Origin of the sequence: Micromonospora sp. NBC_00860, assembly GCF_045207375.1 — a bacterium.
Lineage (GTDB): Bacteria > Actinomycetota > Actinomycetes > Mycobacteriales > Micromonosporaceae > Micromonospora > Micromonospora vinacea.
On record NZ_CP108825.1, the window covers coordinates 3,544,124 to 3,601,794 of the forward strand.

Here is a 57,671-nt window from a genome sequence, read left to right on the forward strand (position 1 = left end):
TCGGGGTGTCCCGGTCGATGGCCAGGCCCGCCTTCGCGCCGGCCGAGCGCAGGTCCTTGGCCAACGCCACCGGGTCGTCGGACGCCTCCGCGTGGAAGGTGACGTTGTACGCCCCGGCGTCGGCGTAGCCGGGGGCCCACCGGCGCGGGTCCTCGATCATCAGGTGCACGTCGAAGGGCATCGCCGTGACAGCCCGCAGGCTCTGCACCACGGGCAGCCCAATGGTCAGGTTCGGCACGAAGTGGTTGTCCATCACGTCGACGTGCAACCAGTCCGCGGCGTCCTCGACGGCACGGACCTCTTCGGCGAGGCGGGCGAAATCGGCGGCCAGGATGCTCGGCGCGACGATTGGCGGCGGTACGGTCACGGGGCCAGTGTACGAACGTGGCCACCCGCCACCCGCATCGCGCCACCTTCGGGGACGCGCTGTGATCCAGCAGTGACCAGTGGTGCAGAATTGGACGCTCCGGACCCCCGAATCCGGACGAACAGACATCAGCGACTGGCCGATTGACGGAAACGCGACGACACTCCAACCGGGACGGTGCCGTAGGCTGCACGCCCGCCGGGGTCTCGCCGCGGGGCGCGGTGACCGGCCGCCAGCTCACGGGAGGGCGGACGATGCGACGGTGGCTTCCAGCGCTGGTGCTGGCCGGCGTCACCACGATGCTGCTGGCCGGCTGCGCGCCAGCGCGGGGCGCGGACGGCGATCTCACCGACGACTGGCCGACGCTGCGGGTGCCGAAGCCGTTCACCCCCGCCACCGACACCTGTCTGCCGCGGATCGCCACTGTGGTGCAGGCCAGCACGTACGAGACGGTGGACTGCGCGCGTAACCACCTGGCCGAGACCATCCACGTCGGCACCTTCGTCGGGCCCGACGCGCTGACCGAGGCCCGACCGGAGCCCGGGTCGTCGGCGCTGCGCACGGCTCGCGCCGAGTGCGACCAGCGGGCCCGGCAGGTGCTCGGCGGCGACTGGCACACCGCCCGACTCGCGCTCTCCCTCGCGCTGCCGTCCGCGCCCGCCTGGGCCGGCGGCGCCCGCTGGTTCCGCTGCGACCTCAGCGAGACCGGCAGCATCGACAACACCCGCCCGGTGAACCGCACCGGCAGCCTGCGCGGCGCGCTGATCGGCGACTCGCCGCTGACCCACCGCTGCTTCGACCCCAAGCTGATCGGCGACAACCTCAACTACATGGCGCCGGTGCTCTGCACCGAGCCGCACCGCGCCGAGTTCGTGGGCGTCTACGAGGAGCGGGACATGAGCTGGGCGGAGTTCGCCAAGTCCGCCGAGCAGGCGCACCAGCGCTGCATGGCGCTGATCGCCGAGTACGCGGCGGTGCCCAACAACAGCGAGCTGCCGTACCGGGCCGGGTCCATCTACTACCCGCCGTCCCAACGGGAGTGGGAGGAGGGCGACCGTGGAGTGCGCTGTTTCCTGTGGAGCGACGACCGCAAACTCACCCGCTCGATGCGCGGCGCCGGCCCCGAGGGACTGCCCGCGATCTGAGCCTCGGTGCCGTATGCTGCTGCGCCGTGGCGCTACCGACCGGCGGGGTCCGGTCGGGGGCCACCAGCGGCGGGAGGTCGGGATGCGACGGTGGTTGGCGGCGTTGGCCGGGGGTGGGGCGCTGGTCCTGGCGCTGGCCGGGTGCGGCGCACCCGCCGGAGTCGACCGTGACCTCATCGACGACTGGCCGGCGCCCGTCGCGGCGCAGCAGTTCGTCCCCGCCGCCGACGTCTGCCACCACAGCTCCCAGCAGGTCGGCTTCCTGACCGGCTACAACCCGACGGCGTGCACCGAGGCGCACCGAGTGGAGACCATGCACGTCGGCACCCTCACCGGCCGGGGCGCCGAGGGCGGCACTCCCCCGCAGCCCGGCTCGGCCGGCATGCGGGCCGCGCAGGCCGGATGCGACACGGCGGTGAACAAGGCGGTGGGCGCCGACTGGCGGTCCGGGCGGCTCGGCCTGACCGTCGTGCTGCCGTCGCCGCCGGCCTGGTCGGGCGGGGCCCGCTGGTACCGCTGCGACGTCACCGAGATCGCCAGCATCGACGACACCGCTGTCGACCTGCGCACCGGCAGCCTCCGGGGCGCGTTGTCCGGCGCCGCCCCGCTGGCGTACCGCTGCTTCAACCCGAAGATGGTCAAGGACAACATCGACGAGATGGTGCCGGTCTCCTGCACCGCCAAGCACCACGCCGAGTTCGTCGGCGTCTGGCAGGCACCGGACACCAGCTACGCCGAGTTCACCCGCGGCACCAAGCGGACCCACCAGGCCTGCCAGACGATGATCGCCAGGTACGCCAAGGTCCCGGACAACTCGCAGCTCGACTTCCGCGCCGGCACGATCTACTACCAGCCGTACGAGGAGGAGTGGCGCAACGGCAACCGGGGCGTGCAGTGCTTCCTCTGGATCTCCGACCGGAACCTGACCCGCTCGATGAAGAACGCCGGCACCAAGGGCCTCCCCGTCACCTGATCGCACGTCCGGCCGGTGGGTTGACCGGCCGGACGCGCGGGTCGGATCAGCCTCGGCGCAGGACGGCGAGGAACATCGCGTCGGTGCCGTGGCGGTGTGGCCAGAGCTGCACGGTCGGCCCGTCACCGAGACCGGGCATGCCGGCCGGCAGCAGCGGCCGGGCGTCCACGAAGTCCACCGGAACCCCGCTGCGGCGGGCCGCCTCGGTCACCGTCACGTGCGTCTCGACGGTGTGCGGCGAGCAGGTGACGTAGGCGACCAGGCCGCCCGGGCGGACCGCCCGCAGCGCCGCGCCGAGCAACTCCCGTTGCAGCCGGGTCAGCGGCGGCAGGTCGGACGGCTGGCGACGCCAGCGCGACTCCGGCCGACGACGCAGCGAGCCCAGCCCCGTGCACGGCGCGTCCACCAGCACCCGGTCGAAGTGCTGCTCGGGCAGCTTCGGGTCGCCGCCGACCTCACGGCCGTCCATGGTCAGCACGGCCACCGGCAGGTCCCGGGTCGCCAGGGAGACCAGCCGAGCCCGGTGCTCGGCCACCTCGACCGCTGTCACCCGGGCACCCCGCTGCGCGGCCAGCGCGCCGAGCAGCCCGGCCTTGCCACCCGGGCCGGCGCACAGGTCCAGCCAACGCCCGTCCGGGCCGTCCAACGGCGCGTCAGCGAGCGCGGCAGCCACCAGCTGGGAGCCCTCGTCCTGCACGTGGGCACGGCCGTCGACCACCGCCGGGATGTCGCCCGGCGCGCCACCGGGCAGATAGACGGCGTACGGCGAGAAGGCACCGGGCGCACCGCCGACCTGGTCGGCCAGCTCGACCGGGTCGATCAGCCCGGGCCGGGCGCAGAGGTGCACCGGCGGACGCTCATTGTCCTCGATCAGGAGGCGCTCCGTCTCACCCAGATCGCCGCCGAGCGCCTCGGAGAAGGCCCGCACGATCCACTGCGGATGGCTGTACGCCAACGCGAGGTGACCGACCGGGTCGGTCTCCATCGGTGGGGCGAGCTTCGCCACCCAGGCGTCCGCGTCACGGCTGGACACCTCGCGCAGCACCGCGTTGGCGAAGCCGGTGGCGCCCGGTGCGACCGAACGGACCAGGTCGACAGTCGACGAGACCGCGGCGTGCGCCGGCACCCGGGTGTGCAGCAGCTGGTACGCCCCGAGCCGCAGCGCGTCGCGTACCGGCGGGTCGATCCGGGCCACGTCCCGGCCGGCCGCGTCGGTCAGGATCGCGTCCAACGTGCCCACGTGGCGCAGGGTGCCGTAGGTCAGCTCGGTGGCGAACGCAGCGTCCCGACCGAACAGCCCCTCCTCGCGCAGGATGATGGGCAGCACCAGGTTGGCGAACGCGTCGTCGCGGTGCACCGCCGCCACCGCCTCGTACGCGGCGCGGCGCGGTCGGTCCATCGGTGGCCGGACCGGGCGGCGGTCCCCGCCACGGCCGGTCGACGGGCCGGAGCGCGTCGGTCGGGTTCCCTCCGGTGCCGTCACGCGAATTCCTCTCCAGTGCCGACCCGGACGCCGCGCGCCCAGTCGGTGGCGCTCATGGCCCGCTTGCCCGCGGCGCGGACCTCGCCGAGACGCACCGGCACAGTCGCCGTGCCGGCCAGCACCCGGGACTTCTCCACCAGCAACTCCCCCGGCTTCAGCTCGGGGCCGTCGGGCACCGGAACGACAGGGCCGAGCTTCACCCGCTCGTCGCGGAAGGTCGTCCAGCCGCCCGGTGCGGGCGTGCAGGCCCGGATCCGCCGGTCCACGGCGAAGGCCGGGTCACTCCAGCGCACCCGCGCGTCGTCCACTGTCAGCTTCGGCGCCAGCGACACCCCGTCGGCCGGCTGCGGCTCGGCCCGGGCGGTGCCGTCGTCGATCGCGTCGAGCACCGCCACCAGCAGCCCGGCGCCGGAATCGGCGAGCCGCCCCAGCAGGTCACCGGAGGTGTCGGCGGCGCGGATCTCGTCGGTCAGCGTGCCGTAGACCGGGCCGGTGTCCAGGCCCTCCTCCAACTGGAAGACGCTGGCACCGGTCAGCTCGTCCCCGTGCAGCACGGCGTGCTGAACGGGTGCGGCGCCCCGCCACGCGGGCAGCAGGGAGAAGTGCAGGTTGATCCAGCCGTGCCGGGGGATCTCCAGGGCCGCCGGCGGCACCAGCGCGCCGTAGGCGACCACCGGCACGCAGTCCGGCTCCAGCTCGCGCAGCCGGTCGAGGAACTCCGGGTCGCGGGGACGGGCGGGCGTGAGCACCTCGACGCCGTGCTCGTCGGCCCACTCGCCGACCGGGGAGCGGGACAGACCCCGCCCACGCCCGGCGGGCGCGTCGGGCCGGGTGACCACGGCCACCAGCTCGTGTCGGGACGCGGCGACGGCGGCCAGAGCGGGCACGGCGACAGCCGGCGTACCGGCGAAGATCACGCGCATCCGGGTCAGCGCCCCAGACCGAAGGGGTCGCTGATGTGCGGGCTGAGCTTGACAGTGGGCGGGGCCGCCGCGTCGTACCACTCGGCCTGGCGGATCGCCTTCATGGCCTCCTTGCGGCCCTCCGGGTCCAGTCGGTCCAGGAAGAGCACCCCGTCGAGGTGGTCGGTCTCGTGCTGCACGCAGCGCGCCATCAGGCCGGTGCCGACGATCTGCACGGGGTCCCCGAACGAGCTGAAGCCCTTGGCGACGACGTTCTGCCGACGCTTGGTGTCGAAGTAGAGCCCGGGGATCGACAGGCAGCCCTCCGGGCCGTCCTGCTCCTCCTCGTCGGGGAACTCCAACACCGGGTTGATCAGATGCCCGAGGACGTCGTCGACGTCGAAGGTGAACACCCGCAGGCTCACACCGAGTTGCGGCGCGGCCAGGCCGGCGCCGTTCTGCTCACGCATCGTGTCGGTGAGGTCGGCGACGAGCCGACGTAGCTCGGCGTCGAAGTCGACGACCGGATCGGCCGGCGTGCGCAGCACCGGATCCCCAAACAGACGGATGGGCTGGACGGTCACGCGGGACGGCTCCTTCTTCGGGCGGACGAGCGGTGCCGTACCAGTCTACGGAGTGCCCGGCAGAACACCGTCCGGCGCACCTCGATCAACCACCGCCGGTGTGCCCAGCGTCACCGGCGCACTCCCCGGCCAACAGGTCCCGCACCCGCTCGGCGTCCGGGTGACCGAGATCGTCGAGGATGCCCACAGCACGACGCCAGGTACGCGCGGCGCCGGCCGCATCCCCCACGGCCCGCCGGCTCTCGCCGAGCCGGGACAGGGTGTCCGCCTCGTCGTAGCGGTCGCTGACCCGCCGGTACAGCCCGAGCGCCCGCTGGAAACAGCGGATCGCCGCACGGTGGTCACCCAACTGGGCGTGGATGAAGCCGAGGCTGTCCCAGGTGTTCGCCTCACCGTGCCGGTCGCCTGTCGTCCGCAGCAGCGCCAACGCCGCCCGGCAGTGCCCGAGCGCCGGCGCGTACTGGCCGAGTTGGGCGTGCGCCCACCCCACCGCGTTGCGGGCGCTGGCCTCCCCGGCGATGTGCCCGGCGGCCCGGTACAGCGCCAGGGCGCGCTCGCTCTGCTCCAGCGACTCGGCGTGCCGGCCGAGCCCGTCGAACATCGCCCCGAACGCCCGGTGGGTACGCGCCTGCCCGGTGTGGTCACCCAGCTCCGCGAAGATCACCAGGGCCTGGCGGTAGCTCCTCGCCGCCTCGTTCACCCGACCCAGCCGGGACAGCACCCGGGCGAGGTCGCGGTGGGCGTTCGCCTGCCCGGGTCGGTCGCCGGCCCGCTGCGCCCCGGCCAGGGCGTTCCGCTGGGCCACGGCCAGGTCCGGCCACCGCCCCCGGCGTTGCAGGAAGTCCACGAGTGTCCAGGCCAGCTGCCACGCATGGCTGTCGAACCCGGACCGCCTCGCGTGGGCGACCGCAGCCAGCAGCACCGGATACTCGACGCTGAACCAGGCCAGCGCCTGACCGAGGTCGGCGATCTCCTCGGGCACCACACCCGGTGCGACGGCGGCGAGGGTGACCGGGTCCCGGCCCGGTTGCAGCAGCAGCGCCGCCGCGTGCGCGGTGTGCAGGTAGTGGTCCAACCCGCGCCGGATCGCGGCCCGTCGGGCCTGCGCCGGTTCGAGACGTTCGACCTGCTCGGCCGCGTACGCCCGGAGCAGGTCGTGCGCGCCGAACCGGCCGGGGGTGTGCTCGGTGACGAGGTGCGCGTGAGCCAGTTCCGCCAGCAGTCGGGGCACCTGGGCCCGGGGCAGCCCGGCCAGACTGGCCGCTGCCGCGAAGCCCATGTCCGGTCCGGGATGGCAGCCGAAGAGCCGGAACACGCGTGCCGCCTGCGGCGTCAGGCTCCGGTACGACCAGGAGAAGACGGCCTGCACGTCGGTCCCGGCATCCCCACCGTCGAACGAGTCGAGCGGTCGCGGTGCCGCCCGCAGTTCTGCCGCGAGGGCGGCCAGTGGGAACGCCGGCTTCTCCGCGCCTCTGGCGGCGAGCACGGCCAGCGCCAGCGGCAGCCGCGCACACCGCTCGATGATCTCGTCGACCGCCTGCGGCTCGGCGGCCAACCGGTCCGCGCCGAGCCGCCGGGCCAACAGTTGCCAGGCCTCGGCGGTGCTGAGCAGGTCGACGCCGATCGGCCGGGCACCCTCGGTGGCGACCAGGCCGGCGAGCCGGTTGCGGCTGGTGACCAGGACCAGGCAGCTCGAGCTGCCGACCAGCAGGGGCCGGACCTGGTCGGCGTCGCGGGCGTTGTCCAGCAGCACCAGCATCCGGCGTCCGGCGAGCAGGCTGCGGTAGAGGCCCACCTGCGCGGGCAGGTGGGTGGGGATGCGTTCGGGTGGCACCTCAAGTGCCTCCAGGAAGCCTCGAACCGCCTCGACCGCCGTCACCACCGTTCCGGTGGAGTCGAACCCGCGCAGGTCGACGTAGAGCTGGCCGTCCGGGAAGCGATCAGCGACCCGGTGTGCCCAGGTGACGGCGAGGGTCGTCTTGCCGACTCCCGCCGTACCGGACAGCGTCATGAGGGTGACCGACGCCACGCCGTCGCCCTCGGGCGTCACGGCGCCGGCGCACTCCGCATCGAGCTGCGCGAGTTGGGTCGCGCGTCCGACGAACCCGGGCAGCGCCGGGGGCAGTTGGCGGGGCACCGGGAAACGGGGGTACGGCGTACCGGTGCGCGGGCCGCCGGCCCTGGCCCGAACGACCGCCCGCCCGGTGCTCGCGTGGTCCCGGTTAGGGCGTCGACGTCGTTCCTCGACCCGGTCCCGCGCGGTGGCCAGCACCCCCTGCTCGGCGGGGGTCGCCCCGAGCAGTCGGATGAGGGCGTCGAACCGCTCCGGTGGCGGCAGGATGTTGCCGGCGAAGTACTCCCCGATGATCCCGCGCGACCAGCCGGTCTTCGCGGCCAGCTGCCGGTACGTCAGCAGGGTCTCGCCCTGCTGACGGGCTTCGCGGCGGCGCAGCTGGCGCAGCAACCCGGCCAACTCGGGCAGTGTCTGCGCCTCGGTGGCGGCGCGGGCCAGCTCGAACGCTGCGGGCAGCCCGTGTGACGTCTGATGAGTGCCGGAAGGTACCCACTGCTCAGACATGCGACCCCCACCCCCGGTCATCCGGCCCCCCGGATCACGCAGGGGCAGGGTAATTCCGGGCCAGCGTCGCTCGATAGACGGTTGCCAATGTAAGACAGTTCCACTGCGGACCGTTCCCCGTCCGGCGGAGTCCAGCGGTGTCCAGCGGTGTCCAGCCCCGTCCAGGATCCGCCCCGCGTAGCCGATGCCCCTGCCACCGTCCTGGTGCGGGCCCGGCCCGCTCCATGATCCCTGGGGGAAGAGGTACCCGATGATCCGTCCACACCCGACCACCCGCCGCACCGTGACGATGCTGCGTCGCGTCGCCGTCACCGCGATCGGTCTCACGCTGCTCGCTGCGGGCATGACCGCCACCCCGGCCACCGCCGCACCGGCCGGCAAGGCTGCCACCACCGGATCCTTCGTCGACAGCACACCGGTCCCCGGCGGCTTCGCCTCCTGGTCGGAACTGCTCCGGTTGCAGCAGCGCATGAACACCGCCGCCGCCCGGATCACGAACGCGGCACAGCGCAGCGCGAACTCCGGCTTCGCCGGAATCGTCGCCGACCCCACCACCCGCCAGCTCCAGGTCTACTGGAAGGGTGAGCCGCCGGCCAGTCTGGTGGCCACCGCCCAGGCCACCGTCACCACCCAGGTGCTGCCCGCCGCGTACTCACAGCGGGAACTCATGGTCGCGGCCGACCGGCTGCGGGCCGCAGCCGGCAACAAGATCACCACGGTCGGGCCGCGCGCCGACGGCGCCGGCCTGCTCGTCGGCACCCAGGACGGGCTGCTCGGCGCGACGGCTCTCGCCGGCGTACCGGTGACAGTGCAGACCGGGGTCGCCGCCGCGCCCGCCACCCGGTGGGACGACACGGCGCCGTGGTGGGGTGGCGCCGCGTGGCGTAACACCGCCACCGGCGGTGGCTGCTCGACCGGCTTCGGGGTCTTCCAGGGCGGGGTGGCGCGGATGCTCTCCGCCGCGCACTGCGCCAACCTCAACGTCCTCGCGACCGACCCGACCGGGCAGACGATCGGGATCGTCGGCACCCGCAACACCGGCACCGACACCCTGCTCCTCGCGGGCAGCTCGGGCGGCCGGGTCTTCAACAACAGCACCAATGCCGCCGGCGCGGTGGTCAGCGAGTTCAGCAACCAGGTGATCGGCGCTTCGGCCAGCCAGGTCGGCAACTTCGTGTGCACCTCCGGCGCGTACTCCGGCACCCGCTGCTCGATTCAGGTGAAGGCCCGCAACCTCTGCATCAACGTCCGCAACTTCGGGACGGTCTGCGGTCAGGTGCAGGCGGAGAACACCACCCGCACCAACGCCGTCGGTCAGGGTGACAGCGGCGGCCCGGTGGAGATCGTGAACGCGGCGAACACACTCCAGGTCTGGGCGACCGGCACCAACACCGCCATCGACGACACCAACACAGCGGTCGCCTGTACCGGCTACGTGACCACCGGTCGGGTCTGCGCCTGGCGGATGTACTACGAGGACATCTTCTCCGGCATGGCCGGAGTAGGCGCTTCAGGCGTCATCCTCGGCTGAGCCGCCTCGGCGATCGCCGTACGACTCGGTGGTCGGGCCGGCGCGCGTACCCCGCGCGTCGGCCCGGCCCTTCGCTGGGTCAGACGCTGGCGCCCGGGTCCCCCGCGAGCACCGCGTCGCCACGGAGCAGCGCGGGCTCGGGCAGCGGCAGCTGGATCTTGTGAGCCGCCTCCCAGTCGTAGATCAGGCCGGGACGCACCTGGGCGGCGAAGTAGTCGATCGCCGTCATCCCGCCCACGACCGGCTCGTCGACCTCGGCGACCAACTGGGCGGGGACCAGGGAGAACCCGTTCTGCAGCGCGGCGCTGAGGCGGCGGTGACCGTCGACGACGAAGAAGTACTCGCCGGTGAACCCGATCTTCAGCGGTTCGAGGGCCTCGTCGCCGGCCTTGGCCACCCCACCGACGAAGTCGGTGTCCCACAGACCCCGCAGGGTGGCGATGTCCTCGGTCGGGTAGACCCGGGCTGGGTCCAGCAGCAGCAGCGGCGGCGCGTCGCGCAGCACCTCGGCGCCGAGCGTGCCCTCGTACGCGGCCACGATGTGCTCGATCACCTCGGCGGCGGACGCCCGGGTGGTGTCGCAGATCAGGTCGTAGTTGCGCAGCCGGGCCTTGTCCACCCCGTAACGGATGATGAACCGGCTGCGCTCGCTCGCGCTGCGCTCCCGGAGCTTGGCCTTCGCCTCCTCCAGGGAGGCGTAGCTCTCCGCCGGACCGGACGGTCGGGCGAGCACCCGCCGGGCCGCCTCGCCCGGCTCGGTGATCATGTGGACCTTGAGCGCGTCGGTAAAGAAGTGCCAGGCCAGCCGGGAGTCCATGACGAGGCGCTCACCGGAGGCGGCGATGTCCCGCTGAAGCTGGTCGACGTAGCCGTCGACTGCCTGGTCGAGCTCGGCGTGCAGGTTGAGCTGAAGCGCGGTCATCTGCCGCTGCTGCGCCATCTCCCGGTAGAGGTCCCCCACACTGACCCGGCGCATGCCGAGCCGCTTGGCGATCTCGACCGACACGGTGCTCTTGCCGCTGCCGAGGTCGCCGTTGAAGACGATCGATTGTCCAACGGTCACGACTGGTCCACCCCTGATCACCGGCTCATTGACATCATCGACCTCGCGCCCGACGGACGCGCTCCCGCCATCGTCGCGCCATCCCGCGGCGACCCCAGCTCGGCGCGGCTGACGCTCCGTCGCGACCTGGAGCCCGTCGTACGCCTTGGCATGACGGGCGATGCTACCACTCGGGCGCCACCGCTTTGCCGGACGCGGTGTGCGAGCGGCACCGCAGCGGGGCGAGGTTCGTCACCGTCGGCAGCGGCCCAAACGCCTCAGAACAGGCTGAGTGGATCGACCTGGAGACGAACCGGATCGGCGGCCTTACGGGCGGCCCGAGCGCCAGCGGCCGAGTGCAACGCCTCGGCGAGAGCGGCAGCCCGCGCCCGGGGCACCCGGACCAACATCCGCTCCCGGCCCTCCTCGGCCGGCACCGGCCCGAGCACCTCGGCGTCGTCCGGCAGCCGGGCTGCCGCCAGCAGGTCCGCCACCGCCTCGGCCGCGCCGGTGACGCTCGCCATCCGCACGGCCGGTGGGAAGCCCAGCTCGCGGCGCTCGGCCAGCTCCCGACCGGCGAACCAGCCGGCGTCCCAGCGCAGCAGCGCCTGCACGGGGGCGAGCGCGCCGTCGGCGACCACCACCACCCGACCCTCCGGCGCCGGGCGGGCCAGCGCCGCCGCCGCCAGCCAGCGGCGCAGCGCCTCCTCCCCGGCACGCAGGTCGGCCCGGGTCAGCAGGGCCCACGAGTCGAGCAGCAGCACCGCGCCGTAGCCGCCCTCGGCGACCGGCTCGGCGCCCGGGGTGGCCACCACCAGGGCCGCGCCGCCGGGCACGTCGGTCAGCACCTCCTCGCGCCCCGAGGTGCGCACCGTCACGCCGGGGAACGCCCGGCCCAGCTCCTCGGCGGTCCGCCGCGCGCCGGTCACCGCGGCCCGCAGCCGCCGCCCACCGCACTCCGGGCAGGCGTACGCGGCCGCCACCCGGGCGCACCACCGGCAGGCCGGTATGCCGCCGGCCGAGGGCAGCGCGAGCGGACCGGCACAGTGCGCGCACCGGGCCGGGGTGCGGCACTCGGCGCAGGAGATCGACGGCAGGTAGCCACGCCGGGGCACCTGCACCAGCACCGGAAGGTCCTGCCGGAGCGCGTCGCGGGCAGCCGTCCAGGCCAGGCTGGGCAGCCGGGCGGTGGCGGCCCCGGGGTCACGGGCCAGTTGCGGGTCGTCTCCGGTCGGCGCGATGGCCGGGATCCGCGCCCGCACGGTGCTCCGGTCGGCGACCACCTCCGGGGCCCAGCCGGTCTCCACCAGCAGCTGCGCCTCGGCCGTCCGGGCGTACCCGCCGACCAGCGCGCCGGCCTCGGCGAGGTGGGCGCGGGTGAGCAGCACGTCGCGGGCGTGCGGGTAGGGCGCCCGGGGCTCGGAGTGCAGGTCGTCACCGTCGTCCCAGATGGCCACGAGGCCGAGCCGGGCCACCGGGGCGAACATCGCCGCCCGGGTGCCGATCACCACCGGCACCTGTCCCCGGCGAGCGGCGAGGAAGGCCCGGTAACGCCGGGCCGGGCCGAGCGCGGCGGAGAGGCTGACGTGTCGCCCCGGGCCGAGCACACCGGTGAGCGCGGCGTCGAGGCGGTCGAGGTCACGCGCGTCGGGCACCACGACCACAGCGCCGCGCCCACCGGCGACGGTGGCCGCCACCGCGTCGGCGTAGCGGGCCGCCCAGTCCTCACCGGGCAGGGCCGACCAGACCGCGTGGGGCGCCCGGCCGTCGACGAGGGCCCGCAGCAGGGCCGGGCCGGTCGGGTAGTCGCGCCACCCGCGCGGGTCGACCACCCCGGAGGGGGCAACCGGGGTGGGCTCGTCGTCGCGGGGCTCCTTCTCCACCCGCGCGTGCCGGGGCGGCACGGCGAGCCGGAGCACGTCGGCGAGGCTGCCCGCGTACCGGTCGGCGACCGCCCGGGCCAGCCGGGCGATCTCGGGGGCCAGCACCGGCTCCGGCGAGACCACCTTCTCCAGGTACACGAGGCGGCCGGTGTGCCCGGAGTCGTCGGCACGCGACAGCAGCCACCCGTCGACCAGTTGCCCGGCGAAGCGCACCTTCACCCGGGTGCCGGGCACCGCGACCTCGTCCAGCTCCGCCGGCACCAGGTAGTCGAACGGCCGGTCCAGGTGCGCCAGCCCGACGTCCACACAGACGCGTGCGACCGGCGACCCATCCGCGGGTCGCCGGTCGCTGCGCTTGGTGGCGGTCAGGCTCCCGCGGCCGACTTGAGGTCGGCGGCCCGGTCGGTGCTCTCCCAGGTCAGGTCCGGCAGTTCCCGGCCGAAGTGGCCGTACGCGGCGGTCTGCTGGTAGATCGGGCGGAGCAGGTTGAGGTCCCGGATGATCGCGGCCGGGCGCAGGTCGAACACCTCGGAGACGGCCTTCTCGATCGAGGAGACGGGCACGGTCTCGGTGCCGAACGTCTCGATGAAGAGGCTCACCGGGTGGGCCTTGCCGATGGCGTAGGCGACCTGCGCCTCGCACCGCTCGGCCAGGCCTGCGGCGACCACGTTCTTGGCCACCCAGCGCATCGCGTACGCGGCCGACCGGTCCACCTTGGACGGGTCCTTGCCGGAGAACGCGCCGCCACCGTGGCGGGCGTACCCGCCGTAGGTGTCGACGATGATCTTGCGACCGGTCAGCCCGGCGTCACCCATCGGGCCGCCGATCTCGAACCGGCCGGTCGGGTTGACCAGCAGCCGGTAGCCCTCGGTGTCGAGGCCGAGGCTCTCCAGCTCCGGGGCGATCACGTGGTCGCGCACGTCCGGGGTGAGCAGCGAGTCCAGCGAGATGTCGGCGGCGTGCTGGCTGGACACCACAACGGTGTTCAACCGGACCGGGCGCAGCCCCTCGTACTCGATGGTGACCTGGGTCTTGCCGTCCGGCCGCAGGTACGGGATCGTGCCGTCCTTGCGCACCGCGGAGAGGCGGCGGGCCAGCCGGTGGGCGAGGGCGATCGGCAACGGCATCAGCTCGGGAGTCTCCGAGCAGGCGAAGCCGAACATCATGCCCTGGTCGCCGGCGCCCTGCGCGTCCAGCGCGCTCTCCGACGCACCGGTCCGCAACTCGAAGGCGTTGTCAACGCCCTGCGCGATGTCCTCGGACTGGGCGCCGATGGAGACGCTGACGCCGCAGGAGGCGCCGTCGAAGCCCTTCTTCGACGAGTCGTAGCCGATGTCGAGGATGGTCCGGCGGACGATCGTCGGGATGTCGGCGTACGCCTTGGTGGTCACCTCGCCGGCGATGTGCACCTGACCGGTGGTGATCAAGGTTTCCACCGCCACGCGGCTGTGGGGGTCCTCGGTCAGCAGCGCATCGAGGATGCCATCGCTGATCTGGTCAGCGATCTTGTCCGGGTGGCCTTCCGTGACCGATTCGGACGTGAAGAGACGGCGTGTCACGGCACTCCTAAGCGTGTGAGGTCGTTCCGCGGCAGTGTAATCACCACTGCGGCCGGTGTCGGGATCGGTCACGCCCTGTCCACCCGTCAGGAACGGCCGGGGAGCCGCGCCACGACGAGATCCCAGACGGCGTCGGCCACATCTTCCTTGGCCTGCTCGGGCAATCGGCTGACCGAACCGTCCGCGCCGATGACCGTCACCGTGTTGGTGTCGGCGCCGAAGACCAGGTCCGGGCCGACCTCGTTGACCACGATCAGGTCGGCCCGCTTCCGGGCGAGCTTCGCCCGGCCGTTGGCCTCTGCATCGCCGGTCTCGGCGGCGAACACCACCAGCACCTGCTCTGCTCGTTTGCGCCGGCCGAGCTCCGCCGCGATGTCCGGGTTCGTGACGAGCTCGATGGTGGGCGCGACGCCGTCGTCCGACTTCTTGATTTTGCCAGGCGCGTACGTCGCGGGCCGGAAATCGGCCGGAGCCGCCGCCATCACCACCGCATCGGCCTCGACGGCGGCCTTGACGGTCGCCTCCCGCAGCTCGGCGGTGGTGCCCACCCGGATCAGGTCGACACCGGCCGGGTCGGCGAGGCCGACGTTGGCCGCGATCACTGTCACCCGGGCGCCCCGGGCGACCGCCGCGCGGGCGAACGCGTACCCCTGCTTGCCCGACGAGCGGTTACCCAGGAAACGGACCGGGTCCAGGGGCTCGCGGGTGCCACCGGCGGTGATGACCACCCGGCGGCCGGCCAGGTCGGCCGGGGCGGAGTCGCCGCGGGCCAGGAGCCGGCCGGCGACGGCGAAGATCTCCGCGGGGTCGGGTAGCCGGCCCTTGCCGGTGTCGGCGCCGGTGAGTCGACCGACGGCCGGCTCGATGACCCGCACACCGCGGGAGCGCAGCGTGGCGACGTTGGCCACGGTGGCGGGGTGCTCCCACATCTCGGTGTGCATGGCCGGGGCCAGCAGGACCGGGCAGCGGGCGGTCAGCAGGGTGTTGGTCAGCAGGTCGTCCGCGAGGCCGTGCGCGGCCTTGGCGAGCAGGTCGGTGGTGGTCGGCGCGACCACCACCAGGTCGGCCTGCTTACCGAGCCGGACGTGCGGCACCTCGTGGACGTCGGTCCAGACGTCGTCGGCGACCGGTTGACCGGAGAGCGCGGCCCAGGTCGGCGCTCCAACGAAGCGGAGCGCCGACGCGGTTGGCACGACCCGAACCCGGTGACCCGATTCGGTGAAGAGTCGCAGCAGCTCGCACGCCTTGTAGGCGGCGATGCCGCCACCGACCCCGAGGACGATCGAGGCGGACATCGGCCAGCGGGGGCTTACGGCTGGTCGGTCGGCTCGGCGGTGAGCAGGCCCGAGTTGATCTCGCGCATGGCGATCGAGAGGGGCTTCTCCTGCGGGGTGGTCTCGACGAGCGGGCCGACGTACTCCAGCAGACCCTCACCGAGCTGGCTGTAGTAGGCGTTGACCTGGCGCGCGCGCTTGGCGGCGAAGATGACCAGCGCGTACTTCGACGTCGTCTTCTCGAGGAGCTCGTCGATCGGCGGGTTGGTGATGCCTTCGGGGTTGGCGATGGATCCCACGAATTAACCTCTGCGTCTTTCGAGCCGCGCGGACGCGGTGCTGAGTCTCAACGGCGGCCGACCGTCAGCCACGCACGCGCGACCAGGCCGGATCCGGATAAGAAGAACCGAGTAAGCCTACCAGCTCGTCGACCACCCGTTCGGTGTGGTCGTGGGTGAGCGTGTGCTCGACGGCGGCGGCCACCGTTGCGCCGGGGGCGTACCCGGGTGGGCTCAGCAGTACCAGTCGGGCATCGGGCAGACGCGCGCGGACCAGGGGGACGCCGCGCAGGTCGAGCGGGAGCAGCACCGGCTGCCCGGCGTCGAGCCGGGCGCGCAGCGGTGGGTACGGGGTGCCGCGGCGGTGCGGCCCGATCCGGGACCACTCCAGCAGCTCGCCGTCGGCGATCCAACGATCGAACTCGGCGGGGGCGAGGAAGACGCGGTCCACCCCGTCGATCTCCGTTTCCCGGCGCGGCCTGGTGGTCGCCGCGACCGGGATCCACACGGACGGAGAACGCGCCCGGACAAGCTCGACGACACTCTCCCTGCCGGAACCCGAAGGTCCAGCCAGGACAGTGAGCCGAGCCGCCGGGCGCGCCTCGTCATCCGTGCTCACTGCTTGTTTCTACACGCTGCCAGGTTCAGTTGGCGGCGAACTCTCCAAGCAGTGCCTTGCGCTGCTGCTCGCCGAGGCCACGCAGGCGACGGCTGTCGGCGATCTTGAGCTTCTCCATGATCTGGGTAGCCCGGATCTTGCCGATGCCCGGCATGGCCTGCAGGACGGCCGACACCTTGAGCTTGCCAACGACGTCGTCGCTCTCGGCCCGCTCGAGGACGGCACCGAGGGTGGTCTTGCCCTGCTTGAGCTGCTCCTTCAGCTGAGCACGGGCCTTGCGGATCTCCGCGGCCTTCTCGAGCGCGGCAGCGCGTTGTTCGGGGGTCAGTGACGGGAGCGGCACCAGTTCTCCTCAGGTCCCTATCGCGGCGGGCGGGGCGCACCGCCGCATCTGTGAAACGTGGTGTCGCTGTGAACCAAGGGGTCCATGGTTCCCAGCGCGGGGAAAACTAGCGGCCAACGACGCTTTCGGCAACGTGGGGGCCGCATGATCACCGTAGAGTGACCGACCCGTCAGTCAGTCACCGGGCAGGCAGGACGGCCCGGCAGTCGACCAGAACGCGGTCCGCGGCGGCCCGCAGCGCGGCCACATCGGGGCCCGCCGAGAGCACTTCCCGGGAGTACGACGGGAGCACCGAGGCGAGACTCGAACCGAAGACGGTACGCAGATCGGCTGCGCCGGCACCCTGCGCGCCGAGCCCCGGAGCGAGCAGTGGGCCCCCCACACCGGAGAGGTCGTGACCGGTGTCACCGATGGTCGCGCCGACCACCAGACCGAAGCTCCCCAGCGGGGTCGCACCCCGGTTGAGCTGGGAAATCTCGTCGATCACGGTCTGCGCCACGGTGCGGCCGTCGGCCGTGACGGCCCGCTGCACGGCAGCGCCCTCGGGGTTGGAGGTGAGGGCCAGCACGAACACCCCGCCGCCGTGCTCGGCGGCCAGCTCGAACATCGGCGCCAGCGAACCGACCCCGAGGTAGGGGCTCGCGGTGACCGCGTCGACATACACGGGGCTGGATGGATCAAGGTACGCCGCGGCGTACGCGCTCACCGTCGAGCCGATGTCGCCGCGCTTGACGTCGAGCAGAACGAGCGAGCCGGCATCTCGTAACTGTCGGATAGTTGACTCAAGAATCGCCACACCTCGGGACCCGAACCGCTCGAAAAAGGCCGACTGAGGCTTGACTACCGCAACCCGGTCACCGAGGGCTTCCACGACGGTCCGGCTGAACCGGTCGAGCCCCTCAACGTCGTCCGGGAGGCCCCACTGGGCCAGCAGACCGGGATGCGGGTCGATGCCCACACACAGTGGGCCCCGCTCGGTGATCGCCCGGTGCAGCCGGGTACCGAAGCTCTCCATCGGAGTGTTCCCCTCTTCTCGTCCGGGCGGTCGCCCCGCCCGGATAACCCGTCGACCCGGTGACCGGGCCGACTCAGCCGGCCGCCACCGCCGCCGCCACCCCGGTCGCGATCCGGGCCAGATCGGCGTCGTCGGTGACGTACGGCGGCATCGTGTAGATCAGGTCGCGGAACGGACGCAGCCACACCCCCTGCTCGACCGCTGCCGCGGTCGCCGCGCCGAGGTCGACCTCGTGATCGAGCTGGACCACGCCGATCGCGCCGAGCACCCGTACGTCGGTCACGCCCGGCGTGCCGCGCAGGGGCTCCAGGCCGGCGCGCAGGCCGGCGCCGACCCTGGCGACCTGTCCGGCCCAGTCTCCGGCCCGCAGCAGCCCGATGGAGGCGTTCGCCACCGCGCAGGCCAGCGGGTTGCCCATGAACGTGGGCCCGTGCGCCAGCACCCCGGTCGCCGAGATGCCCCGGGCGACCTCCGGGGTGCACAGGGTCGCCGCGAGGGTCAGGTACCCGCCGGTCAGCGCCTTGCCCACGCACAGCACGTCCGGCGTCACCCCCGCGTGCTCGGCGGCGAACATCTCACCGGTACGGCCGAACCCGGTGGCGATCTCGTCGAAGATCAGCAGAATCCCGTGCGCGCGGGTCACCTCGCGCAGCACCCGCAGGTAACCCGGGTGGTGGAAGCGCATCCCACCGGCGCCCTGGACGACGGGCTCGACGATCACGGCGGCCAGTTCGTCGGCGTGCCGCTCGACCGTGTCCACCAGCGCCGCCAGGTACGCGTCGTCGGGCGGATCGTTGAAGCCGCCCGGGGGCACCGGGGCGAACACCTGCCGGGGCAGCACGTCGCCCCAGAGGTGGTGCATTCCGCCCTCCGGGTCGCAGACGCTCATCGGGTGGAACGTGTCGCCGTGGTAGCCACCCCGCCAGGTCGCCAGCCGGCGCCGCTGGGGCCGCCCGACGGCCCGCTGGTACTGCAGGCACATCTTCACCGCCACCTCGACGCTCACCGAGCCCGAATCGGCCAGGAACACGTGCTCCAGGCCATCCGGGGTCAGCTCGACAAGCGTCCGAGCCAGCCGCACGGCCGGCTCGTGGGTGAGCCCGCCGAACATCACGTGGCTCATCCGGCCGAGCTGGTCGGTCACCGCCGCGTCCAGCACCGGGTGCCGGTAGCCGTGGATCGCCGCCCACCAGGACGACATCCCGTCCACCAACTCCCGCCCGTCGGCGAGGGTCAGCCGTACCCCCTCGGCGCCGCGCACCACGTACGGCGGGTTGGCCGGCGGCAGCGCGGCGTACGGGTGCCAGACGTGCGCCCGGTCGGCGGCCAGGATCTCCTCGGGTGTCACGCGTACTCCTTCGTGCCTGAAGCGGCCCGGACGGCGGACGTCCTGCGGCCGGGTCGAACCTGTCCGCCGCCGCCTCTCCCGCTGCCGCCGCCGCTTCTATTTCCGCGACCTTTGCTCTGCACCCGCGGACGCGACACCCGGTGGCCGGGCACCGCGCTCCGGGTGGTGCATCCACGGGTGCAGAGCAAAGGGGTAACAGCGGGAGTGGGCTCCTCGGCGCGGACCGGGCTCGGCACCCGGTTGCGCCGGGCCGGCACCGGACCGCGGGCGGTCACCGGCCCGCGACGGGGTCCGATGCCGCCGTGGTGGCCGCCGCGCGGGCGGCGGCGCGGACCAGGGCAGGTCCCCGGTAGATGAAGCCGGTGTAGAGCTGCACCAGGGCGGCACCGGCGTCGAACATCCGCGCCGCGTCGTCCGGGTCCAGCACCCCGCCGACGCCGATGATCGGCAGCCGGCCGCCGGTCTCCCGGTGGACGAAGGCGACCACCTCGCGGGCCCGCACGGTCAGCGGCCGGCCGGAGAGGCCACCGGCCTGCGCGCCACGCTCGACGTCACCGCCGGCGAGCCCGTCCCGGGACAGCGTGGTGTTGGTGGCGATCACCCCGGCGGCGCCCCGGGCCACACAGACCTCCAGCAGCTCGGCGATCGCCGCCTCGGTCAGGTCCGGCGCGATCTTGACCAGCACCGGCTTCTCCCCCACCAGCGCGCCGAGCAGCGCGTCCAGGTGGGCGCGATCCTGCAACGACCGCAGGCCCGGGGTGTTCGGTGAGGACACGTTCACCGCGAAGTAGTCGCCGTGCCCGCGCAGCGCCCGGTACGAGGCGAGGTAGTCCTCGACCGCCTCGTCCAGCGGGGTCACCTTGGACTTGCCCAGCGAGATGCCCAGCGGCACCCCGAGCGGGCGGGGCAACGCCGCCAGCCGGGCGGCCAGCGCGGCGGCCCCGGCGTTGTTGAAGCCCATCCGGTTGACCACCGCCTCGCTGGCCGGCAGCCGGAACAGCCGCGGCCGGGGATTGCCCGGCTGGGCGTGCGCGGTGACAGTGCCGACCTCCACGAAACCGAAGCCGAGCGCCGGCCAGGCCGGCAGCGCCGCCCCGTCCTTGTCCATGCCGGCGGCCAACCCGACCGGGTTGGGGAACCGCACCCCGAACACGGTGCGCGGCGCGTCGACCGCGTACCGGGCCCGCAGCGCGGCGAGCGCGGCCGGCCGCCGCGACAGGGCCGCCAACCGCCGCAGTGTCCACTCGTGCGCCGCCTCGGCGTCGCCGCCACCGAGCCGGAACAACCACGGCCGTACCGCCTGCTCGAACACTGTCACTGGGCCGCCCGCAGGGTGGCGTGCAGGTCCTGCAGGGGGCGGACCTGCATGTCGCCGCGGATCCGCGCCTCGATGCCCATCACCGCCGCGGCGGCGCCGGGGACCGTGGTGATGCAGGGGATGTCCGCGGTGACGGCCGCGCTGCGGATCTCGTAGCCGTCGGAGCGGGCACTGGCACCCGAGCCCTGCGGCGTGTTGATCACCAGCGCCACGTGGCCGCCGCCGATCAGCGACACCGCGTCGTCGCCCGCACCGGCCTGGTAGTGCTTACGGATCTGCTCGCAGGCGATGCCGTGCCGGCGCAGCACCTCGGCCGTGCCGGCGGTGGCGACGATCTCGAAGCCCAGATCGGCCAGCCGCTTGATCGGGAAGATCATGCCACGCTTGTCCCGGTTGGCCACCGAGACGAAGATCTTCCCGGCGGTCGGCAGCGACCCGTACGCGGCCGACTGGCTCTTGGCGAAGGCGTGCCCGAAGTTGGTGTCGATGCCCATCACCTCGCCGGTCGACTTCATCTCCGGCCCGAGCAGCGAGTCGATCCCCTTGCCCGCGCGGGTCCGGAAACGCTTGAACGGCAGCACCGCCTCCTTGACCGCGACCGGAGCGTCGGCGGGCATCGTGCCCCCGTCCCCCGTCGCCGGCAACAGGCCCTCGGCGCGCAGCTCGGCGATGCTCGCCCCGAGCGCGATCCGGGCCGCCGCCTTGGCCAGCGGCACCGCCGTGGCCTTGGAGACGAACGGGACGGTCCGCGACGCCCGCGGGTTGGCCTCCAGCACGTAGAGCACGTCGTCCTTGAGGGCGTACTGCACGTTGAGCAGGCCGCGCACGCCGACGCCACGGGCGATGGCCTCGGTGTAGCGGCGCACCTCGACCAGGTGCGAGCCCGCCAGGGTGATCGGCGGGAGCGCGCAGGACGAGTCGCCGGAGTGGATGCCGGCCTCCTCGATGTGCTCCATCACGCCGCCGATGTAGACCTCACCGTCGGCGTCGCACAGCGCGTCCACGTCGATCTCGATGGCGTCGTCGAGGAACCGGTCCACCAGCACCGGGTGGTCCGGGGAGATGTCGGTGGCCCGACCGATGTAGTCGCGCAGCGTCGGGTCGTCGTAGACGATCTCCATGCCCCGCCCGCCCAGCACGTACGACGGCCGGACCAGCACCGGGTAGCCGATCTCGTCGGCGATCGTCTTGGCCTCGTCGTACGAGGTGGCCATGCCGTGCGCCGGCGCGCGCAACCCGGCGCGGGCCAGCACCGCGCCGAACGCGCCCCGCTCCTCGGCCAGGTGGATCGACTCCGGGGAGGTGCCGACGATCGGCACGCCGGCGTTCTTGAGTCGCTGCGCCAGCCCCAGCGGGGTCTGCCCGCCGAGCTGGACGACCACTCCGACCACGCCCGGCCCGCCGGCCGCCCGGCCGGACGAGTCCTCGGCGTGCCAGACCTCCAGGACGTCCTCGAAGGTCAGCGGCTCGAAGTACAGCCGGTCGGCGGTGTCGTAGTCGGTGGAAACCGTCTCCGGGTTGCAGTTGACCATGACGGTCTCGTAACCGGCCGTCCGCAACGCCTGCACCGCGTGCACGCAGGAGTAGTCGAACTCGATGCCCTGCCCGATCCGGTTCGGGCCGGAGCCCAGGATCAGCACCTTCGGCCGGTCCGACGGCACGACCTCGGTCTCCAGGTCGTACGTCGAGTAGTGGTACGGCGTGGTCGCCTCGAATTCGGCCGCGCAGGTGTCCACCGTCTTGTAGACCGGCCGCACGTCGAGGCGGTGCCGCAGGGTCCGTACGCCGTCCTCGGCGGCCAGCTCCGGGCGCAGCGCGGCGAGCTGCCGGTCGGACAGACCGGCCCGCTTGGCGCGGCGCAGCAGGTCGGCGTCGAGCACCGGCGCGTCGACGATCTCGTCGCGCAGCTCGATCAGCGCGGCGATCTGGTCCAGGAACCACGGGTCGATCCCACCGGACGCCTCGGCGACCTCGGCGATCGACGCGCCCAGGCGCAGCGCCCGCTCCACCGTGTACAACCGGCCGTCGTGCGGGATCCGCAGCGCGGCGAGGGTGTCCGCCAGGGTGACGCCCGCCGGGTCTGGAGTGGTCCAGAAACCAGATGATCGGGTCTCCATCGAGCGCATCGCCTTGTTCAGCGCCTCGGTGAAGTTGCGCCCCAGGCTCATGGCCTCGCCCACCGACTTCATCGTGGTGGTCAACTCCGGGTCCGCGCCGGGGAACTTCTCGAACGCGAACCGGGGAATCTTCACCACCACGTAGTCGAGGGTCGGCTCGAACGCCGCCGGGGTCTTCAGGGTGATGTCGTTGGGGATCTCGTCGAGGGTGTAACCGATGGCCAGCTTGGCGGCGATCTTCGCGATCGGGAAGCCCGTCGCCTTGGAGGCCAGCGCGGAGGAGCGCGACACCCGGGGGTTCATCTCGATCACGACGATCCGGCCGTCGACCGGGTTGACCGCGAACTGGATGTTGCAGCCGCCGGTGTCGACCCCGACCTCACGCAGTACGGCGATGCCCAGGTCACGCAGGCGCTGGTACTCCCGGTCGGTGAGCGTCATGGCCGGCGCCACGGTCACGCTGTCGCCGGTGTGCACGCCCATCGGGTCGATGTTCTCGATGGAGCAGACCACCACCACGTTGTCGTGCCGGTCGCGCATCAGCTCGAGCTCGTACTCCTTCCAGCCGAGCACGCTCTCCTCGATGAGCACCTCGTGCACCGGGCTGGCGGACAGGCCGTCACCGGCGATGCGGGCCAGGTCCTCCGGGGTGTGCGCCATGCCGGAGCCCAGGCCGCCCATGGTGAACGACGGCCGGATCACCACCGGCAGGCCCAACTCGGCGACGGTCGCCTCGACCTCGTCCATCGAGTGGCAGACCCGCGAGCGGGGCACCAGCCCGGTCGGGTCGTCGACACCCAGCCGTACGCCGGCCTTCGCCACGATCTCCTTGAACAGCTGCCGGTCCTCGCCCCGGTTGATGGCGTCGATGTTCGCGCCGATCAGCTCCACGCCGTACTTCTCCAGGACGCCGGCCTCGTGCAGGGCGACGGCCGTGTTCAGCGCGGTCTGCCCGCCGAGAGTCGCGAGGATCGCGTCCGGGCGCTCCTTGGCGATGACCAGCTCCACGAACTCCGGGGTGATCGGCTCGACGTAGGTCGCGTCGGCGAACTCCGGGTCCGTCATGATCGTCGCCGGGTTGGAGTTGACCAGGCTGACCCGGATCCCCTCACTGCGCAGCACCCGGCACGCCTGGGTGCCGGAGTAGTCGAACTCGCAGGCCTGCCCGATGACGATCGGCCCGGAGCCGATCACGAGGATGTGCTTGAGATCGGTCCGCTTAGGCATTGCTGCGCCCCTTGCTGTGGGTCCGGCCCTCGATGAGATCAGCGAATCGGTCGAAGAGGTAGTCCGCGTCGTGCGGGCCGGCCGCCGCCTCCGGGTGGTACTGGACGGTGAAAGCGGGCAGGTCCACGGCCCGCAGCCCCTCGACCACGTTGTCATTGAGGCAGACGTGGGACACCCGCACCCCACCAAAGTCGGTGTCGATCACCTGGTCGGGGACGACCGCGCCGGCGCCCACACCGGGCACCTCGACCGCGAAGCCGTGGTTGTGGCTGGTCACCTCGACCTTGCCGGTGACCCGGTCGAGCACCGGCTGGTTGATCCCCCGGTGGCCGTAGCCCAGCTTGTAGGTGCCGAAGCCGAGCGCCCGACCGAGGATCTGGCTGCCGAAGCAGATGCCGAACAGCGGCACCTCCCGCCGCAGCGCCTCCCGGGCCAGCTCCACCGGGGCGTCGGCGGTGGCCGGGTCGCCCGGGCCCGGCGACAGGAAGATCGCGTCGGCGCCGGTGGCGAGCATCTGGTCGATGCTCGACGACGCCGGCAGCACGTGGGTGGTCACCCCGCGGGTGGCTAGCCGCCGCGGCACGTTGCGCTTGATGCCCAGGTCCAGTGCGGCGACTGTGAACCGGTGCTCGCCCAGGGCCTCGACGACGTACGGCTCGGGGGTGCTCACCTCGGCGGACAGGTCCGCGCCGACCATCTGCGGCGCCTGACGGACCCGGGCCAGCAGGCTCTGCGGGTCGGTGTCGACGCTGGAGATGCCCACCCGCATGGCGCCCCGCTCGCGCAGGTGCCGGGTCAGCGCCCGGGTGTCCACCCCGCTGATGCCCACCACGCCCTCGGTGGCGAGGCGGTCCTCGAGACCACCGGTGGCCCGCCAGTTCGAGCCGATCCGGGCCGGGTCGCGCACGACGTAGCCGGCCACCCAGATCCGACCGGACTCGTCGTCCTCGCCGTTGACGCCGGTGTTGCCGATGTGCGGCGCGGTCTGCACCACCACCTGACGGTGGTACGACGGGTCGGTCAGGGTCTCCTGGTAGCCGGTCATGCCGGTGTTGAAGACCGCCTCGCCGAAGGTCTCCCCGACGCTGCCGTACGCCTCACCGGGGAACGTGCGCCCGTCCTCGAGCACCAGGATTGCGGAACGTCTACGGGTCACTTGACTGCCTTTCCGTCCAGGACCGTCGGCTCGCCACGCAGGAAGGTCGCCACGATGCGACCCGGCAGCGTCATGCGGGCGTACGGGGTGTTGCGACTGCGACTGGCCAGCTCCGCCGGCTCGATGGTGCGGCGGGCGGCCGGGTCGATCAGGGTCAGGTTGGCCGGCACACCCGGCGCGGGGTCGACGCCGTGCCCGGCGAGGCCGGCGATCCGGGCCGGGGTGCGGGACATCCGCTCGGCGATCAGGTCCCACTCGGGGCCGAGCACCTCCAGCGCGATGGAGAGCGCCGTCTCCAGACCGAGCATCCCCGGTCGGGCGTACGCCCACTCACACTCCTTGTCCTCCACGGCGTGCGGGGCGTGGTCGGTGGCGATCACGTCGATCACCCCGTCGGCGAGGGCGGCGCGCAGCGCGGTGACGTCGGAGGCGGTGCGCAACGGCGGGTTCACCTTGAAGACCGGGTCGTAGCTCTCCGCACGCTCGTCGGTGAGCAGCAGGTGGTGCGGGGTCACCTCGGCGGTGACGCGTACCCCGCGTGCCTTTGCCTGGCGCAGCACCTCGACGCTGCCGGCGGTGGAGACGTGGCAGACGTGCAGTCGGCTGCCCACGTGCTCGGCGAGCAGCACGTCCCGGGCGATGATCGCCTCCTCGGCGACCGCCGGCCAACCGATCAGGCCGAGCCGGGTGGAGACCTCGCCCTCGTGCATCTGGGCGCCCTCGGTGAGCCGGGGCTCCTCGGCGTGCTGGGCGATGATCCCGTCGAACGCCTTGACGTACTCCAGGGCTCGGCGCATCAACTTCGGGTCGGCGACGCAGTGCCCGTCGTCGGAGAAGATCCGCACCCGGGCCGCCGAGTCGGCCATCGCGCCCAGCTCGGCCAGCCGCTCGCCGGCCAGCCCGACGGTGACCGCGCCGATCGGCTGCACGTCGACCAGGCTGGCCTCCCGGCCGAGCCGCCAGACCTGCTCGACCACGCCTGCGGTGTCCGCCACCGGGGAGGTGTTGGCCATCGCGCAGACCGCCGTGTAGCCGCCGAGCGCCGCCGCCCGGGAACCGGACTCGACGGTCTCGGCGTCCTCCCGACCCGGTTCGCGCAGGTGCGTGTGCAGGTCGACGAGGCCCGGCAGGGCGACCAGGCCGGTGCCGTCGACGACTGTGGCGTCCGGCGCGGTGAGGCCGGGACCGACAGCGGCGATCACGCCGTCGCGGATCAGCAGGTCGGTCGGCGCGCCGCCGACGACACTCACGCTGGTGATCAGGTACGCGGTCACCGGTTGTTCCCTCCGAGCAGCAGGTAAAGGACAGCCATCCGCACGGAGACCCCGTTGGTGACCTGTTCGACGATGGTGGAGCGGGGTGAGTCGGCGACCTCGGGGGTGATCTCCATCCCCCGGTTCATCGGGCCGGGGTGCATGATGATCGCGTGCTCGGGCAGCCGGCGCATCCGCGGCCCGTCCAGCCCGTAGCGGCGGGCGTACTCGCGCGCGGAGGGGAAGTAGGAGTCGTTCATCCGCTCCCGCTGCACGCGCAGCATCATCACCACGTCCACGTTCGGCAGGACGGAGTCGAGGTCGTAGGAGACGTCGGTGCCGGGAGCGAGGGCGCCCGCGATGTCGACCGGGATGAGGGTCGGCGGGCCGACCAGGGTGACCTTGGCGCCGAGGGTGGAGAGCAGCAGCACGTTGGAGCGGGCCACCCGGGAGTGCAGCACGTCCCCGACCACCGCTACCGACAGGCCGGCGAGCCGGCCCAGCCGGGCCCGCATCGTGTACGCGTCCAGCAGCGCCTGGGTGGGGTGCTCGTGGGTGCCGTCACCGGCGTTGACCACCGACCCGTCCACCCAGTTGGCCAGGCGGTGCGGCGCACCGGAGGCGGGGTGTCGGACGACCACGGCGTCCGCGCCCATGGCCTGCAGGGTCAACGCGGTGTCCTTCAGGCTCTCACCCTTGGTGACGCTGGACCCCTTCGCGGAAAAGTTGATCACGTCGGCGCTGAGCCGCTTCGCCGCCGCCTCGAACGAGATCCGGGTACGCGTGGAGTCCTCGTAGAAAAGGTTCACCACGGTCCGGCCCCGCAGCGCGGGAAGCTTCTTGATCTCCCGGCCGGCGACGGTGGCCATCTCGGCGGCGGTGTCCAGGATCTCGGTGGCGGTGTCGGCGTCCAGGTCCCCGCCGGAGAGCAGATGTTTGATCATGAGGCCGTTCCCCCGTACAGCTTGACCTCGTCCGTCCCGTCGATCTCGGCGAGCGTCACCTTGACGCTCTCGGCGAGCGAGGTCGGAATGTTCTTGCCGACGTAGTCGGCGCGGATCGGCAGCTCCCGGTGACCCCTGTCGACCAGGACGGCGAGCTGCACCGACGCCGGGCGGCCCACGTCGTTGAGCGCGTCGAGCGCGGCCCGGACGGTGCGGCCGGAGAAGAGGACGTCGTCGACGAGGATGACCCGCTTGCCGTCGATCCCGCCGGACGGCAGCTCGGTCGGGCCCACCGCGCGGGTGGCGTGCCGACGGAGGTCGTCGCGGTACAGGGTGATGTCGAGCACACCGACCGGGACGGCGACGTCCTCGAAGGTGCTGATCCGGTCGGCGAGCCGCCGGGCGAGGGGGGTGCCCCGGGTGGGAATCCCCAGCAGCACCGTGTTGGCGGCGCCCTGGGTCTTCTCCAGGATCTGGTGGGCGATGCGGTCGACCACGCGTTGCACGTCGGCGCTGGCGAGGATCACCTTCACCGAGGGTTGTCGCGGTGGTGACGAGCGGGCAGCCGGTGGGTATGCCACGGCGGACCTCCTTCCCCGCCTCACGGGACGGGTCGTTAAAGGATGTCGGGCACCTCCGGCCGGACCGCTCAGCGGACCTGGGCCGGGGCTTCCGCCACGTTACCAGTGGTCACCGGGGTGATGGACGGCGGCTGCTGACCACCGGATCAGGTACCGGAAAAGGGGATAACTTCCCGGACGCTCCCCAACGGTAGGGTCACGACCACTTGACCACGTGTCGCATTCCCCGTACCGTCACGCTCCGTAGCGATCGACGGGAGAACCCCGAGCAGCACTGGGAGTGTCCGAATGCCCTCTGAATACGCCAAGTCTCTGGGCGCCCGCCTGCGCTCCATCCGCCAGCAGCAGGGTCTTTCCCTGCAGGGGGTGGAGGAGAAGTCGAACGGGCGGTGGAAGGCCGTGGTGGTCGGCTCGTACGAGCGTGGCGACCGGGCCGTGACGGTGTCCCGTCTGGCCGAGTTGGCCGAGTTCTACCGCGTACCCGTCTCGGAGTTGCTGCCTGACGGCAGTGGCGTCCGTCACGAGCCCACCAGCAAGATTGTCCTGGACCTGGAGCGGCTCTACGACGAGGCCTCCGAGGACCTGGCCTACGTCGCCCGCTACGCCCGCGCCATCCAGCAGCAGCGCGGCGACTACAACGGCCGGGTGCTCTCCATCCGCGCCGACGACCTGCGGGCGCTCGCGATCGTCTACGACGCCTCACCGTCGGGTCTGATCGAGCGGCTCACCGAGCACGGCGTGCTGGTGGCCGACCCCCGGGCGTTCTTCGCCTCCTGATCTGCCGCTCCACCTGATCTGCCGCTCCACCGAAAGGGCCCGTGCCGACTGGCACGGGCCCTTTCGGATTGCGGCGTTCGGTGGGGACGCTCAGCGGGTGGCGTACTCGGCGATCCGGCCGAGCACCCCGTTGAGGAAGCGCGGCGAATCGTCGGTCGACATCTGTCGGGCCAACTCCACTGCCTCGCTGATCGCCACCGCGTCGTCGATCTCGTCGACGTAGAGCAACTCGTAGACGGCGATCCGGGCCAGATTCCGGTCGACGACCGGCATCCGCTCCAGCGTCCAACCCTCGGCGTAGCTGGCGATCAGCTCGTCGATCCGGTTGAGGTGCTCGGCGACACCCTCGACCAGGCCCACCGCGTAACCCAGATGCTCCGGTCGGGGCTGCTCGATCCGCTGCACGTAGCCGGCGAGCACCTCCACCGGAGGCTTGTCCCGTAGGTCGGCCTCGTAAAGGACATCCAGCGCCCGCTTGCGCGCCTTGCGGCGCGCCGGCATCTGCTGCTTGGAACCCTCAGCCATCAGGCGCGGCCGAGGTAACGGCCGTCGCGGGTGTCGACCTTGATCTTCTCGCCGGTGGTGATGAACAGCGGAACCGGCACGGTGGCACCGGTCTCCACGGTCGCCGGCTTGGTGCCGCCGGTCGAACGGTCGCCCTGCAGGCCCGGCTCGGTGTAGGTGACCTCCAGCACGACGCTGGTGGGCAGCTCGATGTAGAGCGGCACACCCTCGTGCTGGGCGACTGTCGCCTCCGCCTCGGGCAGCAGGTAGTTGGCTGCCTCGCCGACGGTGCCACCGGGCACGGTGATCTGGTCGAAGGTCTCCAGATCCATGAAGACGAAGTCCTCGCCGTCGGCGTACAGGTACTGCATCGTGCGCTTGTCAACGGTCGCGGTTTCGACCTTGGTGCCCGCGTTGAAGGTCTTGTCGACCACCTTCCCGGACAGCACGTTCTTCAGCGTGGTGCGCACGAAGGCACCACCCTTACCGGGCTTGACGTGCTGGAACTCGACGACGGCCCAGAGCTCGCCGTCCAGGTTGAGTACCAGGCCGTTTTTGAGGTCGTTGGTGGAGGCCATTTCCTGCCTTGATCATCAATTGGCGGACAGACCCTACGAGTCTACTAGCTGCGTCGAATCGCCCGGTCCCCGCTCGGGGCGGGCGCTCAGCGGGTGGCCAGATGGTGCAGAGCGAGACGATAGCCGTCGATGCCCAGACCGCAGATCACCCCGGTCGCCACCGCCGACACCACCGAGTGGTGCCGGAACTCCTCGCGGGTGTGGATGTTGGAGATATGCACCTCCACCAGCGGCCCCCGCAGCATGGCGCAGGCGTCCCGCACCGCGTACGAGTAGTGCGACCAGGCGGCCGGGTTGAGCACCACGGCGGCGCCCTCGTCGGCCGCCGCGTGCAGCCAACCGAGCAGCTCGTGCTCCGCGTCGGTCTGCCGGACCGTGACGTCCAGCCCCAGCTCCCGACCGGTGCTCTCGCAGAGCGCCACCAGGTCGGCGTAGCTGGTCGCGCCGTACACGTCGGGCTCGCGGGTGCCCAGCCGCCCCAGGTTCGGCCCGTTCAGGACGTGAACCTTCATGGGGTTGCCACCTCGCGGTAGGCGGCTTCCAGCAACGCGTCGTCCGGGCCCTCCAGCATCGCCGGGCGGGCCAGCCCGTCGAGCACCACGAAGCGCAACCGACTGCCCCGGGTCTTCTTGTCCACCCGCATCGCGGCCAGCAACTGCGGCCAGGCGTCCGCCGGGTAGCTCACCGGCAGGCCCAGCGCGCTCAACGTGACCCGGTGCCGGTCCGCGGTTTGCGCGTCCAGCCGCCCGGCGAGCCTGGCGAGGGCGGCCGCGTACACCAGACCGACGGCGACGGCGTGGCCGTGCCGCCAGCGGTAACCCTCGTTCTGCTCGATGGCGTGGGCCAGAGTGTGCCCGTAGTTGAGCACCTCCCGCAGGCCCGACTCGCGCAGGTCGCCGGCGACCACGTCGGCCTTCACCCGGATCGCCCGTTCGATCAGCTCCCGGCTGACCGGCCCCCGGGGGTCGGTGGCGGCCTCCGGGTCGTTCTCGATGAGATCCAGGATCGTCGGGTCGGCGATGAAACCGCACTTGACGACCTCGGCCAGGCCGGCCGCCAGGTCGACAGCGGGCAGGCTGTCCAGCGTGGCCAGGTCGGCCAGCACCCCGACCGGCGGGTGGAACGCGCCCACCAGGTTCTTGCCGGCGGCCGTGTTGATGCCCGTCTTGCCGCCCACCGCGGCGTCGACCATGCCCAGCAGCGAGGTCGCCACCGGCACCCAGCGCACCCCCCGCAACCAGCAGGCCGCGACGAAGCCGGCCAGGTCGGTCACCGCGCCGCCGCCCACTCCGACCACCGCGTCGGTACGGGTGAAGCCCGCCGCTCCGAGTCGGTCCCAGCAGGCGGAGGCCACGTCGATGTGTTTGCCCGACTCGGCGTCGGGCACCTCGATCGGCAGTGGCTCGACGCCGGCGGCGCGCAGGCGCTCACCGAGCGCGTCCGCGAGGGCCTTGAGCGGAGGCGCGTGCAGCACCGCCGCCCGGGTCGCCCCGGGCAGCAGGCCGGGCAGCGCGCCCAGCAGGTCACGTCCCACCAAGACGTCGTACGGCCGCTCGCCGCCGACCGGAATCCCTGTCACCTCGTCCATCGCCGGCAGCCTAGTCCAGCGGGCGGCGCGGGGACGGCGGCTGTCCACCTGCTGGCCGGGTGGCCCACTCCGCCAACCGGCGGGCGTGCTCGGCCACCTCGGCGCGCAGCGCGTCCGGATGTCGCACCGTGAACGGACAGCCCAGCCCGGCGAGCAGCACCGCCATCCCGGGCAGGCTCTCCGCCCGGGCCCGCAGCAGCACCCCGTCGGTGGTGGCGGTCAACTCGGCCACGCTGGGCGGGATGCGGCGGCGGGCGGCGACCAGGTCGGTCTCCAGCACGACCTCCACCTCGTGCGTGTACGGCACCCCGGCCAGCGACCGGGTCACCCAGGCCACCGCCTCGAAGTCGTCCGGCACTGTGAACGTCGCCACGCCGGGCGTCACGGCGCCGATCCGGTCCAGTCGGAAGCTGCGGACCTCCCCGCGCCGGTGGTCGTGGCCGGTGACGTACCAACGGCCGGCGTGGAAGACCAGCCCGTACGGGTCGAGCTCGCGGTGCGACTGCTCGCCCCGCCAGGAGCGGTAGTCCAGTGCCACCCGCTGCCGGTGCCGGGCGGCCGAGGCCAGCGCGAGCAGGGTGCCCGACGCCGGTCCGCGCTCCGGCTCCGGGCGGCGCAGGGTGAAGCCCAGGTGCTCCTGGACGGCGGCGAGCCGGTCGGCGAGCGCCGCCGGCAGCACCCGGCGGATCTTCGCCAGCGCGGTGGCGGTGGCGGGCTGCTCGGTGGCCAGCCCGACCCGTTCGGCGACGACGAGGCCGAGCAGGACGGCCACCGCCTCGTCGTCGGTGAGCATCAGCGGCGGCAGTTTGTAGCCGGAGTGCAGCCGGTAGCCGCCGTAGCGGCCCCGGTCTGCGGTGACGGGGATGCCCAGCTCGACCAGCGTGGTCGCGTACCGGCGCACGGTCCGCTCGTCCACCCCGAGCTGGCCGGCGAGTTCGGCGGCCGTCGACCGGTGCCGGGTCTGCAGCAGTTCGAGCAGGGCCAGCACCCGCCCCGCGGGATGTGACACGGGCCACTCCTTCAAAGCGGGCGGATCCTGTCCGGATTCGATCGTACGGTCTGTCGGTAACCGAGAGAAGGAGCGACAGATGGCGACATTCGTGCTGGTACCGGGATTCTGGCTGGGTGCCTGGGCGTGGCGGGACGTGACCGTCGCGCTGCGGTCGCAGGGGCACGAGGTCCATCCGATGACACTGACCGGGGTGGCCGAACGCGACCACCTCGCCGGGCCGGAGGTCAGCCTCGACACGCACACCACCGACATCGTCCGGCTGCTCGAGGTCGAGGACCTGCGCGACGTCCTGCTGGTCGGACACTCCGGCGGCGGGATGCCGGCCGCCCAGGCGGCGGACCGCGCCCCGGACCGGATCGCCCGGGTCGTCTACGTGGAGAGTGGGCCGTTGCCGGACGGCACGGCGCAGTTCGACACGCTGCCGCCGGAGGAGCAGCAGCGGTTGCGCGCCGCGATCGGCACCGGGCACCTGCTGCCGCCGCCGGCCTGGGACCCGGCCGCCGACCCGACCAACCTGGCCGGCCTGGACGAGCCCACGCTCGCGTTGCTGCGCAGCCGGACCACCCCGCAGCCGCTGCGGGCCGCCACCGACCCGGTGCGACGCACCGGTGGACGCCCGGTGCCGACCGCGCTGGTCGCCAGTACCTTCCCGCTGGACGTGGTGCGACAGATGATCCGACAGGAGCATCCGTTCTTCACCGGCCTGGCCGACGGCCAACTGCACGAACTGCCCACCGGGCACTGGCCGATGCTCAGCGAGCCGAAGGCGCTGGCCGACGTCCTCGACCTGATCGCCCGCAGCTGAGGACACCACTGCGCCGATCTTGCAGTTCCGGTTGCCGAGATGCGCTGAATGCCCCTTAGGCCGGGACAGCAAGTGCAAGATCGGCGCGGCAGGGTGTCCGCGTCAGCGCGGGAGCAGGGCGGCGATCTCGGCGACGACCTGCGCCGGGGCCCGGCCGTCGGTGACCACCGTCTCGGTGGCCACCTCGGCGTAGAGCGGCCGGCGCTGATCCATCAGGTGCTTGAGGGTGGCCCGTGGGTTGATCGCCAACAGCGGCCGGCCGGCGCCGAGCCCGACGCGCCGCACCGCGTCGGGCAACTCGACCGAGAGGTGCACCACCCGGTGCCCGATCAGGGCCGCCCGGGTCTCCTCGGCCAGCACCGCGCCGCCGCCGAGGGCGAGCACACCCGTGCCGGCGGCCAGCGCCGCAGCCACGGCAGCCCGTTCCAAGGTACGGAAGTGCGCCTCACCCTCGTCGATGAAGATCTCCGGGATCGGCTTCCCGGCCATCTGCTCGATGTCGGTGTCGGTGTCGCGGAACTCCACGCCGAGGGTGGCGGCGAGCGCCCGCCCCACTGTGGTCTTGCCGCAGCCGGGCGCGCCGACCAGCACGACGACCGGTGCCATCAGCGGATGACCAGCGCGTCGAGGTACCCGGCCAGGTTGCGACGGATCTCGGCGATCGAGTCCCCACCGAACTTCTCGGTGGCCGCCTCGGCGAGCACCAGCGCCACCATCGCCTCGGCGACGACCGCTGCGGCGGGCACCGCGCAGACGTCGGAACGCTGGTTGATCGCGGTGGCCGGCTCGCCGGTGGTGACGTCCACCGTGGCCAGTGCCCGGTTCAGCGAGGAGATCGGCTTCATCGCGGCGCGGACCCGCAGCGGCTCACCGGTGGTGATGCCACCCTCCAGCCCGCCGGCCCGGTCGGTGACCCGGCGGACGCCGGTGGCCGACGGGATGATCTCGTCGTGCGCCTCGGAGCCGCGGGACCGGGCCTGCTGCCAGCCGTCGCCGATCTCCACGCCCTTGATCGCCTGGATGGACATCAGCGCGGTGGCCAGCCGGGCGTCGAGCTTGCGGTCCCACTGCACGTGGCTGCCCAGCCCCGGTGGCACCCCGTACGCCAGCACCTCGACCACGCCGCCGAGGGTGTCGGCGGCCTTCTTCGCGGCATCGACCTCGGCGACCATCAGGGCGCTGGCCTCCGGGTCGAGGCAGCGCAGCGGGTCGGCGTCGATCCGGGCGGCGTCGGACGGCGTCGGACGCAGCCCGGGCTTCGCGGCCACCGGGCCCAGCTCGATGACGTGCGAGACGATCTCGATGCCGAGCGCCTGGCGGATCAGCGCCTTGGCGACGGTGCCGACGGCCACCCGGGCGGCGGTCTCCCGGGCGCTGGCGCGTTCCAGGATGGGCCGGGCGTCGGTGTGGCCGTACTTCTGCATGCCGGCCAGGTCCGCGTGGCCCGGCCGGGGGCGGGTCAGCGGGGCGTTACGGGCCTGCCGGGCCAGCTCGTCGGGGTCGACCGGGTCGGCGGCCATCACGGTCTGCCACTTCGGCCACTCGGAGTTGCCGACCCGGATCGCCACCGGGCTGCCCAGTGTCACGCCGTGCCGCAGGCCGCCGAGAAGCTCGACCTCGTCCCGCTCGAACGACATCCGGGCACCCCGGCCGTAGCCCAGTCGCCGACGGGCCAGCTCGTCGGCGATCTCGGTGGTGGTCACCTCGATGCCGGCCGGCACCCCCTCCATCATCGCGACGAGGGCGGGACCATGCGATTCACCTGCAGTCAGCCAGCGCAACACAGCGGTCAGTCTGTCACGGCGGGCCACCGACGCGACGCGCTCCCCGGCGCGTCCCGCCCAGCGGACGCCGCCGCCCGCTCGCGCGGGCGGCGGCTCAGATCCCTCGGCCGCGCTTGTGCAGGGTGCGCAGCACCGCGTCGGCCCGGACCACCCGACCCGCGACGGCGAGGGCCAGGTAGGCGCGCGGCTCGCGGGGGTTGCTCCGCAGGGTGCGCCGGGCCCAGCGCAGCGCGCCCCGGCGGTCGCCGGAGGCGGCCTGGGCGAACGCGATCTGCCCGGCGACCCGGGCCTCGCCGGCCGGTTGGCTGGCGAACTCCGGGTAGCGCTGCAGCAACCACTGCAACGCCTCGGAGATGGTGTCCCAGCGTTGCGCGAAGTACGAGCGCTTGTGCCAGCGGACCAGCACCGACGGCGTGCGCAGGTTGATCAGCGGCGCGCTGCGGGCGGCCCGGAGCAGGAACTCGTAGTCCTCCGCGTAGCTGCCCGGAATCTCCTCGTCGACCAGCCCGAACCCGTTGCGCAGTGCGGTGGCGCGGATCAGGAAGGTCGACGGGTGCAACTCCGTCATCCGGTCGCGGAGCAGGTCGTCCAGGGTGATCCGGTCCTTGTCGAGCACCCGGTCGACGGTGTTCCCGTCGTAGTTCACGCGAATGCCGCAGCAGACGAACTCGGCGGCCGGATCGCCGGCCAGCGCGTCGACCTGGGCGGCCAGCTTGCCGGGCAGCCACTCGTCGTCGTCGTCGCAGAACGCGACCAGCTCACCCTCGGCGGCGAGCGTGCCGCTGTTGCGCGCTCCGGCCAACCCGGGGGTACGGGCGTTGCGGATCACCCGGACCACACGGGCCGGGCCGCCGCCGAGCTCGGTCAGCGACTCGTCCGGCGCGGACTGGTCGAACACCACGACGACCTCGATCAGGCCCGGGTAGTCCTGGGCCAGGATCGCGCGCACCGCGGCCCGCAGCAGCTCGGGGCGGTCCCGGGTGGGGACCACGACGCTGACGCTCGGCTGCTGGGTCATCGAGTCTCCTTCGTACCCGGGCGCGGCCGGGGCCAGGCCCGCCACCGGGGTGGGCGCGGGGTCGAGCGGGCCACCAGGTCGTCGATGATCTGCCCGACCCGGGCCACCGCCGCCCGTTGCGCCTCGTGTGCCTCCGGGTCGGCGGCCACCGCGTACCGGGACGGGTCGGCCACCCCGGCGGCCAGCGCGTCGTGCAGCGCCTCCCGGGTCTCGCAGAGCGCCACCAGCCCGGCGGCGCCGAGCCGGCGGGCGAAGAGAAGCTGGTGGTTGTCGACGTGCTCACCGCGAGCCGGATCGCGGGGCACCACGATGGGCAGGTGGCCGTGCCGGCGGGCCTCCAGGATGGTCGCCGGACCGCCGTGGCAGACCACCAGATCCGCGTCGATCATCGCCTGCTGCAAGGCGTCGTGGCCGAGGAACGGCACCGCGCCGGGCAACTGGGGCGCGGTGGTGTGCCCGTGCTGCACTGTCAACCCGATCGGGCCGGCGGCCCGCGCGTGCCACTGCGCCAACCAGTCGACGAGCCGGTCGAAGGGGTGCTTGTCGGTGCCCACCGCGACCAGCAGTCGGAGCTGGGCGACCGCCGAGCTGTCCCGCTGCCGGGGCAGGCGGGCCGCCTCGGCCGCCGGCCGGGACTGCGGACGCCAGGCGGTGCCCGTCTCCCCGGTCACAGCAGCGTCCCGACGACTGTCGCCTCGGGGTACTGCCGGCGCTGCTCGTCCCACTGCACGAGCATCGCGGACAGGAACGGCCGGCAGAGCCGAGCGGTCAACGTCGGGGTGTCGATCCGGTCGTACACCTCGATGTAGACGGTCGGGATGCGCCGCAGCCGGGCCAGCACCACGAACGGCACCGCCACCCCGGCCCCGGTGGTGACCACCGCGGCGACCCGCCGTGCCCGCAGCACCCGCCAGGCAAGCAGCGCGTTGCGCAGCAGGTTCGGCACGTTGCGGGTGGTCGGGTGGTGCGCCGGGACCAGGTCCTCGCCGGCCAGCAGCGAGATCGCCTCCGGGGTGTCGAAGGTGACCCAGCAGCGCCGCCACTGTTCGTACCAGGGCCGCAGGGCCAGTAGTTGGGCCAGATGGCCGCCGCTGGAGCCGACCAGCAGCAGCACCGGCGCCCCACTGTCGTCGTTCTTCGTGTCCACGCGACTCCCCACAAGTTCGCTTGGAATTTCAGTTCACGCCACGCAGAAGCAGATCACACGATTCCCGGTCGTTGAATAGCGCGACCGGCCGACATGACGATCTCCACAGCAGGCGGTCCGGTACGCCGAACGTCCGAGGTCCATCGATCGTCATCACCACCTGCGATTTTGTCGTCACTCTGCGGCGCGCCGTCGCCGCCGCGATTCCTCCCGATCAGCCGCTATGTCTTTTCTCGATGACGTCCAAGAGTGCGGGATGCAGGGCGGCGTTCCAGCCCGCGCCCGCGTCGGCCAGCCGCCAGGTCCGCAACCACATCTCCACCAGGTACGCGTCGGCCACGAGCCGGCGCTGCGCCGCGTCGAGGCCGAGCCGCTCGCCGTGCCGGCCCAGATATCCGTCCACGGCCGCCGCGGCGGCGTCGGCCGGCTCCCCGCGCAGCACGAGGGCCCGCTGGAACGCGTCGTGCGCCAGGTCGAAGCCGACCGGCACGTCCGGCCCGCTGTGCTCCCAGTCCCAGGCGACCAACCGGCCGGCGTGCCAGCCCAGGTTCCACGGCACCCAGTCACCATGCCAGTGACCGAACTCGACGCTGGTGCCGCCGTGCCGACGGGCCAGCGCGGAAACCGCGGCGACGGCCCGCGCACCGGCCGGCTCGGTCGCGGCGGCCCGGCCAGCCTGCTCGGCCAGCCGGTGCAGGAAGGTCGAGTCGACCAGCGGTCGAGGTGTGCCCGCCGGGCGGCCCCGCCGGGCGACCGCGAGCAGCGCGGCGATCCGGGGTGGGTCGTCCACCGGCACGCCGCGTACCGCCGGGGGCAACGGCTCGATCACCGCGACCACCTGGCCCGCCCACGACGTCTCGGTGAGCAGCCGCGGTGGCGTCGGGTGGTCGGCGACGCCGACCACCGCACGCAACGCCCGCAGCGCCGCCGCCTCCGCGCTGACCAGCGCGCGGGTCGCGTCGTTCCAGCCGATCTTCGCGTAGCCACGCGGACGCCCGTCGGCGCTGAAGAGTTGCAGGGTGGGCTTGCCGTTGGGGTCGGGTGGGCGGACCCCGAACGCGGCCAGCAGCGGCGTGTCACCCAGGTCGGCGGAGAGCCGCTCGCTCAACAACAGCTCCGCGGCCGGCACCCCGGCCGGCACCGAGACGGTCAACGTCGGAAACGGCGCGAGCCCCACCCGACCGAACCGGGCCAGCCCGCCGAGCACAGCCCGCAGCGCGCGCACCTTCGGTGGCCGCAGGGCGTTGTACGCCAACAGGGACGCCGCCCCGGCCCGGGGCGCACCCAACGGCACCAGGAACCGGGCCCGGGCGACCGACGGCACCACCGCGTACCGGGCCACCGCCCGGTGACCGGCCGGCGGGTCGCCCGCCACGGTCAGGCCGACCCGGTCGTCCGGGAAGACCGCGCGGCTCACCCAACCCAGGCCGTCCACCCGGGAACGCGGGTCGGCGGCCGGGCCCACCAGGGTCGTCACGCCGACCGGTCCGCCCAGTCGAGGTCCAGCCCGAGCCGCTGGCGCAACGCGTCGTTGTACGGCCGGTAGTAGTCGGTCAGCTCAGCACGCACGGTCGGCTCCAGAGGTGCCGAGCGCCGATCGTTGTAGACCTTGAAGTTGGGCAGGTCGTACGCCGGCAGACCGAGGAAGTCCAGGGTGCGCCCGTAGGTCGCGCGCGAGTCGCGGTACAGGTCCTCGCTGGGCAGGAAGAGGATCTGCTGGCGGTCGAAGCGCTCCAGCCACGGCTCCAGGTGCTCCAGATAGCGCCCCCGGGCCCGGTACGTGTACCAGTCGTACGGCTCGCTGAACGACTCCGGCTCGGCGATCAACCGTTCCCGCTCCCCCGCCGTACGCTCCGGCTCGGCCGCCAGCGCGGCGGCGAAGTCCAGTGGTTCGATGCCGTGGGTGCGGCGTTCCTTCCAGTGCGAGTACGCCCGCTCCACCGGGTCCCGCAGCAGCACGATGAGCTTCACCGTCGGCATCAGCGCGGCGACCCGCTGCGCGGCCAGCGGGTGGAACATGTACAGCGGGGCGGCCTCACCGACCCGGACCGGCCCGCCGTGCCGCTTGGAAAGGGCCTCGCGCTGCCGCTCGGTCGGGAAGTGCGAGCGGTACCAGGATTCGCCGCGCCCCCAGTGCTCCTCGAAGTAGTGCGCCGACTTGGTGTTCCACGCGGGAAAGAGCCGGGGCACCAACGGGTGCTGGATGAGGTAGTTCCACAGGGAGGTGGTGCCACCCCGTTTGGTCCCGATGATCAGGAAGTCCGGTAGCGGCCGGCGGTCGCTGGTGCGAACGCCGTAGTCGACAAGCGACTCCTTCACCCGGGTGGTCACCTGGGTCGGAACCAACTGCTTGACCCGGTCACGGATGGACACCACGACGAACCTCACCTGCCTCTCGTCGATGCCGAGGTGGGCTCCGCGGCCGCGGCCGCGTTGTCCCCTCCACGGATCTGCCTCATGGTCCCCCGGATGCCGGCGCGCACCCGGGGCAACGTCAACATGCCGACGCAGCCGGCCACCAGCACCGCGAGCGCCAGCGCGAGGCCGGGCAGGCCGCGACCTCCGACCAGCACGCCGACGCCGGCGGCCAGGCCCACACCGGCGATGGTGGCCACCGCGGCACGCACCATCGCGGCGTCGAAGAGCGGCTCCCGAACCACCGACCGGGCGAACGCGGCGGCGGTGAGGTTCTCGGTGGCGATGCCGGCCGCCCAGGCCACCGCGGCGCCCGTCGCGCCGTAGCGGGGGATCAGCCAGAGCCCCAGCGAGACGGTCACCGTCAACCCGGCCACTGTGGCGACCAGGTGCAGCCCGCTGCGCCCGCCCATCAGGAGCAGGCTCTGCACGTTGCCCACCCCGGTGTTGACCAGCATCGCCAGCGCGAGCACCGTCATCGCCGGCACACCCGCGGTGAACTCCGGCCCGAACAGCTGGAGGAAGGCCAGCGCGAAGACCGCCAGCAGCAGGTAGACCGGCCAGGACAGCACCAGCCCCCAGGTGGTCAACTGCCGGTGCACGGCCGCCGCCGCGGCCCGCTCGCCCCGCCCGAGCAACCGGGACAACTGCGGAGACACCGCCACCCGCAACCCCTGCATGGCCAGCTGGCCGGCCAGCACGTACCGGCCGACGGCACCGAACACACCGGCGTCCGCCGGCCCGGCCAGCACCGAGGTGAGCAGCACCCCGACCCACATGCTGCCGGCGTCGATGGCCGCCGAGGCGGCCCGGGGCAGCGCGAAGCGCCAGAACGTCGACCAGTCCGCGCGGCGCGGCCGCAGCGTCGCGCCCCGGCCCAGCCCGAGCGGGCCGGCGACGAGGGTGAGGCAGGCCAGCAGCGCCAACGCCGCCGGCACCAACCACCCGGTCATGCCTGCGAGCAGACCACCACCCGCCAGCGCGGCGGCGCCGACCAGCACCGGGCGGGCGATCGGCAGCAGCAGGAACTGCACCCCGACGTACGCCCGGATGGGCCGCACGCAGCGCAGCGCGGCCAGCAGCAGGGTCATCGCGACCACCACCGGCACCGCGGCGAACGTGACGGTGAGCAGCGCGTCACCGCTCGCGCCGGAGCCGCGCAGCAGCCGGGGCGCGAGCGCGTCGGCGGCCAGCACTCCCGCGCCGGCGACCAGCAGCCCGGTCAGCAGCGGCGGGATCAGCGCCACCGGGAGCACCCGGGCCGCGTCACCGCGCACACCGGCACTGCGGCGCGGCAGCGCCCACATCAGACCGGTCTCCGCGCCGAGCGTGCAGATCGCGGTCGCCACGGTGACGACCCCGATTGCGGCGAAGAACGCGCCCGCGCCGGCCGTGCCGTACCCCCGGGTGATCACGACGGCCAGCACGAACCCGAACAAGCCACTGGTGGCCGCGCCGAGCAGTCCGGCCACGCCGCTACGCGCGCTGCGGCGGGTCTCGGCCGAGCCGGTGTCCCCGGCGGGCGACGGCGCGGCCTGATCCTCGGCTCGGGCGGGCGTCGGCCGGCCCTCGTCGGCACCGGTCGGCGGCCGGGTCGCGGCGGTCACGCGGGCACCGGCGCGGTCCGCGCGGGCGTCGGCGACGACCCGGTCAACCGGGTCAGCCGTTCGCGTTCGGTCAGCGCCATCGCGAAGGCGACAGCGAAGAACGCGACAGCGAGGTTCTGGTTGGCCATTCCGTAGAACGGGACCTGCACGAGGCAGACCACCGGCACCACCGCCAGCCACTGCCCGGCCGCCGACGTCGCCCGCGCGCAGATCACCGCGGCGGCGACGAACCACGCCAGGAAACAGATGAGCGCGGGTACGCCGTGACTGAACAGCACCATCCACAGCTGCCCCTGGGTGCCGATCGGCGCGGCCGCCGACACGGTGTCGACGTTCACCGGGGCACCGTAACCCAGCCACGGTGACTCCTGCACCCGGCGGATCACCTCGGTGTAGAGCGAGAGCCGGTCGGTGTTGGTGTCGCTGGAGTCGACCCGTCTGCTGATCAGCTCGGTGATCGGGATGAAGAGCGTGGCCAACGCGCCGATCACCACCACCCCGACGATGGACGCGGCCACCCGGACGTTGCCGCGCAGGCTGGCCCGCACCCCGAGCACCGCCAGCCCGGCACCGAGGCTGAGGAACATCGCCCGGTTGAGGGTGAGGAACGCCGGCGCCAACGACAGCGGCAGCGACGCCAGCAGCGCCCACCGCAGCAGCCCCTGCCGGCGCAGCATCGCGAAGGCCACCACGCAGGGCAGGGTCATGGCGTACGCGCTGCCGTAGTTGTTGGTGTACGCGAACGGCGCGGCCGGCCGATAGATCGGGTTGAGCGAACGGGCACTGTATTCAGCGGTGGTGAGGTGCACCATGTCCTGGATGAACGGGGTGCTGGCCACCCCGCCGGGCAGCAGCATCTCCATCGGGGTCGTCATGGCCAGCCGGGGCATCAGCACCCCGAGCCAGCCCAGCGTCACCAGCCCGAACCAGAACGCGCAGAGCGGGGTGAGCACCGCCACCAGGCTGGCGCGTTCCCGGGCGGCGGCGTAGACGTAGACGCCGACCACCAACGCGGTCAGGTAGAAGGCCAGCCGCAGGGCGAACGTGAGCAACGAGGCGGGCGACGACAGTTGGGTGGCGCTGACCACCACGATGGCGAGGAAGAGCAGCCAGATGCCGACCGCCGGCGGCAGCGGCACGCGTCCCCGGGTGAGCAGCAACGCGAACAGCAGCGCACCCAGCAGCGGCCAGCCGAGGTAGAACGCACCGAGCAGCCACCAGAGCGGCACCAGGCCGAACATCATCGACAGTGGCCAGAGCGGCAGTAGCGGCGGCGCGGACGGCGGCACCGGCGCGGCCTCCTCCGGTGCGCCTCCGGGCGGTGGTTCGGTCGCCGGGGCGCGGGTCACCGACACGCTCAGACCCGGCCGTTCCGGGTGAGCACGAAGCCCAGCGGGGTGACCCCGGCGGCGCGCAGCCGCTCCACCAGGCGGCGCAGGTCGCTCTGCCGGGTTCGGTCCCGCTCGACGACCACCACCGCGCTGCCCTGCCGGGCCACTGCCACGCCACGCTCGTCGGACTCGGCCGGCGGGGCGTTGAAGAGGACCAGGCCGTGGTCCGCGCCCTGTCGCCACGTGCCGAACCGGACACTGCCCACCCCGACGGCAACCTCGTCCGGGGCGACGACGCGACCGTTCTCGGGGCGGGCTGACGACACCCGCGGCAACGTCAGCGTGGCGTCCGGGTCGGTGGACGGGCGGGCGCCGGGCGGGTGCGGGGAGGGTCGGCGGGCGGACGGGCTGTCGGTGGCGGCAGCGGCGGCCGGTGTGCTTCCGGCCGGCCGGGGCTTGGGCACCAGCGGCCGGGACGGGTCGATGGGCAGCCGACCCCGGTCGGCGAGCACACTGGCGCGGAGCCGCTCGATCCGTCCGCTGTCGTCGGCCACGAAAACCTCCCGGCCGTCCACGGCGAGCGCCACCGCGAGCCCTGCGGTGAGCGCCGTGGCGTCCTCCCGGGCGGTCACCAGCGCCACCCGGGCCGGCTGCCGGACCCGCTCGGCGACGGCCATCGCCACGTACCGGACGTCGGCGTCGACCGCCCGGGGACTGCCGCGGAACGCCGGTCGACGCACCGTGCCGAGCAGGGGAAGACCGGAGGCCTCCCGACCGTCGGCGACCGAGCGGACCCGCCGGTCGGTCGACTCCCAGAGGTACGCCAGCACGATGCCGACCAGCGCGCCACCGAGCAGGCCGGCGACCAGGTAGAGCGGCCGGTGCCCGGCGGACGTGACCAGTGCCTTCTCGGCTGTCTGGGTGACCCAGCCGGGGTTGACGTCGACCGCCGCGATCTCGGTACGGGCGGCGTTGAGCTGGGTGAGCTGGTTGTTGATCCCGGCCAGCTCGGCCACCAGCGCGTCACCGGCGGCGGTGTCCTTGGCGGTGTTCGCCCGCTTCTGCAACGCGGTCTGCTGAGCGGCGACCTTGGTGATACTGGCGTCGTAGGAGCGCAGCATCTCGGCGCGCTGCTGCTCGTACATGGTCCGGCGCACGCTCAGGTAGGCCTCGGCGGCCATGTTGGCGCTCTGCACGGCCTGGTGCGCCTCGCGCGCCTGGTAGGTGAAGCGCAGGATCTGCCCGCCGGTGGGCACCTCGACCTCGAGGGCGTCACGGATGTCACGCGGGTCGCCGCCGGCCGATTCGGCGAGCCGCTGCACCACCTCGGTGCCGGTGGCGATGCCGCTTTCCACGTTCATGTTGACCGCACGGTCGGCGCCCGCGCCGCTGGGAGTGAAGGCGTCGGTCACCACCGGCCGGACCGCGACCACGGCGCTCGCGGACTGCGCCGCAGGCACCAGCAGCACATAGCCGAGCGCGACGAGCAGACCGACCATGGCGACCGCCGCCACCAACCGCAACCGGTGCATCGGCACCCGCAGCAGGTCGGTCAGTGTCACGGAACGGGAGGTGCCGGAGGACGGGCCGTCCGTGGGCCAGGGGGCGGGCGCTGCATCAGTCATGGAACTTCTTCACCGTCTGTTGAGGATTGCCGACGACCACGACGCCGGGTGGTACGTCGGTCCGGACCACAGTCGCCGCGCCGACGACGCTGTCCCGGCCGACCCGTACGCCCTTCAGGACCAGGGCGTGGGCACCGACCCAGACGTTGTCCTCGAGAACGATGGGGGCACGGGTGAGCGGGCCGGGCGGAGCGTGCCGCTGCTCGGGGGGCAAGTTGTGGAAGTCGTTGTCGAGCAGTTCGCAGTCCGACAGGAGGCACCGGTCCCCCACCGTCACCGACGTCCAGGTGCCGATCCAGGTGGCATTGAGCAGACAGTCCGCGCCGACGCGAACCTCGCCGGGGCCGGCAAAGCGGACGAGCTTGTTCAGCCGGGTGCGGTCCCCGATGGTCACCCGCACGCCGCGCCGCAACCGGATGCGGCCACGGATCTCCACGTCCCGACCGAGCGTCAACCGTCGGTAACGGAGCTGATACCAGCCGCGTTTGACCGCGAAGACCAGACGCACCAGGCGTCTCGTTCGGATGCCAGCGGCGCCGAGCAACGACCCTCCCCCACCGTCGCGGGCCGGCGGCGGTGGTACCCGCCACCGGCCCAACGTGAACAATCTACCGATGCTCCGTTACGAACGGTTGACCCTTACTGTACGGAGAAGAATGTCGATGGGGTAGACCAGGACAACTCGGGCGTCGCGCTGCTGACGACGGTCGCCGTGGTGCCGTTGACCACCGCGCTCGGCGCGGCCGTCGGGTCGAACGGCACACTCCGCAGCGCGCCGTCGGTGGAGCCGTAGACGATCCGGCCGCCCACCCAGGCCATGCCCCGCACCGCGGACCAGGTCACACCCGTGGTGGGGAGGGCGAACTCGGTGGCACCGAGATAGTTGCCGTCGATCTCGAAGTAGCGGTAGTAGAGGCTGTTCGCCCCGGTACGGGTGTAGTAGAGCCGGCCGTCGAGGAAGAAGGCGCCGGTCAGCAACGCCGGGTTGTACCAGTCGTTGTAGCCGGACGCCTCCCACGACGAGCCGATCGCGCCCCCGTTGAAGAGCGAGACGTCGATCCGACTACCGGTGGGGGTGCCGGCCACCGTGTGCGACCAGTAGATCCGGTCGTCCACCCGCCAGGTCGCGCCGGCCGCCGTGTACGCGGGCTGGCTGACGCTGGTCGCGGTGCCCAACGCGGTCCCGTCGAACGGCACCTTCGCCACGGTGCCCGAGGCGGTGCCCAGGTAGAGGTTGCCGGTGGTGGCCGACGGCGGGTTCTTCGGAGTGAAGGTGCGACCACCGGCGAGCGGGAACATACCGAGCCGACCGTGGTACTCCTCGCCCATGCCGTCGGAGTTGTGCCCGAAGTACAGGCCGTCCGAGCCGCGCCAGAGCACCGGCACCGAGGAGCCCCAGTTGCTGGTGCCCGACGGCATCGAGGCGCTGCCGCTGCGACGCGGGTTCCAGTTCACCGGCATGCCGGTCGCCGGCGAGACGGCGGCGATGCCGAGCCTGTCGACAGCGCCCGGGCCGGCGTTGTCGCTGGCGTTCGGGTTGTTGACCCAGCGGAAGTGCCCGCCCAGGTAGATGACGTTGTCCGCCACCTCGACCGCTGTGATGGTGTCGTTGCCGGTGTAGTCGACCCAGGTGGCGAGCAGGCCACTGCCCCGCGCGGCGGTCTCGAAGCGGACCAGGGCGTCGCAGTACGCGGTCGGCCAGCCGGCGCCGCCGTTGGTGCCGACCACGAACCAGCTGCCGTCGCCGCCGAACTTCACGTCCTGCACGTAGTGCACGAAGGTCGTCGGCGCCGCGCACGGCGGCACGAACTTGTCGGTGCTCCAGTCGAGCACCGTGGGGGTCCCGGAGACGTCCACCAACGCCATCTGGTTGCGCGGCAGGTCGTTGACGAGCGTGAAGTTGCCGCCGACGACAAGGGTGTCGCCGTCCGGCGCGACGTCGATGGTCCAGACGTACGACGTGGTGCTGTGCCGCCCGACCGTGGCGTTGATGTTGAAGCTCGGGTCGATCGCGCCGGTGGTCGCGTTGAGCCGACCGAGACCGGAGTGCGCGGTGCCGTTGAGCCAGTTGAACGCACCGGCCACGTACAGCCAGTTGCCGTCCAACGCCAGGTCACGGACGGTGCCGCCGTCGGAGCGCCCGACCCAGCTGTCGATGATCGCGCCGGTGGACGGGTTGAGCGCCACCAGGTTCTTCCGGGAGACGCCGTTGACGTTCTTGAAGGTGCCGCCGACGATCAGCGTGCCGCCGGGGCCGGCGAGCAGGGTGTTGACCGCGCCGTCGAGCACCGGCAGGAAGGTCGTCGACATGGTGCCGGTGGTCCGGTCGTACGCGAAGAGGTAGCGCTGCGTGATCCACGCGGAACTGGCGGTCTGCCGCAGCTGGGTGAAGCTGCCGCCGACGAAGACCGTGTTGCCCACCTGCGCAAAGGCACGGGTCTCACCGTCTCGCGCGTGCGGGGTCGCGTCGGCGGGGTTCGCCGACACCAGGGTCGCCGTGACCGGGACCGGCACCACCGCGGCCGACGCGGTCGTGGGCACGCCCAGAGCTGCGGCGATGATCGCCAACGCGACCATCCCCGCCCGAGTACGACGTCGTCCTGCAAAACGCCACAAGTGCGAGAGTTTGGGCACGCTGCGCCTCCAGATTGGATGAGAACCCGAGGTAGCGTGCCTCGTCCAGCCTGGTTAACAAAATCCGCCGATTGGGCGGTGCATGAATCCGCAAGCCGACAGAACGCCGGAGGATCGGATGCCCGACCTCCGGCGAACGCCGTGTTGTCAGCCCGTTTCGAACGTCAGCGGCTACCTCCGGTGGGTTGCCGCAGGTAGGGGTCCTGCCCGGCCTGCTTGAAGCCGGCCACCGCCGAGGCGTCGTGATTCATCGTCATGTCGCAGGTCGACGTACGGCTGGTCATTCCGGCCGAGTTGAAGTAGATCGCCGCCTTGATCTTCGGGTGCGCCTTCAACGCGGCCGGGAACTCCTGGAACCAGCGCTGCTTGGCGCCCAGGTCGGCGGAGTTGAAGTTGGTGCCGAACTCGGCGAGCATCCGGGGCTTGCCGGCGCCGATGCCGTTCTCGTCCAGCCACCGGTAGAAGCCACCGACAGTGGTGCTCGGGCTCTTCCACACAGTGCTGCCGTTGCAGACGTGGAAGTTGTACGGGTCGTAGGCCACCCAGTCGACGTACCGGTCACCGGGGTACAGGCCGGCGTACCGGGAGTAGTGCCCGGACCAACCCATCATCGTCCAGACCCAGACCGCGTTTGTCGCACCCGCGCTGGCGAACCGCTCGTGGACATAGCGCCAGGCCCGGACGAAGTCGGCGTCGCTGCCCTTGGCCGGCTCGTCCTCTGGCTCGTGGTCGAAGCCGATGAAGACGGGCACACCGGCGGCGCGGATCCGGCCCGCCACCGCGTCGATGGTGTCGTCCTGCTTGCCGCCGTAGACATCCGACCACTTGAGGGTGGTGCCGGCGGAGAAGTCACGGGACTCCCAGGCGAAGAACATCAACCGGCCTTCGCGCATCTGCTGCGACTCGTACACGTCGGGGAAGGCGCCGTTGCTGCCGGCGTTGGAGAAGTCGTGGTAGCGGTGCACGATGTCGAACTTGCGCCCGACCTGCGTCTCCACGTCGGCGACGGCCTTGCCGTGGTCCCAGCCGCCGGCCGCTCCGGCGGGCGAGTACATGCCCCACCAGGCGCCGCAGGACGGGACGAGCTTGTCCGAGACGGACCCGCACTTGCCGGACGGGAGGGTGCCGCTGGCGCTCGGGGTGGCCGTCCGGGTCGGGGCGATGGTCGGCGACGGCTTCGGCGAGGTCGTCGGCGACGCGCTCGGCGACGGCGGCGGCGCCGGCCGGGTGGGAGTCACCGGCGACGGCCGGGCCCCGAGGTCGTAGCTGATCAGCAGGCTGGGCCGCAGGTCCGGGTTGCGGTTCTCGACCGACGCCCAGTAGATCCGGCTCTCCAGGCCACTCTGTGCCAACGACACCGTCCAGGTGCCGTTGCCAGTGACCAGCTTGGAGACGTCCCACTCGTTGAAGCCCTTGGACACACTGGTCACGCTGTCCAGTGCGGCACCGGCCGACGTCAGAGGAGGCCGCGACTCGCGGGCGCTCAGCGGCGAGGCGTGCGCCGTCACCGTCGCGGCGAACTGCTGCCAGGCGTGCACCCGCAGCGTCGCCCGGACGTTGACCGCTGTGGCCGGCACCGTGGTCACCGCGAACTCGATGACCGCCTCGCGGCCACCGCGCGGGTTGCCGTCGCAGCGCGTCGCGCAGGTGGCCAGCGTCGACTTGGCCGCGTTGTCACCGTCCTGCGACACCGCGGTGGCGGTGGTGTCCGCCGCCGCCCGGATCGACAGGTCGTCGCTGGCCAGCAGCGGCATCATGGTCGCCACGATGCCGGCCACCACCGAACCGCCGACCACGCCGATGGCAATCGCCTTACGCCGGGGTCCAGAACGGAACCGGGTGATGCGGTGCAGTCCGTGCCTGGTCAAGGAAACTCCCTGTGTCTGCGTCCGTAACGGTGAGCAGCGTATCGATGACCAGGAGATGTGGCAGGTAGGACAGTTTCCCGTAAGCGCGTCTTAACCATCAGCTAAGAAACGGCCCCGGGGACATCAGCGGGCTCTGGCCGCAGATGCGACCGAAGCCCGCCCTCCACCTTGCCCGCGGAGCACGCGTGGAGTCAACGGGACGGGTGGGGAGAGCTACCGGGACGTGTCACGGCACATGCGACCGCCACGGGTCCGTCTGTTCCGGGTGTGTCTGTTCGGTCCGTCAGGCGGCGCGAGCGGCAGTCAGCGCGGCGGCCATCGCCGCCCTCGGCGCGGCCACGCCGGTGAACTGCTCGAACTGCCCGACCGCCTGGGCCAGCAGCAGATCCAGACCGGAGACGATCCGGCAGCCTGCCGCGTCGGCGGCCGTCGCCAGCGGTGTCGGCCACGGGTCGTAGAGCGCGTCGAAGAACACCGCGCCCGGCCGCCAGGCCACCGCGCCGGCCAACGGGTCGGCGACCCCCTTCGGCACCGTGGACACGACCACGTCGGCGGCGGCGAACTGCCGGGGCGCGTCGTCCCATGGGGCGGGCGTCAGCGGGACACCCAGCGCGTCGGCCACCGGGCGCAACTCGTCGACCGCCTCCGGTCGGCGGGCCACCACGGTCACCGACGAGCACGCGAGCTGCGCGGCGGCGGCGAGCGCGGCGCGGGCCGTCCCGCCGGCACCGAGCACCGCCACGGCGGCACCGGCGGTCATGCCGGCGTCGGTGAGCACCAGCACCATGCCGGCGACGTCGGTGTTGTCCGCGTACCAGGAGCCGTCCGGACGGCGTACCAACGTGTTGGCCGCACCGACCGCGGCGGCGACCGGCGACGCGGCGTCGGCCACGGCGAGCGCCGCCTCCTTGCCCGGCATGGTCACCGACAACCCGGCCCACTCCGGACCCAGGCCGGCGACCAGATCCGGCAGCTCCGCCGCCGCGCACTCGATCCGGGTGTATGACCACCCGGTCAGCCCGGCGGCGACGTAACCCGCGGTGTGGATCACCGGGGAGAGGGAGTGCGCGATCGGCTTGCCCAACACCGCGGCCCTACGAATCGACACGATCACCGCCGGTCGCAGCCGGCGGCCCGGTCACTGTCGACATCACGTCCCCGCTCTCCCCCGCACGTCGGGATCGACAGTACCCAGCGCCCTGGCCCGGACACCAGGGAACCGGTTCCGCCGCCACTCTGCGCGACCGGGTCATCGCTTGACCCCATCGACGTTGGTGAAACCGTCGGCACCAGCTTCATCGACGGGGAGTTCGGCTCCAACGCCGCCGCCAAGACCCGGACCTGGCGGGACCGCGCACCGGCACGTGGACCGGTACGAGTCACTGACACTGACGCGGCAATTGCGCATCAGGGTCGACGCATAAAGGCTCCCTTCCCGATTGCGATCGCATCATCGATCGCCGTTGGGAAGGGAGCCTTTATGTTGTCAAGGCAGACTTACTCCGCCAGCTGTTGAGCCCTGCTCATCGACCGGGTCCGGCCAGCCCTTCGCCGGTATCAGGGAAGAGTGGCCACGGAGGAGCAGTTGCCGATGCCGGTGCGGCAGATCCGGTAGGAGTAACCCGACCGCGCAAAGGCTGCCCAGCCCTCCGATGAGGTACAGATCGAGTTGCCCTTCCACGACCACGAACTGCCGCCCGGTGCGCGCTCCTGCCAGCGAGCGCAGTGGCCGTCGGTCAGCGGGTCCCGCGCGAAGAGGTCCCAGTCACCATTCTTGATGTACACGGCCCGCCCAGCGGCGCCGGTGGTGCTCTTGCTGATCACCGCTGCCTGGGCCGGCACCGCCGCGAACGCAAGTACGACCATAGCCGTCGAGGCAACTGCTCCGACTCGCGCCGTCCATCTCTTCGTAGTCACGACCACTCCCCGTTCTCATGGCTGTCGATTAGGACAGCAGCAGTCTAGGGGGGAAGGACGGCGTTGATCAATGCGTTATCGTCAACCAACCCAGCGTGACAGTTGGTCACGACGTTCGACAGGCCAACTCGACCGACACGGTCAGATGACCCCAGCCTCCTTGGCCTTGGCCTCGTTGCGCTTCTGCTCCTCGTACGTCTCGGCGAAGGCAGAGTGGCCCTGCTTGTCGATCGCCACGAAGTAGAGCCACTTGCCGGACGGCGGGTCCATCGCCCCCTCCAGGGCCTGCTTGCCCGGGTTGTTGATCGGGGTGGGGATCATGCCGCGCAGCTTGCGACTGTAGGGGCTCGTGGTGTCGAGCAGCTCCGACTGGTTCATCTCGGCTGAGGTCTTGGTCGGTTTTCCGGTCGCCTCCAACCAGTAGTTGACCGTGACGTCCATCTCCAGGCAGTTACAGGGGAACTCGCCGTACACCCTGTTGTACGCCACCCTGGCGACCTTGCCCAGGTCGTCCTTGTTGCCCGCCTCGGCCTGGGCAAGCGACGCAACGATCAGCGCCTCGTACGGGCTGACCTTGCGCTCCTCCTGCACCCGGTCGGCGAACTTCATCTCGCCGCTCACCGAGAGGAAGCGGTTCACCATCAGCTTGAGGATGCTCTCGGCCGTGGACTTCGGCGGGATCTCGTAGGTGTCCGGAAACAGGAAGCCCTCGATGGACTTGACGGACTTCTTGCCGTCGTCGCGCTTGAACCACCACTCCGGCACGCCGAGCGCCTCCGGGTCCTTCGCGGCGGCCTGGAAGTTCTTCACCGGGATCTTGGTCTTCTCGGAGAGCAGTTTGTAGATGTTGAAGCTCGTGCGGCCCTCGGGGATCGTCAGCCCGTTGACGATCTTGTTCTTCAGGTCGAGCATCGCTGTCACCGCGCTCGCGCCGCTCATCTGCTTGCGCAGCTTGTACGTGCCCGGCTGGATGTTCTTGCTGCGCGAATTGGCCTCGGCCGCCTCGATGAAGGCCTTCTGGCTCTTCACCACGTCCGCCGCTACCAGGGCGTCGGCCATGTCGGCGAGCAGCGCGCCGTTCTTGATCTCGACGGTGATCTCGCCGGCCCCGCTGCCGTCGTAGTCGGGGGTGACGAAGTAGTTCTGGATGCGGTCGAAGCCGTAGAACGCGCCGCCGCCGATGCCTCCCAGCAGGAGCAGGGCCATCAGCAGGGCCAGGAATGTCTTGCCCCGGCCGCCACCACCGGACCCGCCCTTGCGCTTGCGGAAGCCGCGCCGGTGCCGACCCTTCTCCCCCCGCTCCGGCTCGTCAAACCCAAGGTCCAGATCGTCGATCATTACGTCCGCCTCCGCTGCGCGTCCAGCCAGCTCTGCAGGATCTCCACCGCGGCCGCCTGATCGACAACCGCACGTTGACGTTTACCTCGGACGCCACGCTCGGCAAGCCTACGAGAAGCGACCACGGTCGACATCCTCTCGTCAGTGAGCGTTACCGGGACAGGCGCTATCACATCGACCAGTCGGTCAGCGTACGCCTTCACATGGACGGCCGCAGGGCCGTGCTTGCCGGCGAGATTGACCGGAAGACCGACGACAACCCCGACAGCCTCGTGCTCGGCCACCAGAGCGGCCAGCTCGGCGAGGTCGCTGGGCACCGCGTCCGGCGCCGCCGTGAGATCGCGCGCCAGCGTGACCAGCGGCGTTGCCAGGATCCCGTCCGGATCCGAGCGCGAGATGCCCACCCGGACCTGACCAACGTCCACGCCGATTCGCACACCACGCGTCAGCTCAGCCACCGAACGTCACCACCGGTCGGGTACGAACCAGGGCGGACCAGATGGCCCGCCCTGACTCACAGTGATGATCCATCACGCTTCAGTGATCGCTTTCTCGACGGTGAGCAGCAGGTTCGGCGCCTCGGCCGCGGGTAGACCGCCGCCCTGGGCCAGATCGGGGCTGCCACCGCCGCGCCCGGAGAACGCCGCCTTCACCAGATCCGACGCGGCCAGGCCACGGCTCCGCGCCGCCGCGTTGACCGCGACCACCAGGGACGCCTTGCCGTTCGACCGCGCCGCCACCGCGACGACCGCCGGCCGCGCCGGGTCGATCTTGCCGCGGATCTCCTGGGCCAGGGTGCGCACGTCGTTGCCGGCCGCGCCCTCCGGCGCCTCGGTGCCCACGTACGCGACCCCGCGCACGTCCTTGGCCTGCGCCGCGAGCGCCGCCGCACCGCCCAGCACCAACTGGGCGCGCAGCTTCTCCAACTCCTTCTCGGCGTCGCGAAGCTGTGTGACGGTCTGCTCCACCCGGTCCGCGACCTGATCGTTGGGCACCCGGTACAGCTCGGCCAGCCGGGAGACCAACAGGTGCTCCTTGGCCAGGAAGCCGAAGGCGTCCATGCCGACCAGCGCCTCGACCCGGCGGACACCGGAACCGATGGACGACTCGGAGAGGATCTTCACGAGGCCGAGCTGGGCCGAGCGGGCCACGTGCGTGCCGCCGCACAGCTCCCGGGCGTAGTCACCCACCTCGACGACCCGCACCTCCTCGCCGTACTTCTCGCCGAAGAGCGCCATCGCGCCGATCCGCCGCGCCTCGTCCAACGAGGTGATGAAGGCGTGCACCTCCAGGTCGGCCAGGAGCACCTCGTTGACCTGCTGCTCCACGTCGCGCAACACGCTCGGCGACACCCCGGTCGGGGTGTTGAAGTCGAACCGGAGCCGACCGGGGGCGTTCAGCGACCCGGCCTGCGTCGCCGACTCACCGAGGAAGTTACGCATGGTCTGGTGCACCAGGTGCGTGGCGGTGTGCGACCGGGAGATCGCCCGACGCCGGGTCGTGTCGATCTCGGCGAAGCCCGCCTCACCAGCGCGCACCTCACCCCGGATCACCCGGGCGCGGTGCACGATCAGACCGGGCACCGGCTGCTGCACGTCGAGCACCTCGACCTGCCCGCCGCCAACCGTGATCATGCCCTGGTCAGGCTGCTGGCCACCGCCCTCGGCGTAGAACGGCGTGGTGTCCAGCACCAGCTCGATGGTGTCGCCCTCGGTCGCCGCCTGGCGCGGGCCGTCGGCGCCGAGCAACGCCCGCACCGTCGACTCGCGGGACACCTCGCTGTACCCGGTGAACGTCACCGGCCCACCCGCGTCGAGCACCGACCGGTACGCCGACAGGTCGACGTGCCCCGTCTTGCGGGCCTGCGCGTCCGCCTTCGCCCGGGTCCGCTGGTCGGCCATCAGCCGCCGGAACCCCTCGTCGTCGACAGTGAGGCCCTGCTCCGCGGCGATCTCCAGGGTCAGATCGATCGGGAAGCCGTACGTGTCGTGCAGCTGGAACGCCTTCGCTCCCGACAGCGCGGAGCCGCCCGCCGTGCGGGTCTCCGCGATCGCGGTGTCCAGGATCGTCGTGCCGGCCCGCAGGGTCGACAGGAACGCCTCCTCCTCCGCGTACGCGTAGTCCGCGATCCGGTCGAAGTCGGTCGCCAGCTCCGGGTACGACGGCGCCATGCAGTCCCGGGCCACCGGCAGCAGCTCGGGCAGCGCCCGATCCTGCCAGCCCAGCAGCCGGATCGACCGGATCGCCCGGCGCATGATCCGGCGCAGCACGTACCCGCGACCCTCGTTCGACGGGGTCACACCGTCACCGATCAGCATCAACGCCGTGCGCACGTGATCCGCGATCACCCGCAGCCGGACGTCGTCCGGGTGCGACTCGCTGGCCACGTGCCCGGAGTGCGCGCCGTAGCGCTTACCGGTCAGTTCGGCCGCCCGGGCCAGGATCGGCCGGACCTCGTCGATCTCGTACAGGTTGTCCACACCCTGCAGGATCGAGGCCATCCGCTCCAGGCCCATGCCGGTGTCGATGTTCTTCGCCGGCAGGTCACCCAGGATCGGGTAGTCGTCCTTCGTCGTGCCCGGACCCCGCTCGAACTGCATGAAGACGAGGTTCCAGAACTCCATGTAGCGGTCCTCGTCGACCGCCGGGCCGCCCTCGCGGCCGTACTCCGGGCCCCTGTCGTAGAACAGCTCGGAGCACGGACCGCACGGCCCGGGAATGCCCATCGACCAGAAGTTGTCAGCCTTGCCCCGGCGCACGATCCGCTCGGCGGGAACCCCCACCGACCGCCAGATCTCGTACGCCTCGTCGTCGTCGAGGTACACCGTCGGCCAGACCCGCTCCGGGTCCAGCCCGAACCCGCCGTCGGCCTGCGACTTGGTGACCAGGTCCCAGGCGAGCGGAATCGCGCCCGCCTTGAAGTAGTCCCCGAAGGAGAAGTTGCCGTTCATCTGGAAGAACGTGCCGTGCCGGCTGGTCTTGCCGACCTCGTCGATGTCCGGGGTACGGATGCACTTCTGCACGCTGACCGCCCGCTGGTACGGGGGCGTCTGCTGACCCAGGAAGTACGGGACGAACTGCACCATGCCGGCGTTGACGAACAGCAGGTTCGGGTCGCTGATGGCGGGCAGCGGAGCGGACGGCACCACGGTGTGGCCATTCGCCTCGAAGTGCGCGAGGTACCGCCGCTTGATCTCCGCCGTCTTCATCGCTGGTGTTCCTCCGGAAAGATTTCTCGATCGCCGATTCGCGGGTCTTCCCGCAGGTCGGCGAACTTATCGTCGAACGCCTCGCCCTGGGCGAACGCGTGGTGGATCTCCTGCTCGCGTTCGGCCATCCCGACCCGGACGTCCTCCACGAAACTACGCAGCGACTCGACGAGCCCGCCAGCGGATTCCGTCAGTGAGCTGGCGATGCCCGCCGGCGTGTACGCCTGCGCGGTCCGGGTCGCCTTGCGGACCACGATCACCCCGACGGCGACCCCGATACCGAGCCAGAACAAGCGCCTCATGTCCGCTACCTCCTGCTGCGCCGGGCCGGTCAGCTGTTGCCGCGTCGCGCGGCCCGTCGCTGCTGCTTGATGGTGTCGCGTACCTCGCGCTCGGTCTCGGCGTGCCGGCGGCCGGCGGCGGCCTTACGCACGCCATAGCCGAACGCGGCCACCTTGACCAGGGGGTTGGCGGCAGCGGCGGAGACGACGGTGGCCAGGTTGGCGACGTTGGCGGTGACGTTCTGCGCGTGGCTGGTCATGGTGTCGACCTTCGCCAGCTGGAGGTTCACACCGTCGAGCGAGGTCTGCACCTGCTCCAGCGCGACGTTGACGTTCTTCACAGTGGTGTTCACGTCACCGAGCAGCGGTGCGGTCCGATCGTTGAGGTCGTTGATCATGCGGGTGGTGGCGTCAACCGTGTGCCGCAGCCGCAGGATGGGCAGCGTCAGGATGAGCACCAGCACCGCGAACGCGCTTGCCGCGATCAGCGCCGCGATCGCTCCAATGTCGCCCACGCCTGTCCTCCTCAAGCAGAGTTCCGCAGGACCCGACGTCCCCGGAACACACAACCATGGCACCCGTACCGGCCGCCGAGCCGTCGGCTGTCACCGGTGGCGGGCGTGCCGCCAGCCCCAGACCCTACCGTCCGTGATGGAGACCGGCTCAGGACGGTGAGGGTGTCAGCTCGCCCAGCGGATCCGCACTGACAGTTGGGAACGGGTCCTCACCGGTCAGTGACGGGTCGGTGGTCGGCTGCGGCCTGGTCCGCTCGTCGTCGATCGCATTGCGCACCTTCACCGACACCAACGAGCCGGTGCACTCGGTCGCAGCGGCCGACGGGTCGGCGGACGGGTCGGCGGACGGCACGACCGCCGGCTCACCGTCGACCGGCGGCGGCACGCAGGTCGGCTCGCGTACCCACAGGTCGAGGGTCAACTCGTCGCGACGCCAGCAGGTGTAGCTGCCCTTCGTCTGCTGCTCCGGGCAGCGGCTCACCTTCCACGGCTGCCACCCGTCCTGGCGCAGCGCGTCCTCGTAGACCTGCGCCGTCTCCTTGGGCGCCTTCTCCGAGGTCACGGTGCGCTCCCGCAGCCGGCAGTCGAGCAGGCACCAGCGGCTGCCGCTGACGTCGTCGACAGTCTTCGCGGCCGCCCACCCGGGCACGTTGAGCTGGTCCAGGTTGTCGAAGACCGGGTCACGGCTCAGCGTCCGGATGCCGAAGAAGAGCGGCACCGCGCCGAGCAGCACGACGCTGACCAGCGCCAACACCGCCGCGCGCAGGCGGCGCCGTTCACGGGTCTGCCGGCGTTCCTCGGAACGGGCACCCGGTGCGGCGTCGTCGTCCGGCGCGTCCTGTCCGGCCGAACGCAGCGCCGGCCCGTCGGAGGGCTCCGGTGCCGGCCGGTCCACCGGAGCGGACGCCGAGGGCACCGCGGCGGCGGCGCGGGCCACGCCGACCGGCTCGCCGCCGCGTCCGGGCGGCGGCACTGGCGCGACCCCGCTCGGCTCGGCACGACCGGGCTCCCGATTCGGTGGCAGGGCGCGTCCGGCGGCACGGTCGGCCGGCGTAGGCCGGCCGACCGGCGCACCAGCACGGGCCGTCCCCGGTTCACCGGTAGTCCGCTCGTCGGTGGGCAGCTGCCCGCCGGGTGGGCGGACGGCGGCGCGAGCCGGGCCATCCGGACGTGACCGTGGCGGACCATCCACACCCGGCGGCACCGCCGCACGAGCCGGGCCGTCCGGACGTGAACGTGGCGGACCATCCACCCCCTGCGGCACCGCACCCTGCGGCACCGCCGCACGAGCCGGACCATCCGGTCGGGTCGCGTCCCGGGGTGCCGCCTCGCCACCCGGGCCGGCGCGCAGTGGGCCGTCAGCGCCACGGTGCCCGGGGCCGGGTGCCGGCGCGTCGCCGGGCACGGGCCGGGCCCGGCCGGGTGGGGCGGAGCGGGCGGCGCCCCGAGCCGCGGGACCGGCGCCGGGGGCGGCTCGGCCAGCGGCGTAGGGATCGTCGCCGTGGTCGCCGGCGGGGCCGGGTCGACCGGGGCCGGCCGTACCGTCGGGGCCGGGCTCGGCTGCTGGACGACGCCGTCGGCCCGTCGGGTCCGGGGCGGGCGGTGCGTCCGGGCCGGGGCCTGCCACGGCACGGCCACGCCGGCCGGTGGGGTCCGGAGGGGGTACTGCCGCAGCGCCCCGCCCACGGGCGGGCCGTTCGCCGGGCGGCGGCGGATAGGGCAGCGCCTGCTCGCCGGTGGATCCCGAACCGTCGGGTCGGGCGGCGCGACGACCGGTCGGTGTGTCCGCGCCCGGGTCGACCGGCGGGCCGGCGGGCCGGCGGGCGGCGGTCTGCTCCGCGGCCGGGTCCGGCACGGCGAGCCGACCGGACGCCTGGTCGGCGAGGTCTGCCGGCCCGGTGGGCGGCGCCGGACGGCGTCCCCCGGCCGGCGGGCTGCCGTCTCGGCGGTTGACGACCGGCAGGCCAGGGTCGGTGTGTGGCAGTCGGCCGGCCTGGCGGAGCCAGTCCGCGGGCCGCTCCGGGCGGTCCGGCCGGTCCGGGCGGGGTTCGCCACCGGGGGGCGTTCGACGTTCCGGTTCGTCGGAGACGACACGGCGGCGACCGGTGCCGTCGGCGGGGCCGGTGGTGGGCAGGGCGCCGCTGTGCGCACCGGTCGCCTCGGGCACCGACGACGCGTTGCCCGAGCGGGGCACGGGT

Annotated in this window: 51 protein-coding genes (1 of these 51 cut by a window edge); 5 read left to right on the top strand and 46 right to left on the bottom strand. The window is 72.3% G+C overall.

Going from position 1 to position 57,671, the window contains the following annotated elements; genetic code table 11:
• Positions 1 to 367 carry the 5' portion of a ribulose-phosphate 3-epimerase gene (gene rpe, locus OH804_RS16230; RefSeq protein ID WP_030335689.1) on the bottom strand. The gene continues 314 nt to the left of window position 1, outside the view, so 367 of the gene's 681 nt are visible here — the first part of the coding sequence; its start codon is at positions 365 to 367; its stop codon lies off the left edge, out of view.
• A 254-nt stretch (positions 368 to 621) separates the two neighbouring features.
• Between rpe and OH804_RS16235 the strand changes: the two genes are divergently transcribed.
• Complete coding sequence (locus OH804_RS16235) at positions 622 to 1,512, top strand: septum formation family protein (RefSeq protein ID WP_406066185.1); 891 nt, start codon at positions 622 to 624, stop codon at positions 1,510 to 1,512.
• A gap of 82 nt (positions 1,513 to 1,594) precedes the next feature.
• Complete coding sequence (locus OH804_RS16240) at positions 1,595 to 2,485, top strand: septum formation family protein (protein ID WP_406066187.1); 891 nt, start codon at positions 1,595 to 1,597, stop codon at positions 2,483 to 2,485.
• 46 nt (positions 2,486 to 2,531) lie between these two features.
• On the opposite strand, the gene OH804_RS16245 is transcribed toward OH804_RS16240, so the two are convergent.
• From OH804_RS16245 to OH804_RS16260, 4 genes are all read right to left on the bottom strand, one after another.
• Positions 2,532 to 3,968: an RsmB/NOP family class I SAM-dependent RNA methyltransferase gene (locus OH804_RS16245; protein ID WP_406066189.1), complete on the bottom strand. Its 1,437-nt coding sequence runs from the start codon at positions 3,966 to 3,968 to the stop codon at positions 2,532 to 2,534.
• Complete coding sequence (gene fmt, locus OH804_RS16250) at positions 3,965 to 4,891, bottom strand: methionyl-tRNA formyltransferase (RefSeq protein ID WP_196922330.1); 927 nt, start codon at positions 4,889 to 4,891, stop codon at positions 3,965 to 3,967. The genes OH804_RS16245 and fmt overlap by 4 nt, the downstream gene beginning before the upstream one ends.
• A 5-nt stretch (positions 4,892 to 4,896) precedes the next feature.
• Positions 4,897 to 5,454: a peptide deformylase gene (def, locus tag OH804_RS16255; protein WP_030335682.1), complete on the bottom strand. Its 558-nt coding sequence runs from the start codon at positions 5,452 to 5,454 to the stop codon at positions 4,897 to 4,899.
• 85 nt (positions 5,455 to 5,539) lie between these two features.
• Complete coding sequence (locus tag OH804_RS16260; protein ID WP_196922329.1) at positions 5,540 to 8,032, bottom strand: tetratricopeptide repeat protein; 2,493 nt, start codon at positions 8,030 to 8,032, stop codon at positions 5,540 to 5,542.
• Between the two features lie 250 nt (positions 8,033 to 8,282).
• Here OH804_RS16260 and OH804_RS16265 point away from each other — a divergent pair, with 250 nt between their 5' ends.
• Entirely contained in the window at positions 8,283 to 9,563 is a 1,281-nt protein-coding gene (locus OH804_RS16265; protein WP_196922328.1) for a hypothetical protein, read from the top strand.
• Between the two features lie 79 nt (positions 9,564 to 9,642).
• Here the strand turns inward: OH804_RS16265 and OH804_RS16270 are convergent, their stop codons facing one another.
• The 15 genes from OH804_RS16270 to pyrR all read right to left on the bottom strand — a co-directional run bounded on the left by OH804_RS16270 (position 9,643) and on the right by pyrR (position 27,520).
• A complete protein-coding gene (locus OH804_RS16270; protein WP_406066193.1) occupies positions 9,643 to 10,626 on the bottom strand; it encodes an AAA family ATPase in 984 nt (327 codons plus the stop codon).
• Positions 10,627 to 10,883: 257 nt separating this feature from the next.
• Complete coding sequence (locus OH804_RS16275; protein ID WP_406066195.1) at positions 10,884 to 12,794, bottom strand: primosomal protein N'; 1,911 nt, start codon at positions 12,792 to 12,794, stop codon at positions 10,884 to 10,886.
• A gap of 59 nt (positions 12,795 to 12,853) precedes the next feature.
• Entirely contained in the window at positions 12,854 to 14,047 is a 1,194-nt protein-coding gene (gene metK, locus OH804_RS16280) for a methionine adenosyltransferase (RefSeq protein ID WP_196922326.1), read from the bottom strand.
• Between the two features lie 86 nt (positions 14,048 to 14,133).
• Positions 14,134 to 15,342 carry a bifunctional phosphopantothenoylcysteine decarboxylase/phosphopantothenate--cysteine ligase CoaBC gene (gene coaBC / locus OH804_RS16285; protein WP_406066197.1) on the bottom strand — a complete coding sequence of 403 codons (1,209 nt, stop codon included), beginning with the start codon at positions 15,340 to 15,342 and terminating at the stop codon, positions 14,134 to 14,136.
• 14 nt (positions 15,343 to 15,356) lie between these two features.
• Positions 15,357 to 15,620, bottom strand: a complete 264-nt coding sequence (gene rpoZ / locus OH804_RS16290; protein WP_030335666.1) for a DNA-directed RNA polymerase subunit omega — start codon at positions 15,618 to 15,620, stop codon at positions 15,357 to 15,359.
• 64 nt (positions 15,621 to 15,684) lie between these two features.
• Positions 15,685 to 16,218, bottom strand: a complete 534-nt coding sequence (locus tag OH804_RS16295) for a guanylate kinase (protein ID WP_406066200.1) — start codon at positions 16,216 to 16,218, stop codon at positions 15,685 to 15,687.
• A 25-nt stretch (positions 16,219 to 16,243) separates the two neighbouring features.
• Positions 16,244 to 16,561, bottom strand: coding sequence for an integration host factor, actinobacterial type (mihF, locus tag OH804_RS16300; RefSeq protein ID WP_030335662.1), 318 nt, complete (start codon positions 16,559 to 16,561; stop codon positions 16,244 to 16,246).
• 178 nt (positions 16,562 to 16,739) lie between these two features.
• Complete coding sequence (gene pyrF / locus OH804_RS16305) at positions 16,740 to 17,576, bottom strand: orotidine-5'-phosphate decarboxylase (RefSeq protein ID WP_406066202.1); 837 nt, start codon at positions 17,574 to 17,576, stop codon at positions 16,740 to 16,742.
• A 73-nt stretch (positions 17,577 to 17,649) separates the two neighbouring features.
• Positions 17,650 to 18,924 (bottom strand): adenosylmethionine--8-amino-7-oxononanoate transaminase, encoded by a 1,275-nt coding sequence (locus OH804_RS16310; protein WP_406066204.1) that lies wholly within the window; start codon positions 18,922 to 18,924, stop codon positions 17,650 to 17,652.
• Positions 18,925 to 19,195: 271 nt separating this feature from the next.
• The gene (locus tag OH804_RS16315) at positions 19,196 to 20,242 is read right to left on the bottom strand and encodes a quinone-dependent dihydroorotate dehydrogenase (protein ID WP_196922321.1); all 1,047 of its coding nucleotides are present in this window, start codon (positions 20,240 to 20,242) and stop codon (positions 19,196 to 19,198) included.
• Positions 20,239 to 23,586 (bottom strand): carbamoyl-phosphate synthase large subunit, encoded by a 3,348-nt coding sequence (gene carB, locus OH804_RS16320; RefSeq protein WP_406066207.1) that lies wholly within the window; start codon positions 23,584 to 23,586, stop codon positions 20,239 to 20,241. The genes OH804_RS16315 and carB overlap by 4 nt, the downstream gene beginning before the upstream one ends.
• A complete protein-coding gene (gene carA / locus OH804_RS16325; protein WP_196922319.1) occupies positions 23,579 to 24,742 on the bottom strand; it encodes a glutamine-hydrolyzing carbamoyl-phosphate synthase small subunit in 1,164 nt (387 codons plus the stop codon). Before carA ends, carB begins: the two co-directional genes overlap by 8 nt.
• Positions 24,739 to 26,016 carry a dihydroorotase gene (locus tag OH804_RS16330; RefSeq protein WP_406066209.1) on the bottom strand — a complete coding sequence of 426 codons (1,278 nt, stop codon included), beginning with the start codon at positions 26,014 to 26,016 and terminating at the stop codon, positions 24,739 to 24,741. Before OH804_RS16330 ends, carA begins: the two co-directional genes overlap by 4 nt.
• A complete protein-coding gene (locus OH804_RS16335) occupies positions 26,013 to 26,939 on the bottom strand; it encodes an aspartate carbamoyltransferase catalytic subunit (protein ID WP_406066211.1) in 927 nt (308 codons plus the stop codon). Before OH804_RS16335 ends, OH804_RS16330 begins: the two co-directional genes overlap by 4 nt.
• Entirely contained in the window at positions 26,936 to 27,520 is a 585-nt protein-coding gene (gene pyrR / locus OH804_RS16340) for a bifunctional pyr operon transcriptional regulator/uracil phosphoribosyltransferase PyrR (RefSeq protein ID WP_196922317.1), read from the bottom strand. The genes OH804_RS16335 and pyrR overlap by 4 nt, the downstream gene beginning before the upstream one ends.
• Positions 27,521 to 27,808: 288 nt before the next feature.
• On the opposite strand from pyrR, the gene OH804_RS16345 reads away from it, so the two are divergent.
• Positions 27,809 to 28,297 (top strand): transcriptional regulator, encoded by a 489-nt coding sequence (locus tag OH804_RS16345; protein WP_007458348.1) that lies wholly within the window; start codon positions 27,809 to 27,811, stop codon positions 28,295 to 28,297.
• A 90-nt stretch (positions 28,298 to 28,387) separates the two neighbouring features.
• On the opposite strand, the gene nusB is transcribed toward OH804_RS16345, so the two are convergent.
• From nusB to OH804_RS16370, 5 genes are all read right to left on the bottom strand, one after another.
• Positions 28,388 to 28,798, bottom strand: coding sequence for a transcription antitermination factor NusB (gene nusB / locus OH804_RS16350; RefSeq protein WP_184188983.1), 411 nt, complete (start codon positions 28,796 to 28,798; stop codon positions 28,388 to 28,390).
• A gap of 23 nt (positions 28,799 to 28,821) precedes the next feature.
• A complete protein-coding gene (gene efp, locus OH804_RS16355; RefSeq protein WP_007458344.1) occupies positions 28,822 to 29,379 on the bottom strand; it encodes an elongation factor P in 558 nt (185 codons plus the stop codon).
• A gap of 86 nt (positions 29,380 to 29,465) precedes the next feature.
• A complete protein-coding gene (gene aroQ, locus OH804_RS16360; RefSeq protein ID WP_196922316.1) occupies positions 29,466 to 29,891 on the bottom strand; it encodes a type II 3-dehydroquinate dehydratase in 426 nt (141 codons plus the stop codon).
• Positions 29,888 to 30,967 (bottom strand): 3-dehydroquinate synthase, encoded by a 1,080-nt coding sequence (aroB, locus tag OH804_RS16365; RefSeq protein ID WP_406066215.1) that lies wholly within the window; start codon positions 30,965 to 30,967, stop codon positions 29,888 to 29,890. The genes aroQ and aroB overlap by 4 nt, the downstream gene beginning before the upstream one ends.
• 10 nt (positions 30,968 to 30,977) lie before the next feature.
• Positions 30,978 to 31,976: a helix-turn-helix transcriptional regulator gene (locus OH804_RS16370; RefSeq protein ID WP_406066217.1), complete on the bottom strand. Its 999-nt coding sequence runs from the start codon at positions 31,974 to 31,976 to the stop codon at positions 30,978 to 30,980.
• A gap of 79 nt (positions 31,977 to 32,055) precedes the next feature.
• Between OH804_RS16370 and OH804_RS16375 the strand changes: the two genes are divergently transcribed.
• Complete coding sequence (locus OH804_RS16375; protein WP_406066219.1) at positions 32,056 to 32,784, top strand: alpha/beta fold hydrolase; 729 nt, start codon at positions 32,056 to 32,058, stop codon at positions 32,782 to 32,784.
• Positions 32,785 to 32,886: 102 nt separating this feature from the next.
• Here OH804_RS16375 and OH804_RS16380 read toward each other — a convergent pair whose 3' ends face one another.
• From OH804_RS16380 to OH804_RS16480, 21 genes are all read right to left on the bottom strand, one after another.
• Positions 32,887 to 33,390 carry a shikimate kinase gene (locus tag OH804_RS16380; protein ID WP_406066221.1) on the bottom strand — a complete coding sequence of 168 codons (504 nt, stop codon included), beginning with the start codon at positions 33,388 to 33,390 and terminating at the stop codon, positions 32,887 to 32,889.
• On the bottom strand, positions 33,390 to 34,568 hold the full coding sequence (aroC, locus tag OH804_RS16385; protein WP_196922311.1) for a chorismate synthase: 1,179 nt from the start codon (positions 34,566 to 34,568) through the stop codon (positions 33,390 to 33,392). The genes OH804_RS16380 and aroC overlap by 1 nt, the downstream gene beginning before the upstream one ends.
• A 94-nt stretch (positions 34,569 to 34,662) precedes the next feature.
• Positions 34,663 to 35,586 carry a glycosyltransferase family 2 protein gene (locus OH804_RS16390; RefSeq protein ID WP_196922310.1) on the bottom strand — a complete coding sequence of 308 codons (924 nt, stop codon included), beginning with the start codon at positions 35,584 to 35,586 and terminating at the stop codon, positions 34,663 to 34,665.
• On the bottom strand, positions 35,583 to 36,257 hold the full coding sequence (locus tag OH804_RS16395) for a glycosyltransferase (RefSeq protein ID WP_196922309.1): 675 nt from the start codon (positions 36,255 to 36,257) through the stop codon (positions 35,583 to 35,585). The genes OH804_RS16390 and OH804_RS16395 overlap by 4 nt, the downstream gene beginning before the upstream one ends.
• Entirely contained in the window at positions 36,254 to 36,733 is a 480-nt protein-coding gene (locus OH804_RS16400) for a UDP-N-acetylglucosamine--LPS N-acetylglucosamine transferase (protein ID WP_196922308.1), read from the bottom strand. Before OH804_RS16400 ends, OH804_RS16395 begins: the two co-directional genes overlap by 4 nt.
• Before the next feature lie 214 nt (positions 36,734 to 36,947).
• Positions 36,948 to 38,210 (bottom strand): hypothetical protein, encoded by a 1,263-nt coding sequence (locus OH804_RS16405; protein WP_406066224.1) that lies wholly within the window; start codon positions 38,208 to 38,210, stop codon positions 36,948 to 36,950.
• The gene (locus OH804_RS16410) at positions 38,207 to 39,109 is read right to left on the bottom strand and encodes a sulfotransferase domain-containing protein (protein ID WP_406066559.1); all 903 of its coding nucleotides are present in this window, start codon (positions 39,107 to 39,109) and stop codon (positions 38,207 to 38,209) included. The genes OH804_RS16405 and OH804_RS16410 overlap by 4 nt, the downstream gene beginning before the upstream one ends.
• Positions 39,110 to 39,117: 8 nt before the next feature.
• Positions 39,118 to 40,755 carry a lipopolysaccharide biosynthesis protein gene (locus OH804_RS16415; protein WP_406066226.1) on the bottom strand — a complete coding sequence of 546 codons (1,638 nt, stop codon included), beginning with the start codon at positions 40,753 to 40,755 and terminating at the stop codon, positions 39,118 to 39,120.
• A complete protein-coding gene (locus tag OH804_RS16420; RefSeq protein ID WP_406066561.1) occupies positions 40,752 to 42,044 on the bottom strand; it encodes an O-antigen ligase family protein in 1,293 nt (430 codons plus the stop codon). Before OH804_RS16420 ends, OH804_RS16415 begins: the two co-directional genes overlap by 4 nt.
• A 68-nt stretch (positions 42,045 to 42,112) precedes the next feature.
• On the bottom strand, positions 42,113 to 43,711 hold the full coding sequence (locus OH804_RS16425) for a lipopolysaccharide biosynthesis protein (protein WP_196922306.1): 1,599 nt from the start codon (positions 43,709 to 43,711) through the stop codon (positions 42,113 to 42,115).
• The gene (locus tag OH804_RS16430) at positions 43,704 to 44,222 is read right to left on the bottom strand and encodes a DapH/DapD/GlmU-related protein (protein WP_181518689.1); all 519 of its coding nucleotides are present in this window, start codon (positions 44,220 to 44,222) and stop codon (positions 43,704 to 43,706) included. Before OH804_RS16430 ends, OH804_RS16425 begins: the two co-directional genes overlap by 8 nt.
• A 128-nt stretch (positions 44,223 to 44,350) precedes the next feature.
• Positions 44,351 to 46,288 carry a hypothetical protein gene (locus OH804_RS16435; protein WP_406066228.1) on the bottom strand — a complete coding sequence of 646 codons (1,938 nt, stop codon included), beginning with the start codon at positions 46,286 to 46,288 and terminating at the stop codon, positions 44,351 to 44,353.
• A 221-nt stretch (positions 46,289 to 46,509) separates the two neighbouring features.
• The gene (locus OH804_RS16440; protein ID WP_196922304.1) at positions 46,510 to 48,213 is read right to left on the bottom strand and encodes a glycoside hydrolase; all 1,704 of its coding nucleotides are present in this window, start codon (positions 48,211 to 48,213) and stop codon (positions 46,510 to 46,512) included.
• Between the two features lie 283 nt (positions 48,214 to 48,496).
• Positions 48,497 to 49,324 carry a shikimate dehydrogenase gene (locus OH804_RS16445; protein ID WP_406066563.1) on the bottom strand — a complete coding sequence of 276 codons (828 nt, stop codon included), beginning with the start codon at positions 49,322 to 49,324 and terminating at the stop codon, positions 48,497 to 48,499.
• 446 nt (positions 49,325 to 49,770) lie between these two features.
• Positions 49,771 to 50,079, bottom strand: coding sequence for a hypothetical protein (locus OH804_RS16450; protein WP_225855424.1), 309 nt, complete (start codon positions 50,077 to 50,079; stop codon positions 49,771 to 49,773).
• 192 nt (positions 50,080 to 50,271) lie between these two features.
• Positions 50,272 to 51,468, bottom strand: a complete 1,197-nt coding sequence (gene mltG, locus OH804_RS16455; protein WP_406066230.1) for an endolytic transglycosylase MltG — start codon at positions 51,466 to 51,468, stop codon at positions 50,272 to 50,274.
• Positions 51,468 to 51,926, bottom strand: a complete 459-nt coding sequence (gene ruvX, locus OH804_RS16460; protein ID WP_184184558.1) for a Holliday junction resolvase RuvX — start codon at positions 51,924 to 51,926, stop codon at positions 51,468 to 51,470. Before ruvX ends, mltG begins: the two co-directional genes overlap by 1 nt.
• A 72-nt stretch (positions 51,927 to 51,998) precedes the next feature.
• Positions 51,999 to 54,677 (bottom strand): alanine--tRNA ligase, encoded by a 2,679-nt coding sequence (gene alaS, locus OH804_RS16465; protein WP_196922301.1) that lies wholly within the window; start codon positions 54,675 to 54,677, stop codon positions 51,999 to 52,001.
• Positions 54,674 to 54,979, bottom strand: a complete 306-nt coding sequence (locus tag OH804_RS16470) for a hypothetical protein (RefSeq protein WP_091401860.1) — start codon at positions 54,977 to 54,979, stop codon at positions 54,674 to 54,676. The genes alaS and OH804_RS16470 overlap by 4 nt, the downstream gene beginning before the upstream one ends.
• Positions 54,980 to 55,008: 29 nt before the next feature.
• On the bottom strand, positions 55,009 to 55,473 hold the full coding sequence (locus OH804_RS16475; RefSeq protein ID WP_196922300.1) for a DUF948 domain-containing protein: 465 nt from the start codon (positions 55,471 to 55,473) through the stop codon (positions 55,009 to 55,011).
• A gap of 148 nt (positions 55,474 to 55,621) precedes the next feature.
• Positions 55,622 to 56,329, bottom strand: coding sequence for a hypothetical protein (locus OH804_RS16480; protein WP_406066565.1), 708 nt, complete (start codon positions 56,327 to 56,329; stop codon positions 55,622 to 55,624).
• Between the last annotated feature and the right edge of the window lie 1,342 nt (positions 56,330 to 57,671).

Excerpts from the sequence above, each read along its gene's own strand:
- OH804_RS16450 (WP_225855424.1), bottom strand. The coding sequence starts at position 50,079 with ATGGTCGTACTTGCGTTCGCGGCGGTGCCGGCCCAGGCAGCGGTGATC.
- fmt (WP_196922330.1), bottom strand. The coding sequence starts at position 4,891 with ATGCGCGTGATCTTCGCCGGTACGCCGGCTGTCGCCGTGCCCGCTCTG.
- alaS (WP_196922301.1), bottom strand. The coding sequence starts at position 54,677 with ATGAAGACGGCGGAGATCAAGCGGCGGTACCTCGCGCACTTCGAGGCG.
- OH804_RS16380 (WP_406066221.1), bottom strand. The coding sequence starts at position 33,390 with ATGGCACCGGTCGTCGTGCTGGTCGGCGCGCCCGGCTGCGGCAAGACC.
- OH804_RS16470 (WP_091401860.1), bottom strand. The coding sequence starts at position 54,979 with ATGAGGCGCTTGTTCTGGCTCGGTATCGGGGTCGCCGTCGGGGTGATC.
- OH804_RS16235 (WP_406066185.1), top strand. The coding sequence starts at position 622 with ATGCGACGGTGGCTTCCAGCGCTGGTGCTGGCCGGCGTCACCACGATG.
- mltG (WP_406066230.1), bottom strand. The coding sequence starts at position 51,468 with ATGATCGACGATCTGGACCTTGGGTTTGACGAGCCGGAGCGGGGGGAG.
- OH804_RS16390 (WP_196922310.1), bottom strand. The coding sequence starts at position 35,586 with ATGACCCAGCAGCCGAGCGTCAGCGTCGTGGTCCCCACCCGGGACCGC.
- OH804_RS16335 (WP_406066211.1), bottom strand. The coding sequence starts at position 26,939 with ATGATCAAACATCTGCTCTCCGGCGGGGACCTGGACGCCGACACCGCC.
- OH804_RS16375 (WP_406066219.1), top strand. The coding sequence starts at position 32,056 with ATGGCGACATTCGTGCTGGTACCGGGATTCTGGCTGGGTGCCTGGGCG.
- OH804_RS16240 (WP_406066187.1), top strand. The coding sequence starts at position 1,595 with ATGCGACGGTGGTTGGCGGCGTTGGCCGGGGGTGGGGCGCTGGTCCTG.
- OH804_RS16260 (WP_196922329.1), bottom strand. The coding sequence starts at position 8,032 with ATGTCTGAGCAGTGGGTACCTTCCGGCACTCATCAGACGTCACACGGG.
- OH804_RS16345 (WP_007458348.1), top strand. The coding sequence starts at position 27,809 with ATGCCCTCTGAATACGCCAAGTCTCTGGGCGCCCGCCTGCGCTCCATC.
- coaBC (WP_406066197.1), bottom strand. The coding sequence starts at position 15,342 with ATGTCCGCCTCGATCGTCCTCGGGGTCGGTGGCGGCATCGCCGCCTAC.
- OH804_RS16265 (WP_196922328.1), top strand. The coding sequence starts at position 8,283 with ATGATCCGTCCACACCCGACCACCCGCCGCACCGTGACGATGCTGCGT.
- pyrF (WP_406066202.1), bottom strand. The coding sequence starts at position 17,576 with ATGGAGAGCTTCGGTACCCGGCTGCACCGGGCGATCACCGAGCGGGGC.
- OH804_RS16435 (WP_406066228.1), bottom strand. The coding sequence starts at position 46,288 with ATGGTCGCGTTGGCGATCATCGCCGCAGCTCTGGGCGTGCCCACGACC.
- carB (WP_406066207.1), bottom strand. The coding sequence starts at position 23,586 with ATGCCTAAGCGGACCGATCTCAAGCACATCCTCGTGATCGGCTCCGGG.
- OH804_RS16425 (WP_196922306.1), bottom strand. The coding sequence starts at position 43,711 with ATGACTGATGCAGCGCCCGCCCCCTGGCCCACGGACGGCCCGTCCTCC.
- aroQ (WP_196922316.1), bottom strand. The coding sequence starts at position 29,891 with ATGAAGGTTCACGTCCTGAACGGGCCGAACCTGGGGCGGCTGGGCACC.
- nusB (WP_184188983.1), bottom strand. The coding sequence starts at position 28,798 with ATGCCGGCGCGCCGCAAGGCGCGCAAGCGGGCGCTGGATGTCCTTTAC.
- efp (WP_007458344.1), bottom strand. The coding sequence starts at position 29,379 with ATGGCCTCCACCAACGACCTCAAAAACGGCCTGGTACTCAACCTGGAC.
- aroB (WP_406066215.1), bottom strand. The coding sequence starts at position 30,967 with ATGGACGAGGTGACAGGGATTCCGGTCGGCGGCGAGCGGCCGTACGAC.